We start from the raw sequence: 55,270 nt of genomic DNA, 5'->3' as shown, positions 1-55,270 counted from the left end.
ACGAAGACGAGGCCCGTGACGGGAAGCAGCGGGCTGATTCCCTTGTCTGGCGGGACGAACGGTCGAAGCTTGGCGAGGTCGGCGTTCAGGAGGCCGAACACCGTAAAGACGGCCAAGATTGCGAGGAGAATCAGAACGATTGCGTTCTGTAGTTTCCCGGTCTCTTTCGCACCGACGTAGTTGATGAACACGAACAGTGCACCGCCAGCGAGGGCGACGAGCTTGACGCCGGAGATGGTTATCCCAGCGATAGACAGGCTCGGGACGGGAAGGAACGTGACGACGTACTGCCCGAAGCCAGTCATGTAGAACGCGGACGCGAACGCGAGACCCATCCAGTTGCCCCAGCCAGCGACGCTGCCGAACAGTGGGCCGAGTGCGTGGTTGATGTAGTAGTACGCACCACCGGATTTCGGCATCGCAGTCCCCAGTTCACTGGCGGAGGCAGCGGTGAAGATGGCAATGATGCCACCGAGGACGAACGCACCGGCAGCGAGCGGCCCCGCATCTTTGACCGCGGCACCGGGGAGAACGAAGATACCGGCACCAATCATCGTCCCGATACCAATCGTCAGCGCTGCGAGCGGGCCAAGGTCTTTTGCGAGTTCTTCGTCAGTCATGTTTCACCGTCTGTCGTCTCGGAGTGGTCGGCGTGCTGTGCTGGCAACACGACAACTGGGCGGTCGCTGTCGCGGACGAGTCGGTCCCGAACGTCACCGGAAAACAGGTCCCACCACGACCGGCCGCCGCGGGGCGTAAACACGATGGCCGTCGCGTCGATATCCTCGGCGGCATCGAGAATCGCGTCGCCGACGTCGGTTCCGAACCGGAGGTCGGTGTCGAGTTCGATGCCAGCCTCGGTGGCGACGCCGCGGGCGAGCGAGAAGATGTCCTCCGCGACCGTTTCGCGCTGCTCGACGCTGGCCTTGTCGGGGGCACCGCCAGCCTTCTCGATGACGTGGACGACGTACGCGTGACCGTCTTCGGCCACGATACGGGGGGCCGCGGCGGCACAACTCGCCTCAGCGTCCGCCTCGTTCGCGAGCGGGAGAAGCGGACGTGAGAACAGGGACTCGACCTCGTCAGTCATGGTTTCGTGCACATTGATACGGGGTGTACAGTAGTCGATTCGACCCGGCGGAGCGGAGTTGCGTCGGGACACTACGTCCCGGTCCACAACGTGACCGTCGGGAAGTCATACCGCTTGCTTGGGAGCCAACTGGTTTAGAAGTTCCCAAATCATGTCCGGAAATAGGTGATATTCGCCGCAGAAATATCACGTTCGTTTAGTTCGGCCCTCAAATAGCGACGACCCACGCACGATAGTCGTCCGCACGGCCGTAGACCGCCTGAAACACCTCGTCGACGAATCCGGCGAGTCGGTTCGCGTCAGAACGGGCGGTAATACGGACGTTTGTTCCCTCGGCTTCCTCGGGACTCTCTAACTGGTCGATGCGGAACTCGGGAAACGACGAGAGCAGGTCTTTCAGCCGGTCGAGTTCCTCGTCGGTCACGTCCATGTTGAACGTCTTATCGGAGAACTGTACCCACGGGCAGGGGGCGTCCTCACCGTCGAGGTCGGGGTCGCGGTCCGCTTCGATAGTCAGGAAGGCGCTGCCGCGGTTTCGGTGCGCCACGACCGCGTCAGCGAAGAGTTTCCGGCGCTCGCGGGACGTGTCGGCCTCGAATCGGGTCATGGGCGGTCGTTTACTCTCTCGGTACAAAAACCGCCCGCGTCGTGTCGATTCCGGAGTGATTAGCGCGCCGTACCAACGCTTCAAAAGATGGCGAGGACCAGCCCCAACGAGACGACGCTCACCGCAACGAGATGCGCCGCGAGGACGACGACTGGTGCCACGCCGGTCTGGCGCATCGAATCGAGCCGAACGCCGAGCCCCAACCCGACGAACGCGAGGGCGAACAGCGCGTCGCTCGCGGAATCGATTATCGACAGTGTCTCCGGGTCGAAGAGGCCGAGATTCGCGGCCGCAGCGACGAGACCGAATCCGACGAGAAACCGTGGGACGCCTTCTGCCGCCGACGCGAGACTGTCCGTGCGCCCGCCCGCGTAGTGCACTGCGTACCAGAGCGCGACGACGCCGAGCATCGAGTTGCGCGCCAGTTTCGTCACGGTCGCCCACTGCCCGGCGACGTCTGAATGGGCAAACCCGGCGGCAGTGACGGGGCCGGTGCTGAACATGCTCAGGCCAGCCCAGATACCGAACTGCTGCCCAGACAGCGGAAGGAGACCACCGAGGACGGGAAATATAGCGAGCGTGAGTGCGTCGAACAGGAGGACGGCCGCGACGACGTGCGTCAGCGACTCGCCGTCCGCGTCGATGGTCCCCGCGATGGTCGTCGCCGCGGAGACGCCGCAGACACTCGCTCCCGCTGCGAGAAGCGACCCCATCTCGTCGGCGAGTCCGAACACGTGCCGAGAGATGAGTTCGACGAACGCGACGCTCGCGACGACGGTTGCGACGACAGCGCCGACGAGCATCGGCCCCGACGCAACGAGTTCGTCGATGGCGATTCGCGCACCGAGGAGGACGATTCCGGTCTCTAGGAGGAGCTTCCGTGTTCGGATTCCCGGCTGTGCGATGTCCGGGACACCAGCAGTATTTGCAACAAGCGCACCGAGTGCGACGCCGAGGAGGAGGGCGTTCACACCCGGAACTGCGTCCGCGACGAGGACGGCAGCGGTGGCGATGATGACGAGCAGTCCGAAGCCGGGTAGGAGGCGACTGACAGCGTCGAGCGGTCTCCGAGAACCCTCGCTCACGGCCCGACAACGGAGAGGGCGCTCACCAGCACGACACCGAGTGTGGTCGCCTGCCACCCACGGTCGAGCGAGTGCCACCAGCCAATCAGACGCGCGAAGGGACCAGTGTTGGACAGTAAGCCACGCATCAGTCGTGGCAACGTGGTCGTTCCCGTTGAACGTGTCGCTCTACGTCAGAGGAACCAGCAAAATAGTCTTGTATCTGTGTCGTCTGGTGCTCGCCCGTCGCGGCCCCCTGGATAGAGAGGGTGCGAAAGCGGTACCACGGGGGATTCGTCGCAGAACTGGGCGCGTATCTTCAACACTATATGCTCTCGCCGGGTGGTGGACGATATGGGAAAGCGCATCCTCCTGCTCGGTGCCCCCGGCGCCGGGAAGGGCACGCAGTCGAAGCGACTCGCCGAGGAGTACGACGTCGAACACGTCACCACGGGTGACGCGCTCCGCGCGAACAAGGACATGGAGACGGAGTACGGGACGCCGCGGTCGTTCATGGAGAAGGGTGAACTCGTCCCCGACGCCGTCGTCAACGAAATCGTGAAGGCCGCTCTGGAGGACGCCGACGGCTACGTGCTCGACGGCTACCCGCGAAACCTCTCGCAGGCGGAGTACCTCACCGAGATTACGAACCTCGACGCCGTCATCTACCTGAACGTCGCCGAAGACGAACTCGTCGAGCGCCTCACCGGTCGCCGCGTCTGTTCGGAGTGCGGCACCAACTTCCACGTGAAGTTCAACCAGCCCGAAGAAGCGGGCGTCTGCGACGAGTGCGGCGGCGAACTCATCCAGCGCGACGACGACACCGAAGAGACCGTCCGCGAGCGACTGTCGGTCTTCGACGAGAACACGGCACCCGTCATCGAACACTACCGCGACGAGGGCGTCCTCGTCGAGGTCGACGGCGAGCAGACGCCGGACGAGGTCTTCGAGGACGTCGCCGACGTCGTCGACGACGCGTAAGCCTCCATTTCGTCTTTTTCGGCGCTATCGCCCGTCTAGCGGCGGGTCTCACTTGTGCGCGCTCACGCCCACAGAGTAAAAGCTTGATAACGGCCGATTGCCAACGAATCCGTAATGGCACGAATCGAATCGAAGGTGCGCGACCTCGTCGGCACAGACGCCGACATGCGCACCGCCGTCGAAGTCGTCCTCGAACGGGCGGACGGCGGCGAAGTCGAGTGGGCAGACGTCCGCGACGAACTCACGAGTGGTCAGTGGGGTCGTCTCATCGAGAAGGGAATCCTCGTCGACGGCGAGGAGGGCTTCCGACTCGCTGACCCCGAGGGTGCACGCGCCGGTCTCGAAGAGAACACGTCTGCGACGAGTTCGTCGTCGTCGACGTCGACGCCGTCTATCGACACCGGCGACTCCTCGTGGTCGAAGTACGATAAGGGTGCGGCCGTCGTGACCGTCGGCCTGTTCCTCGGCTACTCGGTCTCCGAAGTCCGAAACATCATCGGTGGCGTCATGGACGTCGCGCTCGGCCCGCTGGCCGAGATGCTCCCGTTCTACGCCGTCGTGATGGTGCTCGCGCTCGCGACTGGCCTCTACTCCACGCTCCTGCAGGCGAACCTGATGGACATGGAGAAGATGGGCAAGTACCAAGAGCGGATGAAGGACATCCAAAAGCGACAGAAGGACGCCAAGGAACGCGGTGACGACGCCGCACTGGAGAAAATCCAGGAAGAGCAGATGGAAGCCATGGGCGACCAGATGGGGATGTTCAAAGAGCAGTTCCGCCCGATGGTCTGGATTATGTTCCTCACCATCCCGGTGTTCCTCTGGATGTACTGGGCCATCGGCGTCGGCGGAAACGCAGACCCACACATCATCACCGAGAACATCGTGCTCCCCCTCGTCGGCTCCGTCAGTTGGACCGCGGGCGTCCTCGGTCCCATGCAGGCGTGGATTGTCTGGTACTTCCTGTGTTCGATGGGCTTCACCCAGATTATCCGCAAGGCGCTCAACATCGACATGACGCCGTCGTCCGCCTGAGGACCACGTCTTCTCGCCCACTGTCCACTCGGGCGTGAGAAGCCCCCACAGGGGCCGTCGCCAACGATAACCTCTTTTAGGCGACCCACCCGAGCATGGATATGTTACTGACCGTCTCCGGTCCACCGGGCAGCGGAAAGAGTACGACCGCCGCCGCACTCGCCGAGGCGTTCGACCTCGAACACATCAGCGGTGGAGACATCTTTCGCGAACTCGCCGCCGAACACGACATGTCGGCCGTCGAGTTCAACAAACTCGCGGAAGAAGACGACCAAATCGACCGCGACCTCGACCGTCGCCTCCGCGACATCGCACTCGAACGCGACGACGTGTTGCTCGAATCGCGTCTCGCAGGCTGGTTAGCTGGCGACGCTGCCGACCTTCGATTCTGGCTCGACGCCCCTGTTGACGTTCGCGCCGAGCGCATCGCCGACCGCGAGGACAAACCCGTGGACGTCGCGCGCGAAGAGACTGTTACTCGCGAGGCCAGCGAGGCAAAACGCTATATGGAGTACTACAACATCGACTACTCCGACCTCTCTATCTACGATATCTCGCTGAACACCGCCCGGTGGGGAGAAAACGAGGTCTCTGAAATCATCACTTCGGCCGTCGAAGCGTACGACCCCGAAGACGACGAAGGCAAGTACCCCGTCGAAGGCGTCCGCTACGACTTCTGACTATGCTCCGCGACCCGCCCGAAAACCGAAGTCTCGACGCGCTGCTCTCGTTTGGCGTCGTCAATCTCGACAAGCCGCCGGGGCCGTCGGCCCACCAAGTGACCGGGTGGGTCCGCGATATGGCCGACCTCGACCGAGCGGCCCACTCGGGGACGCTCGACCCCAAAGTCACCGGCTGTCTCCCCATTCTTCTCGGCGACGCCACCCGGATGGCGCAGGTGTTCCTCGAAGGCTCGAAGGAGTACGTCTCTGTGCTGGAGCTGCACGGCCCTGCGCCCGCCGACATCGAATCGACCGTCGCGGAGTTCGAGTCTAAACTCTACCAGAAACCGCCGCGCAAATCGGCCGTCTCGCGTCGCCTGCGCGTCCGCGAAATCTACGACCTCGACCTCCTCGAAGTCAAAGACCGACAGGCGCTCCTCCGTATCCGGTGTGAATCGGGGACGTACATCCGCAAGCTGTGTCACGACATCGGGCTCGCGCTCGGCACCGGCGGCCACATGGGTCACCTGCGCCGCACCGCGACCGACCCCTTCGACGACACGACGCTCGTGGATATTCACGACCTGAAAGACGCGCTCGCGTTCGCCGAGGAGGGCGACGAATCGTGGATTCGCGACGTTGTCTCGCCCGCCGAGCGCGCCCTGACGCACCTCCCGTCTGTCACCATCGCCGACAACGCCGCCCGGGAGGTTGCAAACGGCGCGCCCGTGTACGCCCCCGGCGTGCTGGCCGTGGACAACGATGCCTCTCGCGGTGATTTGGTGGCGTGCTACACCGAAAACGGCTCGGCCGTCTGTCTGGGCGAACTCACCGGCGACGCCGACGCGGAATCGGGAACTGTCGTCTCCTTAGAGAGCGTTCTAGTCTGAGTTTTCGCGGGGGTCGCCCCTGCGTCAGTGGTTCTATCGGCGCTTCTTCTCTGCCTCGGCGAGCGTTTCGGCTTGGTCGTTGACGGAATCGACCGCCCGCTTCGCATCCGGCTTGTCGAGGTCGTAGACGTATCGCCACGACGCCAGTGGGTAGCCGTGGGTGTCCTCGGGCTGTCGCTCCGGTGGGTGTGCGTCCTCGTCGCGTCGGAGGGACCACCACCGCAGGCCGCCAACCGTGAAGGCGACGACGAGGAGGGCTGCCGTACCCAAGTAGAGGAGGTCGAACGGAATCGCATCCAGGATACTTGGCATTGTGTTGTCAGTGGTCGGCGCGAGCGTAAAGTCGTATCCCCCGATTCGGGTCGATGACTGCGATGTATTCGCACGACAGACACTCGCTCCCCGACGACGAAACGAAGGGCTTAACCGCGAGACACGCATCGCTTTGAATGCACCCTGGGACCGTGGGGTAGTGGTATCCTCTGCCGATGGGGTCGGTAGGACCTGAGTTCGACTCTCAGCGGTCCCATACTTTTCCCGACGCTATCTTTCGAGCCGTGAGTCAGTCAGGACTCCGGCGAGAACTCCTTGCGTCGGGTGAATTATGCACAGAGCTGAGCGTCGAGCCCGGAAGTCGCAGCCGACGAGCGACGCGAGGAGGACCGTCTTCCGACGTTCAAATATCTTTCTGGGCCAGGTTTGTCTCTGGCGACCTACTGCATGAAGGGTGTCGATTAATCCTAAGTGGTCGCACCGGGAGTGTCCAGAGTGGTATACAAATTTAGTTTCAGAAAGTGCAATTGGTCTTTAGAAAGTTACATTAGTCACACAGTCATACCTTCAGTCGGACACCCTATCATCCCGCACCGTGTCCACTGAAAGCCGCTAAGTAGCAAAAAAAAGTTGCTCAGTAGGCTATTCAGTCGTCATCGTAGCCGCAATCGAGACTAGGACAAATCCTTCTGGCCGGCCAGCCAAGACGAGGATTGTCCCACAGATTGCGACTACGATTAGTCGCTTTTCGGAGATTGTGTTCACCTCCTAGATACTTGTTTTAGACGCCTCATATGGCGTCAGCAACGTCCTGTTGACGTGCTAATATACCCCTTGGGAGATTAACGGGAAAGGCTTCGGACTTTGCACCCAATTTGGCAGAACCGTCAGGATTCTGAATTAGCCATTTACCCTGTGTTCCCAAAGGGTACTAGCATAGTGGGCTGGGAGACACATAACGGTAGCCAGAGCGGAGTGGAAGTGAATTACACGCCAAGCTAATCGAGAGACAGTGATGGAATTTTCAATTGAACACGAGGGGGCATATAACGCCTCAGAAGTATTCACATGATATAGAACTGAGTTGAGTTTTGAAGTTCGTATATCAGACTCAGATTCAGAAAGTGTCAGATACCAAAAAGTGATGATGGAACCCTGATTTGGTATAGCACCAAGCAGAATCAATCGCCAATTCGTCCCAAACCCAATCCCGAAAACACCGAATCAACGACCCCCATATCCTAATTCTCTACCTCAAATCCACAACCCACCCACCCAACCACCCACCAACCCGAAATCCCAAACCACCGACCCAACAACCCAAAACCGCAAGACTCACCGCCAACAAACCAAATTCCAATACCAATTAGTTAGAATATAATAATGTATTTGTAGTCTCAGAAACATTTGCTAGTCGGTGTTACACAATGCCAACTGAATTAGAAACAGTCCAGTTCTCGTTCTCGGACGTCACGGGACACGAGTACACTGCCTCGAAAGACGTCGGCGTTCGTGGACGGATTATCTCCGCCGAGACAGCCATCAAGAGCTTCGACATCGGCTACGACGGCGAAGACCACCACGTCATGACCGAGAAGATTCAGACCGACGCCGACGTGCACGGCGACACGGTCAACGTGAGTCTGCACGCGCTCTTCCGCGACGCCAGTGGGCACATCGACGACCCCTATGGTGGCAACGTCGAAGTCCTCGTCATCTCCGAGACTGAGTAATCCGACCGGTAGTTTGGTTATTTTTCGCGGTCCGTACCCCCGTAGTTCGATTGATAAACCTCGATTGCGACAGTCCTCACTGCATTCTGGTTCGGTCTCCAGGCGAACGGGAGGATTACCATTGAGGCGTTCGATTCGTGAGTCCGAGTTGCATCACCCAAACCACCGCCCGGAATCGTCACCTACTCTCATTACCCTCGCCGAACGACAGGTAGTATGACCATCCACGGACTCCACCACCTCGTGCTCCTCGTCGACGACCTCCCGGACGGCGAGGCGTACTACCGGGAACTCTTCGGCATGGAGGTGCTCTTCCGCGAAGGAGTCCGAGGGGACAAGCCGGGGACGCTCCCCGAAGATATGGATTGGGACGAGGCTCGCGAAGCGGGCATCACCCCGACGATGTCGTTTCTCGGTCGCGACGACTTCACCCTCGCCGTCGCAGCCGAGACAGCGGCGTTCGCAGACGGGAGAGTCGACCACGTCGCGCTGGCCGTCGACGACGACTCCTTCGAGGCAATCTCCGAGCGCGCCGAGGCAGCCGGAGTGGAGGTCGAACACACCGCGCCACACCATCGGCTGTTCACCGATAGATACGGCCTCGAATGGGAGTTGAACGCGAAACCCCGGCCACCGGGACGGGCGTTCGAGACGTTCGACGTCTGAGGTCTCCTAGGCATAACTCAGGAGACCTGTTTTGGGAAGGCCCTCAGTCGCGGACGAGAACCCGCGCGTGGGGTGCGACCTGTTTCGTCACGTAGCCGAGCAGCCACGCCGTCGCATTCACTAGATTGAGGCCGACGAACAGGAGGACAACACCGACGACGGAAACCAAAAGTGCGCCTTGGAAGGACGTCACCTCACCGTTGACGAGGTGAATCGGCTCGGCGATGGTGAACGTCCAGAGGTCTTGGGTGAACTGGATTGCCGGAAGGACCTGCACGTTGTCGGCGGTGATACCGAACGTGACGCCAGGCATGTCGTAGTACACCGGGAGGAGGATGAACGCGGCCGTGAGCGACACCCACGTGGTGAGCGCGGCGAACAGTCCGATACCGACCCAGAGCTTTGCAGAGGTGAAGACGAGACTGACGTACGTGCCGTAGTCGGTCGCGAGGTCTTTAACGTACGGAACGATTCCGTCGTCGAGCGTCGCTTCACCTGTTCGGTGAGTCAGTTCGAACCCGAGGAGTCGGCGGGCGCTCTCCGTCTCGATGCGCATGAACGCGGTGCCGAGAAGAAGTGTCAGTACGAGGAGCGGGGCACCGAACAGGAGGAGGATACCCGCGCCGCCGATGCTCCCCGTCGTGATGAGCGTCATGAAGTACACGAGACCAAGCGGGAATGCGGCCACGAGATACAGGAGGTTCTTGTACGTCTGTGCGTGGAACGGCGCGCCCACAGCCTGCGTGAGCATGGCGGGGACATCGAACGAACGGGACTCCGTTTGCGTCATCGTATAGTCAATCTGCCAAGAGGAAATAATAGCTTGCCTCCGACTTTCCGGGGTGGAAACTCGGCACTATCTTATATACTCTCCTCGTGGCATCGAAGAACGTGAGTGAGGATTGCGACGACGCGAAGGTACTGAGCCTCCTCGACGACGAGTACGCTCGGACCATTCTCACCGCAACCAGCGAGAAACCCATGTCCGCGACCGAACTCGCAGAGACCTACGACATGTCTCCACCGACCGTCTATCGCCGCGTGGAGTCACTGAAAGCGTGTGACCTCCTCTCCGAACAGACACAGTACGCCGAGGACGGCCACCATTTCGCGGTCTACAGCGCGAACGTCGGCCAGTTCACGGTCACTATCGAGGACGGAGAGATGACGCTCGACGTCGCCCGCGAGTCCGAACCGGAATCCCCTGCTGACCGCTTTACCCGCCTCTACGAGGACCTACGATGAGCCCACCACATGCCCCTGCCCTTCAGATTGCCCTTCAAGTAACCGAGACGGGGTCGGACACGCAGGTCGCCCTCGTCTTCGCCAGTTTCGTCGCCTCAGCACTGCTCGGACTGTTTATCGCGCGAAAGGCCTACCAGGGCTATCGCCGAAACGAGAGTTCACCGATGCTCTTTCTCGCCATCGGTATCGTCCTTCTGACCGCCGTCCCGGCGGTGTTCTCGTTCGGACTCTCGACGTTTACGTCCCTTCCTGGTTCGGCCGTCGTAATCGTCACGAACCTGACCGAACTCGCCGGACTGGTCGCAATCGCGTACTCACTGTACGGTCGGTTCTGAGTCGAACACCGACGACGTCGCTGCCTTCCTGACGACGGCGTCCGCCGCAACGAGGAGCACGACGCTCACGACGATGATGCCGACCTCGTTCGGCGTCGAGAGCAAGCCGAGCGAGACGATGAGCGTCGTCGCGCAGGCGGGTGCGTGAACGGTGTCGGTGGCGACCATTCCCCAACTCGTCGCGACGACAGACGAGAGACCGCTGGCGACGAGTCCGAGTCCGGCGAGCGAGAACGCCGGTGGAGCAGCCGTGAGCGTCGCACCCGACCCGAGGAGCGTGTAGGCGAAGAACCCCGCGACCGCGCCGATAGCGTGCCCTCCGACGACGCGCTTGCCCCGCGGTCGCTCGGATTCGGCCGCAAAGGCGAGAACGAACGCCGACGGACCGAGACTCGGAAAGATAAACGCCGACCCGGTCCCCCACGCGACGACGCCGAGCGTGGCAAAGAGCAGACCGGCGGTGAGCCCCGTTTCGAGTCCGCGGCGTTTCATACCGGTAGCTCGGCAGGTGCTCCCTGAAAACAGTGTCTGACTGGAGTCGCGACGCGAGCCAGCCCTCGGCGACGGACGGATTCAAGTGTTGACATAGCAACAACACGCACATGCCCGGTGCAGTCTTTCTCGAAGGCGACCTCGTCGAACTCCGAACCGTCGACGAGTCCGACGTGGAGTTTCTCCACCAACTGGTCAACGACCCGCGGGTTCGACGCGGTATCGCCGCCGTCGACCCGGTGACACACGCCCAAGAGCGCGAGTGGGTCGATTCGCGGGTCGACGGCGATGACATCGACTTCGTCATCTGCGACGATGGCGACCCGGTCGGAACCATCGGGCTCAAGCCGCCGAACATCACGACCGGCGCATCCGAAGTCGGGTACATCGTCGCACCCGACGACTGGGACAACGGGTACGCGACCGACGCGCTGCGAACGATTTGCGGCTACGCCTTCGAAGAGCGCCGACTGCACAAAGTGTACGCGAACGCCTACGAGACCAACCCGGCGTCGTGTCGTGTCTTAGAGAACGTCGGGTTCGAAAAGGAGGGCGTCCACCGCGACCGGGGGTTCGTCGGCGGTGAGCACGTGGACGTGCTCCGGTACGGGCTGTTAGCTCACGAGTGGCAGCACACAGCGGATGAATCCGGTCGCGAGACCGACCGCGACAGTTGGATTTAGTTTAAATCCAGCCTTCTTCGACGAGGAGTTCGCCGTTGAGGACCGACGCCCCGGCCGCGCCGCGAATCGTGTTGTGGGCGAGGCAGTTGTACTTCACGCCGCCTTCGGTCGCCTGAATCGCGCCGGCAGAGATTTGCATGCCGTCGCCGCGGTCGCGGTCGAGACGAGGCTGCGGACGGTAGTTATCCTCGAAGACGTGGATGAGTTGCTCGGGAGCGCTCGGGAGGTCGACGCCGGGGTACTCGCGCATCGCGGCCGCGACATCCTCGGGCGAGGCGTCGTCTTCGAGGTCGGCGAAGACGCTTTCGAGGTGGCCGTCGAGCGTCGGAATCCGGTTGCAGGAGGCGTTGACCTCGGCGTCGTGGAGTGCGACTTCTGCGCCGTCGAAGCTGCCGAGCAGCTTGCGCGATTCGGTCTCCATCTTCTCTTCTTCGCCGCCGATGTGCGGGATGGCGTTGTCGATAATCTCCATCGAGGTGACGCCGTCGTAGCCCGCGCCGGAGACCGCCTGGAGGGTCGTGACGTGGACGCGGTCGAGGCCGAACTGGTCGAGCGCGGCGAGCGTCGGAACCATCGTGATAGTCGAGCAATTTGGGTTCTTCACGAGCGCGCCGTCCCAGCCGCGCTCGTCGCGCTGGACCTCGATGAGGTCGAGGTGGCCGGGGTTGATTTCGGGGATGGTAAGCGGCACGTCGGGAGCCATCCGGTCGTTCGAGGAGTTCGACGAGACGACGTAGCCCGCATCGAGGAAGTCGGGTTCGACCTCCGCGGCGACAGACGAGGGGAGAGACGAAAATAGGAGGTCGACGTCGTCAGACACGGCCTCTGGCGTGGTTCGAGTGACTTCCATCGACGCCACGTCGTCCGGAATCGGGGTATTGACCCGCCACTTGGCGGCCTCACCGTAGGTCTTGCCCGCGCTCGACTCGCTGGCGGTCACGGCCGCCAGTTCGAAGGTCGGGTGGTCTTCGAGGAGTTGGATGAATCGCTGTCCGACCGCACCGGTTGCACCGAGGATTCCGACTTGTACTGCCATTACCCGTGTCGTAGCGTGGCACACGCATAAGGTCGTTTGGATTTGGGCCGATTTTCGCGGTAGTCCGCTTGTACGTCACGTTCTCGGGCATTTCCTTCACGGTCGAACAGGTAAATCGTCGTCTGTCGAAGGACGAACCGACGTGCGTTGGAGAAACCGATAGAATAACGTGTGGTTCCCTGAAAGATTACCGCAAATGTTCAGCAAGGTTCTCGTCGCCAACCGAGGTGAAATCGCAGTACGCGTCATGCGCGCCTGCGAAGAGCTGGGTGTCCGAACCGTCGCGGTCTACAGCGAGGCCGACAAGCACGGTGGTCACGTGCGCTACGCGGACGAAGCGTACAACATCGGGCCCGCCCGCGCGGCAGATTCGTATCTGGACCACGAGTCGGTCATCGAGGCCGCCCGGAAGGCCGACGCCGACGCTATCCACCCCGGATACGGGTTCCTCGCGGAGAACGCGGAGTTCGCCCGCAAGGTCGAAGCGTCCGAGTTCAAGTGGATTGGCCCGTCGGCCGACGCGATGGAGCGACTCGGTGAGAAGACGAAGGCGCGCTCGCTCATGCAGGACGCCGACGTGCCCGTCGTCCCCGGCACGACCGAACCCGCCGAGTCCGCCGAGGACGTGAAGGCTGTCGCCGAGGACTACGGCTATCCGGTCGCCATCAAGGCCGAAGGTGGCGGTGGCGGTCGCGGCCTGAAGGTCGTCCGCACCGAAGAAGAAGTCGACGACCAGTTCGAGACGGCACAGCGCGAGGGCGAGGCGTACTTCGACAACGCCTCCGTCTACGTCGAGAAGTACCTCGAAGCGCCGCGCCACATCGAGGTGCAGATTCTCGCCGACGAACACGGCAACGTTCGGCACCTCGGCGAGCGCGACTGTTCGCTCCAGCGCCGCCACCAGAAGGTCATCGAGGAGGCTCCATCGCCGGCGCTCTCGGACGACCTGCGCGAGCGCATCGGTGAAGCCGCACGTCGCGGAGTCCGGGAAGCGGGCTACACCAACGCCGGGACGGTCGAGTTCCTCGTCGAAGACGGCGAGTTCTACTTCATGGAAGTCAACACGCGGATTCAGGTCGAACACACCGTCACCGAGGAAGTGACGGGTCTCGACGTGGTGAAGTGGCAGATTCGCGTCGCCGCCGGCGAGGAACTCGACTTCTCGCAGGAGGACGTGGAAATCGAAGGCCACTCCATGGAGTTCCGTATCAACGCGGAGGCTCCCGAGAAGGACTTCGCGCCTGCGACCGGCGAACTCACGACCTACGACCCGCCGGGCGGCATCGGCGTCCGCATGGACGACGCCGTCCGTCAGGGCGACGAAATCGGCGGCGACTACGACTCGATGATTGCGAAGCTCATCGTCACCGCCTCGACCCGCGAGGAAGTCCTCGCCCGCGCCGAGCGCGCGCTCGCCGAGTTCGAAATCGAAGGTCTTCGAACGGTCATCCCGTTCCACCGGCTGATGCTCACCGACGAGACGTTCCGCGAGGGACGCCACACCACGAAGTACCTCGACAACGTCCTCGACCCCGACCGTATCGAGGCGGCAGTCGAGCGCTGGGCACCCGACGCTGTCTCTAACGACAACGACGAGGAAGACGTGACCGAGCGCACCTTCACCGTCGAGGTCAACGGCAAGCGCTTCGAGGTCAGCCTCGAAGAGCGCGGCGCACCCGCCATCCCGCTTGGCGACGTCAGCGGTGGCAGCGCCTCGCAGTCTTCCGGCCCGCGCAAGCGCCGCGAGGACAGCGGTGGCGACCAACAGCAGATTATCGAGGGCGACGGCGAGTCCATCACCGCCGAGATGCAGGGGACGATTCTCTCTGTCGACGTCGGCGAAGGCGACGAGGTCGAACCCGGAGACACCGTCTGTGTCCTCGAAGCGATGAAGATGGAAAACGACGTGGTCGCCGAGCGCGGCGGCACCGTCTCGCAGGTCCTCGTCGGCGAGGGCGACAGCGTCGATATGGGCGACGTGCTTCTCGTCCTCGAATAGACGACTCGCTGCGATTTCCAGACCCGAACCACGAACCTCTTTCTTCGCGCCGTCGTAGCCGCCCGCATGAGCGACACGCGACGCGCCCTCTTGTCCGCCCTCGCCGACGGACCCGTCTCTGGTCCCGAACTCGCCGACCGTCTCGACATCTCCCGCGCTGCCGTCTGGAAGCACGTCGAGTCGCTCCGCGACGAGGGATTCGTCGTCGAGAGCGAGAGCGACGGCTACGTCGTCACCGAGGTCCCGGAGTACGGCGGCCCGGCAATCGAATACGGACTCGAAGCCGACTACGACGTGGCGTTTCACGACGTCCTGGGGTCGACGAACGACACCGCCCGCGAACTCGCCGCCGAGGGCGAGAGCGACGTCGTGGTCGTCGCCCGCGAGCAGTCAGCCAGCAAGGGCCGAAAAGAGCGCGCGTGGACCGCCCCCGACGGCGGCGTCTGGATGAGTGTGCTCATTCGCCCCGACGAGCCGCCCGCGTTCGCCCCGCTGTACACCTTGGCGATGGCCGTCGCCGTCTGTGATGCAGCGCGTGAAGCGGGTGTGGACGCGAGTATCAAGTGGCCGAACGATGTCATCGTGAGTCGCCCGCCGAAGCGGGCGACGAGCGATGGCTCATCTGACTCGGGCGAGTCAGATGGTGTGATTGTGAGCGAATCAAGCGATGACTCGCCGGATACAGAAGCCTCCGACCACGACTACCGAAAGCTCTGCGGCATCCTGACCGAGATGGAGGGCGAGGCCGACCGCGTCTCGTGGTTAGTTATCGGGGCGGGCATCAACGCCAACATCGACCTCGAAAAACTCCCCGAGGAAGCGACCAGCGTCTCCGCAGAGGCGGCCCCGGTCGAACGCCGCATCTTCGTCCAGCGAGTGCTCGAACGCTTCGACGAACTCCGTGCCGACCTCGACAGTGTGCTTCCGGCGTGGCGCGAGCGAGCAGACACGCTCGGGCGACGGGTGCGCGTTCACACGGCGAACGGCGTCGTCGAAGGCGAAGCTATCGACATCGAACACCCCGGGACGCTGGTCGTCCGAACCGACGACGGCGAAACGCGAGTCCACGCCGGCGACTGCGAACACCTCCGTCCAGTGGCGGAAACGTAGGTTACTCGTCGGCGGTCGCCGCGGCGTCGGTCCCCGAATCGGCCGACGCGCCCGCCTCTGATTCGGCAGACGTGACATCTATCAGCGGGTCAGACTCCTGTCCGCCCTCGATTCTGACCGTCAGTACGGGGACGCTCGACGCGCGGACGACCTTCTCCGCGACCGACCCGAGGAGCAGGCGGTCGATACCGCCGCGACCGTGTGTTCCCATCACGATGAGGTCGCACTCGCCGCGCTCGGCGAACTCGACGATTTCGCGACTCGGCGTCCCTTCGAGGATGTGCGTCTCGACCGGAATGTCCCGCACGCTCGCAGCGCGCTCGACGAGTTCGACCGCTGCCTCGGCGTCTTCCCGCAACAGGTCGTCGAGCCCCTCCCACGAGGACTCCATCGGCAACCCCGCAAAACTCCCGGCGTTGACTACGTACACGCCGTGGAGTTCTGCACCGTGAACTGATGCGAGGGCGGCGGCATGGGCTGCGACGCGGTCTGAGCCGTCTGAGCCGTCGATTGGGACGATGATTCGGTCGTACATTTCTATGACACGTGGTAACATATTATCGAGTTCGGTAATAACGCTTTGCTACGGCAGGAGTACTGCGAGAATATGTGTGGTGGCTGTGGCGTCGGCTCTCCTTCTGCGAGTGGCAAATAGAGGCAAAATAACGGCCAAGCTCGACATCTCTCCTCCCGGCGTTCCCACGGAACTGTAATCACCACTCAACTAATTGGTCTCGAATTCGTTTGTTCACATATGTCACGAATTGTGTTCGCTATCCTCGGTGCCGTCGTCGCAGTGTTCCCCAAGCAAACGCTCACGGTGTACGAATGGCTCGCCATCGAGAATCGAGACGAGTGCACGCGCCGGTCGTGGGTCGTCCCCGCCGTTCGAGTCGAGGGCGTCGTCTTCCTCGTCGCTAGCCTGCTCGGAGGCAAGACGTACCAACGACTGCTCGACTTCAGCGGCGCTGTCGGGGCTGTCGCACTCGCCGCACCGAAGCAGTATCTCGGCGTCGGTGGCTGGCTTAGCTACCAATCGTCGGAAACTGTCGAGTGGAACAGCCGCTTTATCGCGGTCGCTCGGTCGTTCGGCGGTCTAGTCCTCCTGTCCGCGATTCGCTCGCACAAAAGTGGGGGCGACGACTCCGACGCGACAGCGGAACTCGACGCTGACGCGGAGTCAGCCTAACGTACTCTCGGACGCTCAGAGAGACACGTCTTTCACGTCCGCCATTCCGGCGCGGCGGACGACGGCGCGAACCACGTCCTGCACGCCGGCTAAGTTGTCCGAGTCGCCGTCGAGGACGAGGAGTTTCGCGTCGCGTCCCTTCTCGACGAGACCGTAGTTCAGACCGGCGATGTCCGCACCATTGATGGTCGCCATGCGGAGAATCTCGACTGCGGGCACGTCGGCCAGTTTCGACGTGAACTCCATCTCGCGGAACATCGAGGGACTGTTCAGCATGACGTTGTCCGTACCGAGTGCGACCGTCGTTCGCTCGACGAGGTCGCGAATCGGTGGGACGCCGACGCCCGTGACGAGGTTCGACCGCGGACAGACGGCGATTGGAATCTCCTCGTCTTCGACTCGCTGGAGGTGCGCGGGTTCGGGGTAGACCATGTGGACGAGAAAGTCGGGGTCGAGGTCCAACGCGGGCGTGATGTCGTGTGAGTCGCGCTCGCCCGCGTGAATGCCGAACAGTTTTCCGGCGTCTGCGGTTTCGGCTCTGAGTTCCCCGAACTCCGCGTCTCGAGCCCCCGACGCACCGAACCCGTCCGCTTCTCGCATCGCATCCGCCGTCTCGCGGCCGAGGACGACTGCCTCGATGTCGCGGCCGTCGAGCGCCTGGCGGATGACGTCGACACCTTCGACGCCACCCTCACGGAATTCGAGACACGCCGCGGTCCCGCCTCGTTCCATCATTCGGAGCGAGCGAGCCATCGCGGCCGCCTTCTCGTCGGTGCTGGCCGCCCGGAGGAGGCGGTGTTTCAGTCCGTCCGGCGGTGCGACGAGTTCGTCGAGCGAGAGTCCGCCACCCGCCTCTTTCGCGATTGAATCGCCGAGGTGGGTGTGCGCGTTGACGAACGCGGGAAGGATGATATCGGTCGAATCGGTGGTCGTCTCCTCGACGGCGGTTATCGTTCCGTCTTCGACGACGACCCGGCCTTCGACCGGTTCGAACGCCCGGCCACGAAGTACGGTCCCCTCGAGTTGCATCGCTCACGACTCGGTCGTCGCACCGCTTGAACCTCCCGCATCGAGGTGGGTGTGGGCGTGGCTCTCCTCGCCTCTTTTTGAGCCGTCACTCGAACTCGTCGAGCGTCGTGTTCAGACCGCCTCGAACCTCGTTGACGAGCGCACCGCTCACGTCTAACCCGAGGACGTCAGCGGCGGCGCGGCCCACCGTTTCGGTCACGTCCGCTGGGGCGTACACGCCGAGTCGCCACTGCTGTTCTTGGGCGGTTCGAAGCGCCTGCACGAGCGGGGACTCGCGTTCCAACTGCCGAATCTCGCCGTTGACCATCACCCGCGACGACGATTCTGTCATCGACGGGCGCGACGGAATATCGACGATGACCGACTCGGAAGACACGTCCGCGGCGTCGGCGATGTCGCGTTCGAAGCCGGCGATAGTCTCGTGGTCGGCGTCGAGAAGCGACCCGGGAACGTCGGAGAGTTCGGCCCAGACGGCCCGTTTGTACAGGTCACGGGTTGCCAATCGCTCGGCGAAGTCGGCGGTCGTGGGGTTGAGACGGAGACCGACCAAGAGGTCGTAGTCGTCCATCCGTCGGAGTTCGTGGGCGTCGATGTCGGGTTCAGAGAGCAACTGTTCCGACGCCCGGCGCAACATCGCCTTCGAGATGCGGGCGACGTGGTGGGCGTAGACGGTGGGGTTCATCAGGGCGCGAGCGAGGAGGAGCGATTCGGCGGTCTGGACGTTCCCCTCTGCGAGGACGAGTTCGCCGTCGACGAAGGTGAGTTCCCGAATCAGGCGCTCGTGGTCGATAGTGCCGTAGGGGACGCCCGTGTGGTGGGCGTCGCGGACGAGGTAGTCCATCCGGTCGACGTCGAGTTCGCCCGAGACGAGTTGGCCGAACTTCGCGTCCCCGGAGACGAGTCGCGCGACCCGCTTTGGGTCGAGTCCGTGGTCGTCGAGGGCCGACCCGACGGTCCCGCGCGTGACGAGTTCCTCGACGTCGTCGTGGTACTTTCCGGTGTGGCGGTGGGTCACCTCCTCGACGTTGTGGCTGTAGGGGCCGTGACCGACGTCGTGGAGGAGCGCGGCGGCCTCGACGTGGGAGGCGGCGTCGCCCTCGATGCCGAGGTGAGAGAGGGCGCGCGAGGCGAGGTGATAGACGCCGAGGCTGTGTTCGAATCGGGTGTGATTCGCGGAGGGGTAGACCAGTTGGACCGTCCCCAACTGCTTGATACGGCGGAGACGCTGCATCTCCGGCGTGTCGAGAAGGGCTTCGGCGACGCCCGTGACCTCGATGTGGTCGTGGACGCTGTCCTTGATGGTCGTCATGGTGAGGCTTCGGCCGTCATCGGGTAAAAAGGGTCGGACGCGAGGGAATCGCAGGACGACGAGGCAGAACCGCCGGGAGGATGGCGACGCGGAGTCGCCGGGAGAACGGTAACGCGAAGTCACCGGCAGGACGGCGACGCGAAGTCACCGCTCCGTGAGGAACCCGCCGAGCGGGCCGGGGAGCGAAAACGGTACGGCGGGTGCGACGGTGGCGGCAGCCATCTGTCGGAGCGCCATGGGAGTACTCCGCCAGCGGAGATTGTAGTACACCGCGAGTTCGGGGCCGAGTTTGGCTTTGAATCCGGTGAGCCGCTTCATGTTCGCTCCGCCGAGGTCGTAGACGCTCGCACCCTCGGCTTTCGCCGTCTGCATGATGTGCCAATCGAGGAGGCTGACGACCGGGAAGCCGACGCCGGGGTCGACAGCGCCCTGCCAGCGGTACACTCGGTCGTCGTCGTGGATGGCGATGATGCCCGTCTCGGGGTCACCGTCGACGACCGCGACGTGGGTTCGGACCGTCCCGTCCGGGAGTGCGTCGGCGAGGTCCGTGACGAACGCGGGCGTGACGCGGTAGGACTTGTCCTGTTGTTCGTGCCGGTCGCGGACGAGGTCGAGCACCATGTCGATGTCGTCGCGGTCGCCCAGTTCGAACGTGAGACGGTGGTCGTCGAGGTCTTTGATGTTCCGCCGGATGTTCCGACTGAAGCGCGATTTGATGGTCTCCTCGTCGGCCGTCAGGTCGACGTGGTAGGTGTAGTCCGGCGTCGCATCGAAATCTGCCCAGCGATAGCACCGCACGTCGGTGAGGTCGGTCGTCCCGCGGAGGTGAATAAAGTCCGGGTCGAACGCGTCGTGAAGCCACTGGACCGACCCGGAGACGAACTCGTCGAGCGTCTGTTCGCGTCGCCGTCGCTTTCCGGTGTTGGCCGTGTTCAGTACGGGACCGAGCGAAAAGCTCTCCAGTATGTGCGGGGGCGAGACGACCGCCGGTCGCCCGTACCGGGTCGTCTCGAAGACCGGAAGGAGACCGACCGGTTCGTCGCCGTGAAGTCCAACGAGGCAGTGGAGCGTCCCCTTCGAGTGCGCTTCGAGGACGCGAAGTGCCTCACCCCGGTGAAAGGGGGTTGCGCCAGTGACGTGGTCGTGGTCCACGTATCGGTTCCACGCGTCGGGGTCGGCCGTCAGGTCGACGAATTCGAGTCCCATGGTCAGAGGTAGCCGAGTCCTTGCAGCCGCGATTCGACGTCGTCACCGACGTCGCGGGCCGAGTCGCGGTCGACGGGGCGTTCGTAGGTGGCTTCCGCTGTGGACGTGACGCCGGGGAGGACAGCCCCTTCCATCCGGTCGCTTCGCGGCAGGCCGAGCAGCGAGAGGACTGTCGGAGCGATGTCGAGGAGGTGCGGCGTGCCGAGCGATGCAGTGGGGTCGAATCCGTCGCCCGCGATAGCGACGACGCCGTACGGCTTGTGATTCCACGGTTCGTACATCGGCCCGAACAGGTCGCCGCGAAGTTCGGCTTCCGGGAACGTCTCGAAGTCGCGCGGGAGGAGCATGATATCTGGTGCGGCTTCGATAAACGGTCCCTCGAACACCGCTTCGCGCGGGACGACGGCGTCGAACACAGGGTCTCCGTCCGGGGTGCGAACGGTCGAGAGCTTCTCGATGAGTTCCAGCCGAAGCGACTCGTACTCGTCGGGAGAGACGACGCCCGCCGGTTCGCGGCCAGCGAGGTTGATTCGGATACCCAGTTCGTTCGACGTTCGCATGTAGGCTCGGGAGTTCTCGAAGTCGACACGGGCGGGCACGTCGGCGGCTCTGAGAGTCCGCTGCGGGACGAGACGCTTGACGACGCTGGTCAAGCCGAGTCTCTCGACGGTGTTCGCCGCGGTCGTGAGTGTTCGGTCCCGAACCCGGTCCACCACGGAGGGCTCGTCCCCGGGGGCAGACGCAGACTCGCCGGGGGCCTTCAGGTCTTGTTTCCAGAGTGGAATCCACGACGGACTTCCCTCTTTGTCGCGCACTGTCTCGACGTATCCTTCTCGGCTGAGGAACTCGTTGACGCGGAACTCCACGTCTTCGTAGGGACCGATGCCGTGGTCGCTGGCGACGAGCACGACGTCCGGGTCGAACGCCTCGATGGCGTGGCCGACCTGTTCGTCGGTGGCGCGGTAGACTTCACGCAAGAGGTCGAGGTCGCCGGGGAAGTCGTGGACTGCGGTGTCGGTCCGCTGGAACTCGACGAAGCCGAAGTCGGGGTCGAACCGCTCTGTCAGGTAGACGAACGCCTCGCCGCGCGAGCGAATCAGACGTTTGTACTCGTCGGCGCGGACCGAGGCCGGCACGCGCTCTGCGTCCGACGTGGTCCGATTGAACTCGTCTTCGCCGTAGACGCGGTACTCGCCGATTGCCTCGCGAACGTCTGCCAAGAGTCCCGGCGGGTGTGTCGCCGGGTCTTCGGGACCGATGTAGCCCGGTATCAACGCGCCGTCGAACTCGCGTGGCGGATGTGTCACCGGGGCGTTCACGACGACGCTTCGCAGTCCGCGCTCCGAGAGGAGTTCCCAGAGCGTCGATTCCGCGATGTCCGTCGCGTCGGAGATGCGCCAGTCGTAGCCGTCGTACGTGAGGAACCCGAACACGCCGTGTTTGGCGGGGTTGACGCCAGTGTACAGCGAGGGCCACGCGCTCGGCGTCCACTGGGGGACCTGCGATTCGAGCGGGGCCGACGCCCCACGGTCGAAGATGTCCTGAAGATTCGGCAGGAGTCCGTCGTCGAACATCGGCTGCATCACGTCAAGACACCCCGCGTCGAGGCCGACCAGGAGGACTCGGCGGTCGGCGCTCATCGGTCGTCACCTCCGTCGGACCGGGCAATAGAGTGCGTGCCGTCTGTGCCGTGTTCGTACAACTCGCCGTTCGTCCCGGCAGGTGTCGATTGGAATTGACTGGCTGACATGTCCGCCTCGTCGACAATGCCCGCTTCGCCGACTGCGCCCACCTCGGTGACCGTCTCTACCTCATCGACAACGGCCTCGACACCAGCGAGGTGCCGCACGGCGGGCATCCTGACGAACGACAGGAGGGTGTAGAGTTGGCGGCTGTAGTCCGCCCCGGCGAGGTGCGCGTGATAGGTTCGGACCACGCCGTCCCAGTCGAGGAAGGGAAGCGCGTCGATGACCGCGCGACTCTCGACGAGCGTGTCGAGGACGAACGAAGTGTCTCTGATGTACTCGCCGTCTTCCATCCACGGGCCGGAGACGTGGTACGACTTCTCTCCGTGTTCGGGGCGGACGAACAGGTGGTCGAACGCGTTCACTTTCGTCTGGAGGAAGTCCAGTGGATACCGTCGCGACAGCGGGACTCCCGTCGACGCGTGGGGAATCGCGGCGAGGTCGGCGTCGAGTCTCGCCACGGCGGCGTTCACGAGGTTCGGGCCGATGAGGTGCTTGACGGGGACGGTCAGCGCGAGGTCCACGAGGCGGTTGTCGAGGAACGGCGTCCAGTGTCGCTTCGTCTGTGTCAGCCCGTAGTAAAAGAGGTCGGCGTCGTTGGACATCGGGTAGCACTCGCCGTAGGAGACGAGTTCGCGGAGCGACGGGTACGTGACGCCGTGGTATTCGAGCCCGTCTCGTCCCGCTTCGACACCGTCGGCGAGTATCCCGTCGAGTGACTTCGAGGCCGATGCCGAGAGATACGGGGGCAACTCGGTCGAACAGCGCTGGACGTACTCGTCGGCGTCTGCCGGCGCGTCTTCCCACGGGAGTTGGAACGTCCCCAGCGGACCGAGTGGAATCGTCCACCGACGTATCGAGAGGCCCTTGAACAGCCAATCGCTGTAGAGCCCGGTGACCAACAGGTCCACCTCGTCGTGGATGTCGTCGAGAAAACCCGTGACGTGGCCCTGATTGAAGTCGCCGTAGAAGTTCATCACTGCCGCGTTGTCGTCGAGGATTCGCGCCGGGTAGCGGTCGTCTCGCTGAAGGAGAGAGAACGGAACGTTGGCGGCCTCTGCGGTACGCTCCGCGACGCGAGCCTCGCGGTTCATCCAGTCGTTCATGTGGTAGGTGACGACTGAGGAGTCGTCCGCGGCGGCGAGAACGAGTCGCGAGTCGCTGCCGCCGCTCAGGAGGACGCCAGCCCGCTCGTCGGTTCTCAGACGGTCGTTGACTACCGTCCGAACCGTCTCGGTGAACTCGTCGGCGACCTCGTCGAACGGTCGGTCGACCGGGCGGTACGAGAGCGTCCAGTACTGCTCGCGGGTCGTCTCTCCCGCCGTGAGGTCGTACGAGAGCGTCGTCCCGGGGTCGAGTTCGGTGACGTTCTCGAAGACGGTCTGCGTCCCCGGGACCGCCGCAGTGGCGAAAAACGCGCTGAGCGCGTCGGCGTCGAAGCGAGCGTCGATAGCTGGATAGACGGCGAGCGCCTGCAGGTCCGTGCCGAAGACGAACGCGCCGCCCGCAGTCTCGGCGAGGTAGATTGGGTGTGTCCCGAGGCGGTCGGTCGCAACGTGAAACCGCTCGCGCTGTCGGTCGTAGAGTGCGACTGCGAACGTCCCGTTCACTCGCGAGAGGAAGTCGAGACCGAAGCGGTCGTAGAGGCCGCGGCAGTACGCGGGTGTCGATGGAACGTCGTCCGCCGCGTATCGACTCTCGTAGCCGTCTGCCGTCTGTACCCCGTGGACATCGCCCCAGACCCAGAGGCGGACGTCCGGCGTCGCCGAAACCGGTTGGTTGGCGTCTGTCATCGTCGAAACGCCGACGCGAACGTCGCCGCCGTCGTACGACTGGGGTGTCTCTCCGGTCCTCGTGTGTTCCGTCAGAAGTGGTCCGAGTGGACAGTCTCTCGGACCGACGATGCCACATAACCCTGCCATGCCTGACAGGAGGCGAGAAACGCGGTTAGTTAGTCACGAACCAGTGACTGTTAGAACGGTCGTAACGTCTCTCGAGAACTACTGTTACGAAGGCGATAACGTCACGCAGCCGTCTCTTCGAGTCCACGCTTATCCGCCCGAGGTGACCGCTCGCGCGAAGTCGAACACGAGCGACCGAATCGACTCGAAGCAGAGCGCCGAGACGGCGTAGACGACGCCGCCGAAGCCGACGTACGCGAGGACGGCGACGAGGCCGCTCGGCGGGGCGACCTGCAGCAGTCCCGCGACGGCGACTCCCATCACGGCGGCCGCGGCGGTGAGTCGAAGCAGGTTGGCAACGGGAAGCCGGTAGGTGACGAGCCGAGAGAGGTACACGACCCGAATCACCATCCCGGCAGTGTACGCGAGTGTCGTCGCCACGGCCGCCCCGATGAGACCGAACTGGAAGATGAGCACCACGTTCAACACGAGGTTGAGCGAGATGCCGACGACCGTCGCGCGAGCGACCAAATCCGGGCGGTCGAGGCCGAGCAGACACCGGCCGACGAGTATCTGAATCGCTTCGGGGATTTTGCCCAGGATGAGGACGACGAGGACGAGCCACGCGCCGGCGAACGGCGGGCCGAAGACCGCTTCGAGGAGGTCGGAGCCGATGAGAAACGCACCGACTGCGGCGGGAATGATGAGCGCGAGGGCGGGCGTCGTCGCCCGAGTGAGAAGGCGGCCGATGCGGTCGGCGTTCGCCTCGGCCCACGCGCTGGTCTGCGGGAGGATAGACGGCCCAATCGCGTGAGTGAGAAGGAGCGTGACGCCCGCAACGCGCCACGCGATTTCGTAGGTTCCGACGGCGTCCTGCGTGAGGATGAACCCGATGATGAGCACGTCCATCCAACTGTGGACCTGCAGGCCGATTGTGGGGATGATGTTGTACTTCCCGAAGGCCAGAAGCGACCGAATGCGGGCGAGAGAAGGTCGAGCAATCGACGGGCGGAGCTTCCAGACGGCCCAGGCGAACCGGACGCCGAGGCCGGCGAGGTAGGCACCCACGAGTTCGAGTGCGCCCCCGCCGGCGACGACGAGCGCAGTTGCGAGTCCGATAAACACCAGTTGTTGGACCAGTTGGAGTGCGGCCGTCTCGCCGACGCGAAGTTCGCCGCGCAGGGCGCTTTCGGCAATCGTCGTCGCCCGAGAGAGGACGAGCGCCGCGAGAATGAACGGTGCGGCGTCGACGCCGACGTAGGCCGCCACGTCGCCGCGGAAGACGAACAGGCCGAGGCCGACGAGTCCGGCACCGGCGACGGTGATTGCTGCCGCGGCCGCGACGACCTCACCGACCCGCTCGCCGCGACCGATTCGCTGCTCGACGGCCGTGCCGATTCCGGCGTCGGCGACGATAGAGAGGACGCCGAGGAGGGCTTGAAACAGGAAGAACGTCCCGAGGACGCCCGCGCCGAGTTTCCGCGCGAAGTACGCGAAGGCGGCGAACGACAGGACGGTGTTCGCCACCTTCGCGACGAAGAGTTTCGACGTGGATAGGGAGATGTTCATTGCGGGGGCTCGCGCGGGATTCGCGGCGGAACGTTGCCTCGCAACGTGATTAGTTATACACCGATTGACGGAGCACGGAGCTGCTCGCGTCGGTTATGACCCGTCTACTGCGAGACGACGTGCATCGGGAGGTCGAGCACCTCGACCGCCGCCGCGGCCACCTCGTCGCGGGCGACCGCGGGAGCGTACACGCCGAGTCGCCACTGCGCGCGCTCGGTCGCCCGGAGCGCGCCGACGAGTTCGGAGGCGGATTCGAGTCGCTGAACCACGCCGTCGACGACGACGCGACTCCGCGACTCCTTGATTCGCGGCGTCGGCGGCGCGTCGATGATGACTTTCTCGGGAGTGATGTTGGCGAGTTCCGCAATCTCGCGCTCGGCGGCGCGTGTCTCGTCGTGGTCGAGTTCCACCACGTCTGTGGGGACGGTACTGAGCGGTGCCCAGATAGCTCGTTTGTAGAGGTTCCTGCGTTCAATGCGGTTTCCAAGGTCGGGGACGCGCTCACCCAGTGCGACGAGCAGGTCGTGGTCGGCCATGCGAACGAACTCCTCGATTGGCAGGCCGTCGTCGACGAGGCGTTCGGAGGCGCGTTCGAGCATCGCGCCCGCGATACGTGACGTGTGATGGCGGTACACCGTCCCGTTCATCAGGGCGCGAGCGAGAAGGAGCGATTCGGCGGTCTGGACGTTCCCCTCGGCGAGGACCAACTGTCCGTCTCGGTAGCGGAGTTGTCGGACGAGCCGACCGTGGTCGATGGTGCCGTAGGGGACGCCCGTGTGGTGAGCGTCGCGGACGAGGTAGTCCATGCGGTCGACGTCGAGTTCGCCCGAGACCAGCTGGCCGAGGCCACCGCCGCCGTCGACGATGTCGGCGACGTGCATCGGGTCCAAGCCGTGTGCTTCGAGCGTCTCACCGACGACAGAGCCGTCGAGCAGGCCGTGAATCTCGTCGTGGTCGCGGCCAGTTCGACGGCGGATGAGGTCCTCGGTCTGGTGGCCGTACGGTCCGTGGCCGATGTCGTGGAGGAGCGCGGCGGCGCGGACGTGGGCGGCTTCCTCGCCTTCGATACCGAGATGCGAGAGGGCGCGCGAGGCGAGGTGATAGACGCCGAGACTGTGTTCGAATCGGGTGTGGCTCGCCGAGGGGTACACGAGGCGAACCGTCGAGAGTTGCTTGATGTGGCGGAGACGTTGGAACTCGGGAGTATCGACGAGGTCGGCGGCCACGGGGTCCAGAGAGATGTAGTCGTGGACGCTGTCCTTGACGGCGGTCATATCGGGTGTTGTGTGACTGGCATCAAATACCCGACCATTCACGGTTGCCAGAGCGACCGCAGACGTCTGGTCTGTGAGGCAGTCGCCGTCTCCGGTGAAGGAACTTTCAAACCGCCGGTCACCCTACGCCGGAGCATGGTAACGTTCCTCGCCGGGGGCACGGGCACCCCCAAACTCCTCGATGGGGCCGCCGAGGTATTCGACCCCGCCGAGACGACAGTCGTCGCGAACACCGGCGACGACGTCGAACTCGGCGGCCACCTCGTCTGTCCCGACCTCGACACCGTCCTCTTTTCGGGTGGCGGCGTCCTCGACACCGACCGCTGGTGGGGCATCGCGGGCGACACCACGGAGACGGACGACGAACTCCATCGCCTCGCCGACGCGGCGGGCCTCGAACCCGGCCCGCGATATCTCTCTCCCGAGGCCCAGACCGCTGGCCGCGACATCGCTCGCTGGCGACGCTTCTCCGGCATCGCCGAGTTCATGGAAATCGGCGACCGGGACCGCGCGGTCCACATCACGCGAACCTCGCTCCTCGACGAGGGCAACTCGCTGACCGAGGTCACACAGACGCTCGCGGACGCCTTCGACCTCGACGTGTCGCTCCTGCCCATGAGCGACGACCCGGTGGCGACCCTCATCCACACCGAGGAGTCGGGTGTCATGCACTTTCAGGAGTACTGGGTTCACCACCGCGCCGAACCCGAGGTTCGAGACGTAGAATTCCGCGGTGCGGACGAGGCGAGCATCACGCCCGAAGTCGCCGCCGCGCTCTCGGACCCCGTGGTCGTCGGTCCCTCGAATCCGGTCACGAGCATCGGCCCGATGCTCGCCCTCGACGACTTCGCCGACGCGCTCGCCGACACGCCGGTCGTCGCCGTCTCGCCCTTCGTCGAGGATACCGTCTTTTCGGGACCGGCCGCCGACCTCATGGCTGGAATCGGTTACGACCCCTCGACTGCGGGCGTCGCCGAGGCGTACCCCTTCGCGGACGCGTTCGTCCTCGACGACGAGGACGGGACCGACCTCGACAGGCCAGTCGTCCGCACCGACACGCGAATCGACGCGCCCGAAGACGCTGCTCGCGTCGCTCGCGCCGTACGCGATGCGCTCGCAGAGGTGTCGTGATGTTCGCCCCTCGCGTCGCCGTGGCGAGCCTCAGCGGCGAATCTGACGCCGAGTGGGCGCGCGCTGCTGCCACCCACGTCGGCGCGGCGTTCCTCGGCGGCGTCGCCATCGACGAGGCTGCACAGGAGGCCGCCGAAGCCCTCGTCGCCCGCGACCGCTCGGAGTTCCTCACCGACGACCCGATTGGCTTTCTCGACGAGCAACTGACCGAAGTGGACGCCGCAGACGCCCCCGACATCTTCGCCGCGGTCAACGTCCGGGCGACGACGGCCGACCCGATTGGCGACGCCGCCGCGGTCTGCGCCGACCACGATGCAGGTCTCGAAATCAACGCACACTGCCGCCAAGACGAACTCTGTGCGGTCGGCTGTGGGGAGGCACTCCTCCGCGACACCGACAGACTCGTGGCGTACGTCGAAACGGCGCGAGAAGCAGGCGCAGCGGTTGGTGTGAAAGTCCGCGCTGAAGTCGATGGCGTCTCTCTCCCGAACCTCGCTGCAATCCTCGCCGACGCCGGTGCAGACTGGATTCACGTCGATGCGATGGACTCCGAGGCGGCCGTCGCGGATGTGGTCGCGGCCGCACCGGATCTGTTCGTCATCGCCAACAACGGCGTCCGCGACCGCGAGACGGTTCGCGAGTACCTCGACTACGGGGCTGACGCCGTGAGCGTCGGGCGGCCGAGTGACAACCCGGAGGTGCTCCAGCGCGTGCGCGCCGCGACCGACGAGTGGTTCACGGAACAGGCCAGTCGCCCGGACTCGGACGACGAGCAGGAGGCGACCGTCTGATGCCGACCCCAGTCGCAGAGCGCGGCTTCGCCCCGGCGCGACACGCCGAACTCGCACTGCTCCTCGAAGTCGCCGGGACGCCCAAACCGGGGAACGTCGACCGCCGACGCGACCTCTCGGACCTCCACTTCGAACACTTTCTGACTGGTGCTGTCGGGTCGGCGGCGGGGCTTCGACTGGCTGAAGACGGCGCACCAGTCGGCGAGGCGTTCGAGACCGCGGTCGAGGGAATGAGCAAACAGGGGGGCGGAAACACGCAGTTCGGCTGTCTCCTGCTTCTCGTCCCGCTCGTGCGGGCCGCGGCCGCAGGCGACCTCTCTCCCGCGGGGGCGACGCGCGTCGCGGAAGCGACGACCGTGGACGACGCAGTCTCGTTCTATCGAGCCTTCGAACACGTGGACGTCGCGGTGGGCGACCCGCCGGAAGACGCCTCGGACCTCGACGTTCGGCGCGGGTCGAACGCTGAATCGACGCTTCGAGCAGCGGGGCTGACCCTCTCCGATATCATGGAACTGAGCGCCGAGCGAGACGCGAACGCGCGGGAGTGGACCGGCGACTTCGCCCGGACGTTCCGCGCCGCCGAGTCGATTCTTGCTGACGAGGGGCCGGTCACAGAGCGCGTCGCGCGGGCGTTCGTCGACCTCCTCACCGAAGAGCCGGACACGCTCGTCGTGACGAACCACGGCGAGGCCGTCGCCCGCGACGTGATGGACCGCGCGGCGGCCGTCTCCGACCTCGACGAGGCCGAGATGCTGGCCGAAGAGTTCGTCGCCGAGGGAATCAACCCCGGAACGACCGCCGATATCGCCTGCGCGGCGACGTTCGTCGCGCTGGAGCGGGGGGTGCCACTGTGAGTCGAAAAACCGACGAGAACGCGACCGAGGACAGCACCTCTGCCGACACCGTCGAGTGGCCGGTCGAACTCCGCGGCGTCACCGAGTCGGTCGTCGCCACGCTCGGCCCCAACGACTTGTGGAACTTCGCTGCACTCGGGCTTCACGCGCCCAACGAAGACCAAGACGATGGCGTCGTCACCGCAACTACGTGGGGAAACACTCGAACCCGCCGCAACTTCCACCGACAGGGCGGCGGCGTCGTCCAGTTCGTCAGCGACCCGCGGGACTTCGTGGACGCCGCGATGACAATCTGGGAAGGGGAGACACCCGTCCTCGACTCGGCGGACGCGTGGGCCGAAGTCGAGGTGGAGATGGTCGATTCAGGCGACGATGGCGGAACTCACTGGGAGACGTGGGAGCTTCGACCCACGGAGGCGGCAGTCGAAGCGACTCGTCCGTTCACAATCAACCGGGCGTTCGGGGCCGTCGTCGACGCGACGGTCGCGGCCTCTCGACTCGACGTGCCCGCGTTCGACGCCGACGAACTGCTCTCTCGGCTCGCGTACTTCGAAGAAACGGTCGAGGCGTGCGGCGGTCAGGCCGAGCGCGAGGCGTTCGAACGCATCGACGAACACACCGGCTGGCGAGAGTTGGCCGCGGAAAGACGGAACGAATCGTTTTAGTGTTCGTCCGGGGAAATCTCGGACATGGCAATCAAGCCCAAATACGTCAAGCAGTTGGGTAACATCCTGCTGGAGCGCTACCCGCAGGCGTTCAACACGGACTTCGAGACCAACAAGGACAGCGTCGACCAACTGACCACCGTCGAATCGAAGAGCGTTCGAAACCGCATCGCGGGCTACATCACCCGCAAGAAGGGCGGTCAGGCAGCGTAATTCTCGACACAGACGATTCTCTACTGAATCTCTTCTCCGCCCGCTCCGGGAGCGACTGCGTCGGCGCGCTGCGTCCGGTCTTCGGACGACCCGACTGCTGTTTTCGGGGCGTGATACACCGCCTCACCAGTCTCGCGGTCGAACAGGTGTGAGCGGTCAGCATCGACCGTGAGCGCCACCCGTTCGCCGGGTTCGAACGTCGCCCGCGGGGTCGTCGAGACCTGCACCGTCTCGTCGCCGAGCCGGCAGTGAACGAGGAGGCTGTCGCCGAGGGGTTCTGTTACCGTCACTTCGGCAGTCGCGGTACAGGTGCCTGCTGGCGCATCGTCGAGAGGCGCGATACCGATGTCTTCGGGCCGGACGCCGAGGTCTGCGGCGTCGATGCCGTCCTGCGCGGCCATTTCGTCCGCTGAGACGGGGACTTCGAGGCCGGTGTCGTGGACGACGGAGTCGCCGTGGACTTCCACCGGGAAGACGTTCATCGCGGGTTCACCGATGAACTCCGCGACGAACCGGGTCGCGGGGCGGTCGTAGAGTTCCTGTGGCGGAGCGACCTGCTCGGCGTGGCCGTCGTTCATCACGGCGACGCGGTCGCCGAGGGTCATCGCCTCCGTCTGGTCGTGGGTGACGTAGACGGTCGTCGTCTGGAGGCGGCGATGGAGCGAGGCGAGTTCCGTCCGCATCTGGATGCGGAGTTTGGCGTCGAGGTTCGACAGCGGTTCGTCCATCAGGAAGACCGATGGTTCGCGGACGAGCGCGCGGCCGATAGCGACGCGCTGGCGCTCGCCGCCGGAGAGGGCCGCCGGTTTGCGGTCCAAGAGGTCTTCGATACCGAGCATCTCGGCAACCTCTGCCGCCCGTTTCGAGAGTTCCGACTCGGAGATGTCGCGGGCGGCGTCCGCGCCGAAGGTCATGTTGCGCTCGGCGGTCATATGCGGGAACAGCGCGTAGTTCTGGAAGACCATCGCCACGTCGCGGTCCTTCGGTTCGACGCCGTTGACTCGCTCGCCGCCGATTTCGAGAGAGCCGTCGGAGACGGACTCCAAGCCGGCAATCATTCGGAGCGTCGTCGATTTCCCACAGCCGGACGGGCCAACGAGCACGAGGAACTCGCCGGGTTCGACGGCGAGAGAGATGCCGTCGACGGCGGTCACGTCTTCGAATCGTTTCGTCACTGAGTCGAGTTCGATTGCAGTCATGTCACTTCTGTTGGAGCGCGAATGTTTCGAGGAGCGGTCGATGCAGGGCGACGAGGACGACGAGCGGGACGCTGAGCGCGAGTATCGACCCCGCCATGATGAGTCCCCACTGCGTCTGGCCGGCCTGACTGGCACTCTGGAGGTAGCTGATGCCGACTTGGACGACCTGCTTTTGCTGGTCGGAGACGACGATGAGCGGCCAGAGGTACTGGTTCCACGCGTAGACGAACGTGATGACCGAGACGCCGGCAATCATGCCGCGCGACATCGGCACGAGCACGTCCACGAGGAACTCGATGGGGCCGACGCCGTCGAGTCTGGCCGTCTCGACCAGCGACGAGGGGATACTCAGGAAGTGCTGTCGGAACAGGAACACCGCCGTCGCGCTGGCGATGTACGGCCCGGTGATCGCGAGCATCGAGTTCGCCCAGCCGAGGTCAGCCATGAGTTCGAAAAGCGGGACGATTCGCACCGGCACCGGGAGGAGAAGCGTCAAGAGGACGAACGCGAAGATGGCGTCCTTGTACGGGAAGTCGTAGTAGACGATAGCTAGCGCCGCCAGAAGCGACAACGACACCTTCCCGACGACGACGATAATCGACATCACGAACGAGTTGACGATGTACCGCGCGAGGTCGTACTCGAAGAGGGCGCTCTGGTAGTTTTCGAGGGCGTACCCGCCGGGAGCGAGGTTCGTCACGTCGTAAATCTGGGCAGTCGACTGGGTGCTCATCAGCAACGCGAGGAGCAAGGGCGCACCCATGAGGACGATGGAGACGACGAGCGAGAGGTGAACCCACAGCGTGTCCGGGAGGCCGACGGTCGCCGACTCCGAGGTGATGGAGGAATCTTCGACCGCCATGTTAGGCCCCGTAGTGGGCGTATTCGCCCGTCAGTTTCAGTTGTGCCAACATCAGTATCGAGACGATGCCGAAGAGGACGATGGACTCCGCCGAGGCGAGACCGAGGCTGTTGAACTCGAACGCGTCGCGGTAGAGTTTGAAGATGAGGAGGTTCGTCGCCCCGTTGGGGCCGCCACTGGTCATCAAGTCCACGAGCGGGAACGTCGCGAAGAACGCGTAGATGGTGTCCATGACGACGAGGAAGCCGAGCGTTGGCGAGATGAGTGGGACGTACACCTCGCGGAGCATCGTCAGCGACCCGACGCCGTCGAGACGAGAGGTCTCCGCCAGCGACTCCGGGACGTTGTGGAGCGCGGCGAGCAGGAAGACGATGTTGTAGCCGAGTTGCTTCCAGATGGCGACGACGGCGAGGACGCCGAAGGCCAGTGGGCCGTTCGTGAACCAGTCGAACTCGACGCCGGGTATCAGCTCGATGTAGTGGGTGATGACGCCGAGGTTCGGGTGCAAGAGGAACAGAAGCACCGTCGCGGCGACAGCCGGCGGGAGTGCATACGGCCAGATGGCCGCGACCAGGTAGATGGACCGCCACTTGTCCACGCGATAGAGCTGGTAGGCGACGAACAGCGCAATCGTCAGCGACCCGACGACCACGACGGCCGCGAAGGCGAAGGAGACGAACAGGCTGTTGTGATACTCCGGCGACGTGGCGAGCGTGACGAAGTTGTCGAGGCCGACGAACGTCGTCTGCTGACCCAGCAGCAGCGTCTCGTAGAGACTGAGCCGGAACGTCTCGAACGATGGGTAATAGAGGAATAGTACCAACACGGCGAGCGTCGGTGCCAGAAACACCGCCGCCGCTCGTGAGTCGTCGAACGCGCGAATATCTCGTACCATAGAAATGCGAGTGTGGAGGCGTTCAGTTGGTCTTCTCGGCGTGCGCTTCGAGTTCGGACTCGACCTTGGAGTCCATGTTCGAAAGCGCGTCGTCCACCGGAGTTCCCTGAATCATCGAGACGTACCCCTCCTCGATGATGGTCCGAGTCTTCAGGAACGGCCCCATGACCGCACCTCGGGTGGCGGGGCTGTCTTTCGTCTCTTGGAGTTGCTCGAAGGCCGTGACGTAGTTGGGGTTCTCGTCGAACCAGCCGTCGTTTTCGAGGGTGTCGACGGCTCCGGAGTGGATTGGGAAGTAGCCGGTGCCCTTGTGCCAGCGAACCTGCTGTTCGGGCTGGGTCAGCCACAGGAGGAACTCGGCGGCGGCCTCCTGCTGGGCGTCCGTGAGGCCCGAGGGAACCCACAGCGACGCCCCGCCGATGACCACACCGTTTCGCGACCCGTTCGGGACGGGGAGGTAATCGACGCCGACGTCGAAGCCGTTTTCCTTGCCACCGGTGGTCAGCGACGTGATTCCCGAGGTAGAGGTGATGTGCATGCCGGTCTTGCCGGAGAGGAACGCCTGGTCCGCTGCGCTCCACGCTTCGACGCCGGGGTTGAGGTAGTAGCCCTCGTCGTACATGTCGGTCCACCACTCGAAGATGTTCCGCGAGGCGTCGCTCGTCAGATTCGCCTTCATCGGCGTCCCAGCGCGGCCGTTCTGCTTCCCGACGAGCAGCGCGTCCTGCTCTGCGAACCACTGCTCGACGAACCACGAGTGGTTGGCGAACGTGATTCCTTTCTCTACGTCCGCGTTCGCGACGAGCGCCTCAGAGGCCGCACGGACTTCCTCGAACGTCTTTGGCGGCGACTCGGGGTCGAGTCCGGCCGCCTCGAAGGCGTCTTTGTTGTAGTAAAGAACCGGGTTCGAGGAGTTGAACGGCATCGAATTGAGCGTCCCATCGAGGCGGTAGTAGTTCATCACCGAATCGAGATACTGGTCGTAGTCGATGCGGTCCGACGGGATGATTTCCTCGACGGGGACGAACGCGCCACTGTCGATTGCGAGTTGCGTCCCGACCTCGAAAATCTGGGCGACTGCGGGCGGGTTCCCGGCTTTCACCGCGGAGGTGGTCGCGTTCAGCGTCTCGCGGTAACTCCCTTTCGAGGCCACGTCGAGTTTGATGCCCTCGGTCTGGGATTCGAAGTCCGAACCCATGTTGTCGAGCAACTTCGCCGTGTCACCGCCCATCGCGTGCCAGAATTTGATTGTCGTCGTGCCGCCGCCGCCGAGACTACCTGTACAACCGGAGAGTCCAGTGAGTCCAGCAACGCCTGCCGTGCCTGCTCCTTTGAGGAAGCGTCGTCGGTTGAGACCGTGCATCGCTCGGAGGGAACCAAGCGTCGATGAAAAGCCTTTCTTTCAGATAATAAATTAGAGAAAATAGATTTGGGTGTCATAATGATTGTCTATCTAGACATCATGTTTTGCCTTTGTCACTGTGTGTCAATTGAGAAATGGCTTTCAACCGAGGTATCTCACACACCTCCATGCGCGCTTTCGCTCACCGGGGCTGTCCTGTACTCGCGCCCGAGAACACGCTCGCTGCATTCCGCGCCGCCACGCCGCGTCTCCCCTGCGTCGAACTCGACGTGCGCCGCTGTGGGAGTGGCGAACTCGTCGTCTTCCACGACGAGACGGTAGACCGCATGACCGACGGGTCGGGGGCGGTCGCCGACGCGACACTCGCGGAGCTTCAGGAACTTCGCGTCGGCGACTCAGACGAGTCGATTCCGACGCTCGCGGCGGTGTTCGACGCGCTCCCGGATTCGACGTTCGTCAACGCCGAACTGAAGGAATCGGGACTCGCCACCGACCTCGCAGCCGTCGTCGCCGACGTTTCGAACGAGGTTCTCGTCTCGTCGTTCGAGGCCGATGCGCTCCGCGAAGTTCGGGAGGCGTCTACCCTCTCGGTCGCGTACCTCTTCGCCGACGACTGGGCCGACTCGCTCGCTGTCGCTGCGGAACTCGACTGCGCAGCTATCCACCCGCACTACGAACTGCTCTCGGCGGCCCGCGTGGAGGAGGCACAGGCCGCTGGGTTCGACGTCAACACGTGGACGGTTCCAGACCGCGAGACGGTCGAGAGACTACGCGAGTGGGGCGTCGATGGTGTCATCGTGGACGACCCGGCACTCGTCGCCGAGCAGATGAACTGAGAGCGGAGAGAGTAGAATTGAGAGTGGGGAGAGTAGAACTGAGAGCGGAGAAAGTAGAGTAGACTGAAAGCAGGGAGAGTAGATTAGAACCGGTCCGTGCGCCCCGAAGCGGCCCACGCGTTCGTGGGCGCACCCGACGGAACCCGACGACCGCAGCCGGTGACCGATTCGAGTCGGCCGGCGTACTGCCAGCGCTTTTCGTTCCACGTCTCTTCGTCACCGTTCGCGGCTGCCGCTGCTGCGGCCGCGGCTTGGTCGCGCATGTGCGCGCCGACCGCGGCGGCGATGGCTGCGGCCTCTTCCGGGTCCGCGTCGTCTGGAATCGACAGCCCCGACAGGATGTCCTCGCTCATAGCGGGATGTTGCCGTGCTTCTTGTCCGGTTGCGACTTCCGCTTGGACTTCAGCATCTTGAGGTCGGAGACGAGTCGTTTGCGCGTCTCGGCCGGCTCGATAACGTCGTCGACGTAGCCGCGGTCGGCTGCAGTGTACGGGTTGGCGAACTCCTGACGGTACTCGTCGATGAGTTCGTCACGACGCTCGTCGGGGTTTTCGGCGGCTGCCAGTTCCTCCCGGTAGAGGATGTTGACTGCGCCCTGCGGACCCATGACTGCGATTTCGGCGGTCGGCCACGCGTAGTTCACGTCCGCGCCGAGGTGCTTCGAAGCCATGACGTCGTAGGCACCGCCGTAGGCCTTGCGCGTGATGACCGTCATGAGCGGCACGGTCGCCTCCGAGTAGGCGTACAGCAGCTTCGCGCCGTGGCGGATGATGCCGTTGTGTTCCTGGTCGGTTCCGGGGAGGAAGCCGGGGACGTCCACGAACGTGAGAATCGGGACGTTGAACGAGTCGCACATCCGGATGAACCGGGCGGCCTTCTCCGAGGCCTCGATGTCGAGGGTTCCGGCGTTCACACGCGGCTGGTTGGCGACGATACCGACCGAGTGGCCGTCGAGTCGCGCGAAGCCGACGACGATGTTCTTCGCGAAGTCCTTCTGGACCTCGAAGAAGGAGTCCTCGTCGAGGACGCCGCCGATGACGTCGTGCATGTCGTAGGGCTTTTTCGGCTGGTCGGGGACGACTTCGGCGAGGTGTTCGTCCTCGCGCTCCGGGTCGTCCCACGGCTCGACGCGTGGCGGGTCTTCGACGTTGTTCTGCGGGAGATACGAGAGGAGATGACGAATGTCGTCGAGTGCCTGTTCTTCGGTGTCGGTCGCGAAGTGAGCGACCCCGCTCGTCGCGGTGTGGGTCGTCGCGCCACCGAGTTCGTCGAAGGTGACTTCCTCGCCCGTGACCGTCTTGATGACGTCCGGCCCGGTGATGAACATGTGGCTGGTGTCGCGGACCATGAACGTGAAGTCCGTCAGGGCGGGGGAGTAGACCGCGCCGCCGGCACACGGCCCCATAATCGCGGAAACCTGGGGGATAACGCCCGACGCCTCGGTGTTGCGGCGGAAGATTTCACCGAAGCCACCGAGCGACTGGACGCCTTCCTGAATCCGCGCACCCGCGGAGTCGTTCAGGCCGACGACGGGGGCACCGACTTCCATCGCCTTGTCCATCACCTTACAGACCTTCTCGGCGAACACCTCGCCGAGCGACCCGCCGAAGACGGTGAAGTCGTGCGCGAAGACGAAGACGGTTCGGCCGTCTACCTCTCCGTAGCCCGTGATGACGCCGTCGCCGGGGAGTTTCGTCTCCTCCATCCCGAACTTGTGGTTACGGTGGGTTCGGAACTGGTCGAACTCCTGGAACGTGCCGTCGTCGAGGAAGTAGTCGATGCGCTCGCGCGCAGTCATCTTGCCCTTCTCGTGTTGCGACTCGATTCGGTCCTCACCGCCGCCTTTCTTCGCTTCCTCGCGCTTCTCCCGCAGTTCGTCGATCCGGTCTTCCATCGTCATGCCAGACCACCTTCGCTCATTGAAATATCGGTGCGTATCCCGGGGTCAAAGGAGTTCCGCAATCCGGCAACCCAGTCTTCGACAGTCGTCGAAATCTACACGTAACAATCATCACATACTGAGGTGGCGAATCGACAGACTGCACGGGGTGGTGTCGAACAGCGACCACACGAACGCGAAAAAAGAGCGGAGTGTGCGGGTCTTCGCTTCGTCAGACGACCGATTCGGGTCGGCGAAGACCGAAGAACGCGACGGCACTGGCGACGACTGCGATACCCACAGTCCGCCAGAAGCCGATACTACCGTCCACACCGAAGTGCGTCAGGAGCGTGAAGACGAGGAACAGCGGGAGCACGATGCCGACGGCGAAGAGCCACGGCGTACTGAGAGAGCGGCCGAGCGACCCTGCGCCCGACGCCAACTCCTCGATAGCGTCGCGTCCCATGACCCAGCCGACGAACAGGAGGAACGCGGCGAGTCCGGCAGTCAGGAGAATGTTGACGAGCGTTCCGGCGACGAAGCCGAAGATGGAGGGTTCGAACGCGCAGACGGTGCCAGTGACCGCGACGAGACCGGCCATTCCGGCGACTGCGCGCTTTCGGGAGACATCGTATTCGTCGACGAGGAACGCGACCGGGATTTCGAGCATGCTGATAGAACTCGACAGCGCCGCGAGCGTCACGACGGCGAAGAACGCGGTTGCGATGAGCGTTCCGGCGGGGAGTTGCGAGAACGCGCCCGCGAGGCCGACGAAGAGTGCGCCGGGGCCAGTCCCCGTCTCGGTCGGGTTGATACCCTGCGAGAACAGAAGCGGGAAGACCACGAGTCCGGTGATGACGCCGACGCTCGTGTTGAGTACGGCGATGGCGCTCCCGTCGAAGGGGAGCGAGCGGTCTTCGCCGAGGTAGGAGGCGTAGGTAATCATCGTCCCTGCGCCGAGAGAGAGCGTAAAGAGTGCCTGTCCGGCGGCGGGACCGAGGATAGCGAAGAAGTTCTCCGAGATGACCGAGGGGTCGAAGCGGAGGAAGAACGCGTAGCCTGCGGCCGCGTTCGGTTGGGTCGCGGCCCACGCAGCGAGGCCGCCGAGGAGGACGAGCACAGCGGGCATCATGATTTTGGTGCCGAGTTCGATGCCCTTGCGGATGCCGGCGAAGACGATGAGTGCGGTCAGTCCGAGGAACAGCAGGTGGTAGAGCGCAGCATCCGCGCCGGCGGAGACACCGCCGAAGTACTGTCCGGGGTTCGTGAAGTACGCGGGGTCAGAGCCGACCAGAGAGACGCCGCTTTCGAGGAGGTAGCGCATAATCCAGCCGCCGACGACGCTGTAGAACGACAACAGCGAGATGCCGGTGATGACCGAGAACATGCCGATGAAGCCCCACGAGCGTTGCCCGGAGAGTTCCCGAAGTGCGCCGACAGGTGATTTGTTCGCGCGACGTCCGATGACGAACTCCCCGAGGAGTCCGGGGACGCCGACGAGGAGGACGATTCCGAGGTAGACGACGAGGAACGCGCTCCCACCGTTTTCTGCGGTCTGCCACGGGAACCGCCAGATATTCCCGAGACCGACCGCGCTTCCGACGGCGGCGAGGATGAACCCGAGCCGCGTCGCCCATGTTTCTCGTGCCATTGACACTCATTGACAGCCCATCCCTAAAATGACTTTCGGACCGAAGATACGTCACCACAGAAATTTAACGGTTTTACCCGCCTCAAACGCAAAATTCTCCGTCGGATTGTCGGAGAAAATGCACCGCTATCGAGGAATCGTAACTACTCAAAAATGTGTCGATTCGCCGCCTCAGATAGGCGGGATGATAGCCGGACTCTCGCCGAGGAACAGGGTCTGGAATCCCAGGACCAGCGTGGCGACGACAGCCACGATGACGAGCGTGCGTGCGAGCCAGAGCCACGTCAGGCCGACGCCTTCGCCGAGGCCGCTGCCCTTCATCACTTCGTCGAGGGCTGGTGCGCCGTAGACCCACGCGACGAAGATGAGGATACCGAGGACGCCCACCGGCAGGAAGAACTTGTACGCCAGCGTGTCGAACCAGCCGAGCCACGCCGTGTCGAGTGCCGAGGGGACGCCGAGCAGGAAGATGACGCCACCGAGGAGGATGGCCATCTGCGGGCGCGTCACGTCGTAGTTGTCGATAGCCCACGAAACGACGACTTCGAGGAGGCTAATCGCCGACGAGAGTGCGGCGATGAGAACCACGAGGAAGAAGATGAGGCCGATTGCCTGTCCGCCGGGGATGTTGGCGAACGCGCCAGCGACGCTGATGAACACCGCACCGGCACCGCTCGTGTTGGGGTCGATGCCCTGTGCGAACAGGAGCGGAAGCACGACGAGACCGGCGAGGATGCCGACGAAACTGTTCAGGAAGACGATGGTGATACCGTCACCGAACAGGCTCTGGTCGCCGTCGATGTAAGAGGCGTAGGTAATCATCGCGCCCATACCGAGCGACAGCGAGAAGAACGCCTGCCCGACGGCGAAGGGGACGATGTCGCCTAAGTTCGCAAAGAGCGCGTCGAAGTCGGGCGACAGGAAGTACGCGTAGCCCTCGGACGCTCCGGGGAGCGTGAAGGCGAAGATTGCGAGCGCACCGAGGATGACGATGATGCTCGGAACCATCAGCTTCGTCGCCTTCTCGATACCGTCTTCGATACCGGCGGCGACGATGACGACCACGAGCGCCATGAAGACGGCGTGGAGCGCGAGCGCGTCCATACCGGCCGAAATCTGTCCGAAGTACTCTGCGGGCGCACCGAAGTACGCACCCGTCAGGCTGCCGCCGATGTAGCGGAGGACCCACCCGCCGACGACGCTGTAGTACGACAGAATCCAAAAGCCGGTGAACAAGCCGAGAGCACCGACGAAGCGCCAGTTCTTGTGGCCGAGTTTCTCGAAGGCGCTGATGGTATTGAGGTTGCTTCTCCGACCGATGACGAACTCGGCGAGGATGGCCGGGAGGCCGATGCCGAGCGCGGCGATAACGTAGACGATGAGGAAGGATGCCCCGCCGAACTGCGCAGTCTTGAACGGGAACTGCCAGATGTTCCCGAGACCGACTGCACTGCCGACTGCAGCGAGGATGAAGCCTGCTCTCGTCGCCCAGGTTTCACGTTCGTTCATGTTCTACCACCGTGTTGCTGACGAGGGTGTGATAAATGACGCGGTATGCCGTCGCATATCGGGCGGAAAACCTACACATTTCTCCAAACGATTATATATGATGGCACGTTCGTCCGAATCTTGGCGATTATTCACCCCTGATTTCTAACGCTTGTCGTGTTCGTGAATGTCATGCGCTCGGTGCAAAAATTCGCGCGCACCCAAAGCAACCCGGTGGTAGTAACGCCTAATCACCCTCAGTATTGTCAAGTTAATAATTATTTCTCACGCTTCGCCGTACACCGGGACCGCCGCCCCGCTCGTCGCCGAGGAGGCGTCCGAACAGAGGAACAGAATCGTCTGTGCAATCTCCGCTGGCGTGACCCACGTTTCGAAGTCCGCGTCGGGCATCATCTCCCGGTTCATCGGCGTGTCGATGATACTCGGCATCACCGCGTTCGCACGCACGTCGCCGAGGTTCTCTTCTGCAATCGTCTCCGTCAGGAGTCGAACACCGGCTTTCGACGCCCGGTAGATGCCATCGCCTTCGCCGCCTTCGAGCGACGACCGAGCAGAGACGCTCACGATGGTCCCCGCCGTCTCACGAAGGTGTGGAATCGCGTGCTTCGAGGCGAGGAACATCGTCTTGAGGTTCACGTCGAAGAGGAAGTCGAACGTCTCGGCGTCGGTTTCGTCGATGGGCGTCCCGCCGCGCCACGTTCCCGCGATGTTCGCAAGGTGGTCGATGCGGCCGAAGTCGGACGCGACGGCGTCGACAACGCGGGCGACCTCGTCTTCGTCCGTGAAGTCACCCTCGTAGAAACGGACGCCATCCGAGTCGAAGAAGCCGTCTTCGTCGTCCGGTTCGACGACATCCGCGGCCGCAACTGACGCGCCCGCATCGTGGAAGGCCCGGGCGACTGCACCACCGAGTACCCCGCTGGCACCGGTGACGAGTGCGACTGTCCCTTCGAAGTCGAAATCGACGCTCATGGATGTGACAATTGCCCTCAAATGACATAAGGTGCGGTGGCCAGTCGAGACGCCGCAGTATCCGGAGAGCGCTCAGGGCGTGATAACCAGCTTTCCGAGGACGCTGTCTTCCATGACGGCTCGGTGTGCGTCTGCAGCCTCCTCGAGGTCGTAGGTTCGCGCAACGTCGATTTCGAAGTCGCCAGCGCCCAGTAGTCCGGCGAGTTCCCGGAGCGGGGCCGCGAGTTTCGGCGTGTTGAACATGCTCATCATCGTAATCTGGAGGTCCTTCCCGCGAGCGGCGGACGACAGTTCGAACCCGACCTGCGGGTCGTTCTCGCCGATACCGACGACTCGACCGCCTGTGGTTGCCACGTCGGCATCGAACTGGAGGTAGTCGTCGAGGCGGTGGTCGAGCGTCAGGTCCACGCCGTCACCCTTCGCGGCGTCTTTCACTGCCTCGGCGAGGTCGTCGCGGGTGTAGTCGAGGACCACGTCAGCGCCGAGTTCTGCCACGCGGTCGTGGTAGGTCGGGGCCGCCGTGGCGATGACGTGTGCCCCTGCTGCGTCGGCGAGTTGGACGGCCGCGTGGCCGACGCCGCCTGAGCCGCCGTGAATCAGAACTGTCTCGCCGAGTTGCATCCCGCCGTGGTCGACGAGCGCCCGCCACGCGGTGACGCCCGCAACTCCCGCGCCGCCCGCCGCGACGAGGTCCGCGTCGTCGGGGAGGACCGCGAGACGGTCGGTCGGAACCGCCGCGAACTCGGCGTAGCCGCCGTAGTGGTCCTTTCCGATGCCGGTGCCGACGACGGGGTCGCCAACTTCGAAGTCGGTGACGCCGGAGCCGACGGCTGCAACCTCGCCAGCAACATCGACGCCCGGAATCATCGGCATGGTGAAGGGTTGGTACGACCCGTCTCGGAAGTAGGTATCGACGGGGTTGACGCCGGCAGCGGCGACTTCGACGAGCACCTCGTCGGGCCGTGGCTCGGGCACGTCGATGTCGTCTACCTGCAACACGTCGAGTCCGCCGTGGGTGTGGAATCGAACGGCGCGCATGGCTCTGCGTGCGTCGCCGTCCCTGATAAAAACGGAGTCACCGGAGAGATTGGTGGGGAGAGCAGATGGTGTGGAGAGCCCACGAAGACGTATTGGCTGGCCGAAAACACTTACCGGCGCATCGAGAAGCACTCGCCGATGCCCTCCCGACGCGTTCTCACGCTTGTTGCGGTCGCCGTCGTCTTTTTCGCGGGGGCGGCGGCGATGCCCATCGTGGACACGTCCCGAGACATCGACTACGCCGTCGAAGTCCATCCCGCGACCGACGGGACCGTGGACGGACTCTCGTACAGCGAGTCAGACGTCGTTCCCTACGACGACCTCTCGCCAGCGGCACAGCGTGCCTTCGACCGGGCGCGAGCCGCGTCGAACAACACGTACGTGGTGGACGACGAGAACCAGACCGCACCGGACCTCCACTACGCGACGGATCACATCGACGTCGGCCACGGTCTGTACCCGGTCAGATACGAGGGAGACGTGTACTCACTGCGTGCCGACCAGATAGGCGGCGGCATCGACGTGGGTGCGCTCGTCCAACTCTATCTGCTGCGTCCGGTCCTCGCCGGGCTCGGTCTCGTATCCGGGCTCTTCGGCGCGTATTATTTCGTTCGCGAGTAATCTCCGTCGGCGAATTTCACCGCCTTCCGACGAGGAGATGATTGGGATTTAAGCGCGTGCCTTCCCCTCCCACGGATGGCATGAAGCTTCACGAATATCAGGCGAAGGACATCTTCGCCGAAGCCGGGATTCCGGTGCCCGAGTCCCGTCTCGCATCGTCGGTAGACGAGGTTATGGAGGCGGTCGAGGACATCGGCTACCCTGCTGCCATCAAGGCGCAGGTACACGTCGGTGGGCGTGGCAAGGCTGGCGGTATCAAAATCGCCATGGACGAAGACGAAGCTCGTCAGGCCGCCGAGGACATTCTCGGGATGGACCTGAAGGGCTACACCGTCGAGAAAGTTCTCGTCGAGGCTGGTGTCGACTTCGAGAACGAACTGTACGTCGGTATCACGATGGACCGCAGCGAGGGCAAGCCCGTCGCGATGGTCTCGACCGAGGGTGGCGTCAACATCGAGGAAGTCGCCGAAGAGAACCCCGACGCCATCGCACGCGAGCACATCGACCCCGCGTTCGGTCTGCACCCGTACCAGGCCCGCAAGGTCGTCTTCGAGGCTGGTATCCCCCGCGACGTCGCCTTCGACGTCGCCTCGTTCCTCTCGACGCTCTACGACCTCTACGAGGCCAACGACGCGTCTGACATCGAAATCAACCCCGTGATGATTACCTCGGACCGCGACGTGGTGGCCGCGGACGCCGTGATGAACATCGACGACGACGCGCTCTTCCGTCACGACGACCTCGCGGCGATGGAAGAAGACTCCTACGAGGACGAACTCGAAGCCAAGGCTGGCGAGTACGGCTTCGACTACGTCCGTCTGTCGGGCAACACTGGCATCATCGGCAACGGTGCCGGGCTGGTCATGACGACGCTCGACCTCGTCGACTACTACGGCGGCACACCCGCCAACTTCCTCGACATCGGCGGCGGTGCGAAGGCAGAACGCGTCGCCAACGCGCTTGACATGGTCTTCTCCGACGAGAACGTCGACTCTGTCGTCTTCAACATCTTCGGCGGCATCACCCGCGGTGACGAGGTCGCCAAGGGTATCAACGAGGCGCTGGAGCAGTTCGACGAGATTCCGAAACCGGTCGTCGTCCGCCTCGCGGGCACGAACGCCGAGGAAGGCATGGAGATTCTGAACACCGACCTCGTGCAGGTCGAAGCGACGCTGGAAGACGCCGTCCAGCGTGCTGTCGAGAACGCCAAGGAGGTGTCCCAATGAGCATTTTCGTCGACGACGACACGCGTGTAGTTGTACAGGGTATCACTGGTGGGGAAGGGAAGTTCCACACCCGGCAGATGGTGGAGTACGGCACGAACGTCGTCGCCGGAACGTCCCCCGGAAAGGGTGGACAGGACGTCGACGGCATCCCCGTCTACGACACCGTCTCCGAGGCCGTCGAAGAGGAGGACGCCAACGCCTCCGTCGTGTTCGTCCCGCCGGCGTTCGCCGCGGACGCCATCTTCGAGGCGCTCGACACGGACCTCGACCTCGTCGTCGCCATCACGGAAGGCGTCCCGACGCAGGACATGGCCAAGGTCAACAAGCGTCTGTCAGAGACCGACACGCGTCTCATCGGCCCCAACTGCCCGGGTATCATCACGCCCGGCGAGGCCAAACTCGGCATCCTCCCCGGCAACATCTTCGAGGAGGGTAACGTCGGCCTCGTCTCGCGCTCCGGCACCCTCACGTACCAGGTCGTCTCGAACCTGACCGAGCGCGGCATCGGCCAGACCACCGCCATCGGTATCGGCGGCGACCCCATCATCGGCACCTCGTTCATCGACGCCCTCGAAGCGTTCGAGAACGACCCCGACACGGAAGCCGTCGTCATGTGCGGTGAGATTGGCGGCGAAGACGAAGAACAGGCCGCGAAGTTCATCGCCGAGAACATGGACACGCCGGTCGCTGGCTTCATCGCGGGCCGCACGGCACCGCCGGGCAAGCGCATGGGCCACGCGGGCGCTATCGTCTCCGGTTCCGGTACGGGCACCGCAGAGTCCAAGATTAACGCCCTCAACGACGCGGGCGTCCCCGTCGGCGACACCCCGAACGAAGTCGCCGACCACATCGAAGACTTCCTCTAAGTCTTCCGCACCTATCTTCGTTTTAGCCGCGTTCCGCACATCCCACAGCGATTGCTTCCGACCACGTTCGGCGCGCCGCACTCCCGACAGACGACCATTCGCTCGCGCGACTTTTCCTGTGCCGTCTGGAGGAACAGCGTCGGGTCGACAGTCGTTCCCTCACCTTCGACACCCTCGTCGAGTCGGTCGACGACCCGTTCGACGAGCGCGTCGTCCCGCATGCTATCGAGGAGGCGGACGAACCCGACGAAGAGGAGCGACGGGGCCACGATGCAAAAGCCCGCCACGAGGAGGGGAACGACAGCTTCCATGGGTGACGATAGCACTGAACAGCCCTATCTGTGACGCTTGATTAGTGGAATCCAATATTTCCAACGAACACACAAGAAGGTTATCGATGTTGATATTCAGGAGCGCGGATTTATCGGGGAAATTCTATTCGTGTTGGGTAATGGCTGGAAACATCGTCGAGGAAGCCGAATCCCGGCTTCCTGATGCGATTACGAAGAGCTACGTGCGACGGCTCGTCTCTGCGATGCTCCTTGTCTCTGTTCTCGTTGCTGGTGTTGGTGTGATTCAGTTCCAACAGACGTCGGCAAGCATCAACGAAGACGCCCGCGCCAACTTGCTCACCGAGGCCGAACGCGAGGGCCTGCAAGTGAACTCGTGGATCGAAGAGCGGTCGAGACTCGTCAGCATCGTCGCTGCCGACCCATCGGCGGGGAGTACGACCGAAGACCGGTCTTCGCAAGCACTCTCGCAGGCGAAAGAGGATATGCCGCAAGACGTGGCTGCGCTCCACTTCGTCAACACCGAGACGACGGAGGTTCTCGGCTCGTCTGAGGACGGCGTCGCCGGGACGAAACTCTACGAAGACGGGCAGATACCGCTTCCCGAGAGCGCCGACCTCTCTGACGACGGCGTGGAGCGAACGACGGTGTACGTCAAAGACGGCGTCGCCTACATGGCGTTCGTCGCGCCGCTGCCCTCTATCGAACCGCAGGCTATCGTTCTGGTGGCCGAAGCCTCGTCGCTCGGGGCTGCATTTGACGGTGGTACCAAAGGAAGCTTCACTCAACTCGTCACGCAAGACGGAACTATCGTCTACGACGGTGGCGGTGGCCAAGCCGGTGTTGCATACCCCGCCGCCGACGCCGCGGCACTCGATGCGGCGTTCGCCGGGAAAGCAGGCGTGTCCCGCCTCCCACCGGTCGAAGGGTTCGTCTCCTCGCCGCATCTGGTCGCACACGTTCCGATTCACGGCGGCAGCGTGCTCCTCTTGCACGCACCCACCAGCGCCGTCTTCGCACAATCGCGGGCGATTGGCATCCAGTTCGGGGTACTCCTGCTCATGAGCATCCTCGGGTTCGTCGGGTTCGCACTCATCATCCGCGGGAACACCGCCAAACCGCTCGTCGAACTCGCGGACACCGTCTCGACGCTCCGCAGCGGCGACCTCGACGTGGAACTGGAGACAGACCGCGACGACGAGTTCGGACAGGTCGTCCGCGGTATCGACAACCTCCGCGACGACTTGCGCGACCAGCGAGCTGACGCCCGACGCTACAGCGAGTCCATGGGGAAGGCCGCCGACGGCGACCTGACCGTCCGGCTCCCGACCGACTCGCAGAGCCAAGACATGCGCCTCGTCGCCGAGTCGTACAACGAGATGATGGACGACATCGAACAGACGCTCGGAACCGTCGTCACGTTCGGCGACGAGGTTGCGACGCTCGCCAACCGGGTCGCGTCGCGGGCGGACGAGGTTTCCACCGCGAGCGAGGAAGTCTCCGAGTCCGTCCAGCAGATTTCTGACGGGGCGACCGAGCAGACTGACAACCTCATGGCCGTCTCCGACGAGGTGAACGACCTCTCGGCGTCCATCCAGCAGATTGCCTCCGCGGCCGACGAACTCGTCAGAATCACCGAAGAGGCGGAAAACCGGTCTCTCGACGGGCAAGCCGCCGCCAGCGAAGCGCTCGACGACATCGACACGATTCGTGACGAGACGGAAGCGACCGTCACGGAGGTCCAAGCACTGGACGAGAAACTCGAAGAAGTCGGGAACATCGTCGAGGTTATCACCGAAATCGCCGAGCAGACCGACATCCTCGCGCTCAACGCCAACATCGAAGCCGCACGGGCGGGCGAGGCCGGCGAAGGGTTCGCCGTCGTCTCCAACGAGGTCAAGCAACTCGCACAGGAGACGAAGTCCTCTGCGGCCGACATCGAGGACCTCATCGAAGAGATAGAGACCCAACGCGACGCCGTCGTCTCCCGTATCGAGCGCATGCGCGACCGGGTCGAAGAAGGTGCAGACTCGGTCGACGATGCACTCGCCTCCTTCGGCGGTATCGTCGAGCGCGTCGAAGAGACGACCGACAGCGTTCGAGAGATTTCGGACGCCACGAGCAGTCAAGCCAACTCCTCGCAGGAGGTTCTCGCCATGACGGACGAAATCGCGGGTATCTCCGAAGAGACGACCGCAGAGGCGGAGACCGTCTCGGCGGCCGCCCAACAGCAGACCGCGGCGCTCACGGACGTCAACCAAGACATCCGCGAGCTTTCGACCCACGTCGCTCACCTCGACGAACTGCTCGATGCGTTCGAGGTCTCTGCAGGTGACGGAGCTGTGTCGGGCGGCACCCACGACGGCAACGCCGCCAGCGGTACTGACGGCCACGAAGAATCGGCTTCCGACCACGCTCCCGACCCCGCGGACCCACCGACTGAGGACAGTCACTCCTCGACTTCGAACCCGGCTGACGCACCGACGCCGAGCGACGACTGACGAGGTGGTCCGAGGCCGCGACACCCGTCTCGTCCGCTGAAATCCCCGGACTCGCACTACCGCAGAATCATGCGTGTGAATAACACTCAAGTGAATACATCGAGTTTCTCATCAGAATGGCATCGCTCACTGAACCAGTCTCTGCGGACCAGTACCCATGCAAGTTGACGAAATAATGACCGAAGACGTTGTGACAGTTGACGAGCACTCGACGGTCTCCGACTGCGCGCGGACCATGCTCACGAACGGGACGGGAAGCGCCATCGTCACCGTCGACGACGAGCCAGCCGGAATCATCACCGAGTCGGACATCCTGTGGGCTGGCGTCTCGATAGACGATTGTCTGTCGGGGATTCCAGTTCGGAAGGTCATGTCCCATCCGATTACGTGGATTCGCCCGACTGCGACACTGCGTGCCGCCGCGAAGAAGATGCAAGACGAGGAAATCAAGAAGCTCGTCGTCCTCGACGGGTCGGAGATGGTGGGTATCGTGACCGTGAGCGATATCGGACACCACGTCTCGGATATCGCCCGCAACGTGACCGAGTCGATGGGACTCAAACGGAAGTGGGAGTCCGACCGACGGTTCAGGTAGCACCCATTGGCGGTAGTGCGCACTCCGTCGCCGACGAAGAATTGATATCGAACACGCGCATCTAGCCCACAACAGTGCGCGAGAGAGTCGCGGCAGTCCGAGCGAATATCACGGCGCTGCCGACGCGCGTCCAGTCGGGTATCCAGCGAGCGATTGCGGAGGACCACACTCCCCACGAAATCGCCCTGAGCTTCGCCTTCGGCGTTCTCGTGACGGCACTGCCAACCGCTGGCACTGCATTTGTCATCTTCGCACTCGTCGCCTACTTCGTCGACCGGGCGAACAAACTCGCGTTGGTCGCGTCGCTCGTCGTCTTCAACCCCCCCGTGAAGTGGGCCGTCTACGGTGCGAGTTTCTGGCTCGGGTCATTCCTCCTCGGCCCGGTTCCCGGCGCGTCAGTTTCGGACGTGTCTCTCGACGCCGGATTCGACATCGTGCTTCGGCAACTGCTCGGGAACGGGCTTCTGGCTGTGGTGCTGGCCGCACTCGGGTACGTCACGGTGTTGTCACTGGTGCAACTTCACCGCCGCCGGGAGTTTGCCGTGCCGGATGTCGCCCCCGCGGACGATTAGTGAGTCTCGGTGGAGTGGGTCACTCGTGGAGAAAATGGTGGTGGCAGAGTTGTCACCAGATGTTGGCTTGTCGCTTCGGTGAGCGTTTCTCAGCGTGCGACAGCTACGATTGCTTCCTCTCTAACCAGTCGATGAGCGTGTTTCGTGCCTCTCCGGCTCGCTCTGCTTCGATGAGCCTCGTGATGTCCAGATGGCCGCCTCTGACACGGTCTTTGACCTCCGCTACGGTCCCCGAAACGATGGCCTCGTAATCCATCGCTGTTTGCTCGACGGGGGCGGCTGTCGGACTCCCATTAGTCGGGACTGAAGGACGGCCAGCGTCGGCCTTTTCCTCGAACGTGGACCCAGCGGCCTGTCTGGGAGACCGACCAGCATGTGGATTCCCTTCCTGCCTCGACGGCTCTCGCCTCGGGCTTGGGCTTGGATCTGTTTGGGGTGCTTTTCCTGCGTCGGTCGCTTGCCCCGTGGTGTACCCGGATCTTCCATCTCTGGACGTGGACGCGTCTAGCGAGCGCGGCGCAGCACCGCCATCGACGGTCTGTTCCGAATCGCCCCGTGTTCGTTTCGGTGTTGGATTCGACTTCGGCGTGCTTTCGGGCTGTGTCGGACTGGTAGTGGAACCAATACTGGGTGCTCTTCCTGCGTCGGTGGCTTCTTCGGGTGCTTTCTTCGCAGCGTCGAGTTGCTCTCGAACAGCGGTCTGAATCGTCTCAGCGTCCGTTTCTTCGTCCGTCTCGATGATGATGCGCATGGCTGTGTTCCTCTAGTTCAGTATCGCGTATCTGGCTTCGACCTGGACGCTGTCGCCCGTGTTGTTCTGAATCGATATCCAGTACGTGATGTCGTTGCTCGATGCGCGCTCTACCTCTACGTCCCAGTCGATTTGTGGGCCGCCTTTCTCGGGCGACGTGGGGACGACGTACCACGTGACGTGCCAGTTTTCGGGCCAGCCCCACGTGAACCAGCGTCGGCTGCTGTTTGCCGGGACGGTGCCGCGGAATTGGACTCCTGTGTTCATCTTCGTGTCTCCGTGTGTGTTCGGTCGTGTCGGCTGCTCGCGTTCGTGAGTCGGGTCATCTTATGTCTCCCCGAGGACGGCGTAGCGGGCCTCCACGTCCACCGACGAACCGGTCTTGTTCGTGATGCTAATCCAGTACGTGATGTTCTCGTGGGTGGCTCGTTCGACCTCGACGTTCCAGCTAATCTGGGGTCCACCGGGGTCGGGCGACGTCGGGACGACAGTCCACAAGACGTGCCACTGTGCTGGCCAGCCCCACGTGAACCAGCGTCGCGTACTGTTTGCCGGGACGGTCCCGCGGAACTGGACGCCGGTCCAGTCACTGGTCTGCAACGCATTGGGGATGAGTTCCCGGAGGTCCGGTCGGTTCCCGATTCGCTGTGAACTGGGACGACCGGGCGCGTCCTGCTGGGGCGTTCCTGTCGAGCGAAGTAGCTCACGCGCTCGCAGTGGGCTAAGTTGGGCTTGGCTGTCCCGCCGCAAGATTCCCTGTACGCAGGCCAACGCGCCGACGACGATGGGTGACGCACTCGACGTCCCGCTGAACTGGTCAGTGTACCACTCGTTTTTGTTCGACCCGCCCTGGAGGTCGCCGTATCCGGTGGTGGTGACTTCTCGGCCCCACCCCTGCGCATCGAGTATGCTCCCGTAATTGGAGAAGCCGAGACGCGACCGGTCGGGGCCCCAGTCGTTCCCGTGAGTGCCCGACGGTGGCGCACCGGCACCGACGACAATGGCACCCGAGTCGCGGTCGCCCCGCCGGAACGGATTACTCCAGTCGGAGGGGAACCACGAGGGCCTGTTGTCGTAAATCGCGTCGTCGAGGTTCTCGTCACCGTTCCCCGCGGCTTCGACGACGATGACTCCCTTCGCGACGGCGTATCGGATGGCCGCCCAATCGTCGGGCCACCATTCGATGGCGATGTACCCGTCTTGGTCACCGCGTTGCTGGAAGTTGTTTCGCGGGCCCGGTCGGTGAATTTCGAGCAGCATGATGTCGCCGCGGTGTAACCGATTCGCGGCGAGTCGAATCGCTCGTGCCGTCGCCATCGAGAAGGCGACCGCGCTGACGTTGGCCTCGGATGCGATACCGGTGACTCCGAGTCCGTTCTGGTCGCCACCGATTTCACCGATGACGGCAGTCCCGTGGTTGTCGTACGGCGAGTTGCTGCCTCCGACAACGCCACCTTGGTTGTTCTGGTGGTCTTCGTGGCTGAAGTTCCAGCCCCATTCGAGGTCGATCACATCGACCCCCTGTCCTCTGCCGCCGGGGAATTGCCACGCGTAGCGGGCGTCGATACCGTCGGGTGCGGAATCGAGGTATCCCTGACGAGGTGTGAAGTCCGGCGTGTTCACCGGCGGCGACTCTATGGCTGGAGTCATGTCGTTGAGGGCCTCGACTTCGGCCTCTCCGACCGCCTCCGCTGGTTCTGCCGGTGGTTTCACGTACGCGGCTTCGACTGCATCGAGTTCGTTCAACCGTTTGGCGACCGCTTCCATCCGGTCTTCGTCCGCGTCGACGGTGTAATACAGCGACAGGTCCGGGACGTCCATGTCCGACTCGGAAGCGACGGCTTCGACGTCGGCGCGCAAGCGCTCTTCAGTGGTTCCAAAGAGTGGTTCGATAGTCGCACCTTCGTCGTCGAGAACGTCCGACAATGGACTGAGGTCGGCGTTCGCTGCCGAAGTCAGCCCGTCGGGTCGTGCCCGTAACTCGACGTCCGACTTGGCGACCATGACTAGTTCCGGCTTTCCTCGAACCGCTTCTGCGTCTCTCGTGTTCGGATTCATTGCTGGGTTTCCTTCCTCCGTTTCTGTGGTGTTCCCGTTCCGTCTCCTCGGCTCGTTTCACCTCCCCTTCGCGAGGGACACCATGTTTAATATCCGTATATTTGACAATAGTTGTTGTCAACTAGGTGGAAGTAATAGTAAAGTAACAACTGTGTGTTGGTTTCTAGCGTGATGTCGTCTGAATCGCTCGTGGAACCTCGCGTGATTCGGTCAAAATGAGTGTACGACCGATGATTACGATGTCTTCTGCGTGGCTGCAGTCGAGTGACTGGTAGCAAGCATGGAGTCCAATACCCTTCTATGGTACCCTGCGCCAAGACGTGCCTCTCTTAGTACGCCTCTAGTAAGAGAAAGTGGCATTTGTGACTCGGTAGCTATTTTCAGAGAGTCAAACGAATCGTCAAGTTTCAGGTCCGAGGAGAGGTTACTGGGTAGTCGTCTTTAGACGAGGTCTCGGAAGCACCGGTCGACAATAACTCATCAATATCGGCATCCGTGGGCAGGTGAGCGAGGACGACTGACGTATCGTCGGTCGTGATGCGGACGGTCTGTGTGTCGTGAACCTCGTCAGTGTAGTGTGCGAGTGATGATACCTCTGTGACCTCGGTGATTTCGCTACGGTCGATTCGCCATTGAACCTGTTCCAGAAGTCTGTCGTAGCCAACAATCTCGGTGTCTACGAGGCAGTACTCCATCCAGTGGTAATGGAAGACGTACTCTCCGATTTTGAGGGGAAGAAACAGCATCGCGACGATAGCGGTGGCAAAAAGCCAAACCGGGATGAACACCCGGACGAGTCGTTGTGCGCCGCCGGTGACTACGAGTGGGAGCAAACAGAGTCCAGTGAATAACCAATATGGGAGTATCAGCCCGCTCGTCAACGCGAACGGCCACGCTGCCGAGAGTGTCGCACGGGGATCCGTCAGTACACTCATTTCGGGCTGTCTATCTATTGCATCGAGGTGGGTTGGGTGCGTCTCGGTCGGTGCGAGACCCAGTCTCTGTGTCACACTGTTGTTCCAGTGGTCCAGTTGCCCGGGACGGTGCCGCAGGAGTTCGTATCCGGCTTTCATGCCGAACAGACTCCAAGCCAGCGTCTCGGTCGTCGGTATCTCAGCACGGGTTAAGAACACCAGCGGCGCGAGGACGATGCAGTACTCGATGGCGCGGTGATTCAGGGCGTAGCTCGTGTACGTCTTGTACTGTTCGTTTCTGGTGTACACGTCAGTACTCTCGAATACGTGCCGAACACAGGCGACCGCCGAAAACGCGAGGAGCCAGACAAGCGCCGAATCAGTCGGTGGCTGCGTGTTCGCAACGAGTGCGAACGGTGAGTCGATAACGAACAAGACGGCAAATAGGAGCCATCCAGCACCGAGGAAGAGGTACACGAATATATTCGGGAGATTTCGAGGGTACACTGGTGGGGCCCCGCTTACGACGTGGATACCACCCTTCTTTTCGGTGAACCCAGTGAAAGTAAACTGACCGTACCCGCGGAACTGGAAGTCCGAGACGGGATACGCACACAGACTTTTTGCCGAGGACCACGCGAGGACCAGACCTCCCTCGGCCCAAAAGAACGTCCCGAGAGTGACGACTGACCAGTCTAATATGGTCAGGCCCGCTGCCGGAAGGAAGATGGCGACCAGAAATGTCAGGTTGGCACGCGTTAGACTGTTTTGGAGGGTTCGCCACTGGACCATCAACATTGATCTAGTCAACTTACTATCTGGATAAAATATGCGGTCAAGCGGTCGTAAACGGACAATAGAACATCGAAACGTCGTTCGTAAGGTCGCCGTCGGGGTGTCAATTGGTGTACGTCTTGAACTCGTCTCCCCACGTCACGTTGTCCGACCCCTGTGGTCGTTCGGTACACGAACACCGCGTCGTTGTCATCGTTGACGACGGTGATTCCCGCGGACGAGCAGGCTGCAGTCGGTGAACGCCCTGAAACCGTTGTTCGACACGAGGCTTCGCCTCGGTGTTCGTCGGGTTCTCGAAGAAGCGAAATGGGTTGGGGCAGATTTGAACTTCGTGAGACGGCTGTCTCACGTACTCACGCTCGCTTTGCTCGCGTGAACCTCACTCGCACCGCTTCGCGGTGCTCGCTGGTTCAAATCTTTTGCAACCATACACTTCGACATACGCTCCTCGCTTCGCTCGTCGGTAGTGTCGAAGAGAAATGGGTTGGGGCAGATTTGAACTGCCGGCCTCCTCCATGTCAAGGAGGTGTCATAACCAGACTAGACCACCAACCCTGGTGTTGCGAACATCGTCCAGAGACCAAAGCGCAGGAAGGTAGTGGGTTGGGGCAGATTTGAACTGCCGGCCTCCTCCATGTCAAGGAGGTGTCATAACCAGACTAGACCACCAACCCGGTTACGGTGCTTCCTACGCCCGCTTGGACGCATCTCTCCGTTGTCCGGGGTTACAATTTAAGCTTTCGAATCGAACCACGTAGGGCGATTCGCCCGGTGAGCCGGTCCACACCGTAGTATACTGCAGTCCCGGCGTGGCGAAATGCACCCTTCGACCGCCGGTTGCGGCGAATCTCGCCAGCCCGACACGCTTAAGAGAGTGTACGAATTTGTACATCGTAACCCGAACACGTACACTGGTGATTACAAATGCAGGACTATATTCGGCGCGTTACAGAAGGGTCGGACCTCACGGTCGAGGAGGCACGCGAGGCCGCGAGCGCGGTCTTCGAGGATGCAACTGAGGCACAAATCGGCGCGCTGCTCTCCGCACTCCGGGCGAAAGGCGAGACAGAAGCCGAGGTAGCCGGGTTCGCACAGGGAAT

At 63.2% G+C, this 55,270-nt stretch carries 56 protein-coding genes and 3 tRNA genes (2 of these 59 only partly in view); 26 read left to right on the top strand and 33 right to left on the bottom strand.

Annotation, left to right across the window (positions count from 1 at the left end; translation table 11 throughout):
• From KU306_RS00675 to KU306_RS00660, 4 genes are all read right to left on the bottom strand, one after another.
• Positions 1–620, bottom strand: the start of a protein-coding gene (locus KU306_RS00675) for an amino acid permease (protein WP_258302556.1). Its footprint begins 1,606 nt before the window's first position; 620 of the gene's 2,226 nt are visible here — the first part of the coding sequence; the start codon lies at positions 618–620; the stop codon falls past the left edge of the window.
• A complete protein-coding gene (locus KU306_RS00670; protein WP_007542957.1) occupies positions 617–1,090 on the bottom strand; it encodes a universal stress protein in 474 nt (157 codons plus the stop codon). The genes KU306_RS00675 and KU306_RS00670 overlap by 4 nt, the downstream gene beginning before the upstream one ends.
• 208 nt (positions 1,091–1,298) lie before the next feature.
• Entirely contained in the window at positions 1,299–1,697 is a 399-nt protein-coding gene (locus KU306_RS00665; protein WP_258302555.1) for a DUF7975 family protein, read from the bottom strand.
• Positions 1,698–1,777: 80 nt separating this feature from the next.
• On the bottom strand, positions 1,778–2,782 hold the full coding sequence (locus tag KU306_RS00660) for a YeiH family protein (protein WP_258302554.1): 1,005 nt from the start codon (positions 2,780–2,782) through the stop codon (positions 1,778–1,780).
• 333 nt (positions 2,783–3,115) lie between these two features.
• Here KU306_RS00660 and KU306_RS00655 point away from each other — a divergent pair, with 333 nt between their 5' ends.
• The 4 genes from KU306_RS00655 to KU306_RS00640 all read left to right on the top strand — a co-directional run bounded on the left by KU306_RS00655 (position 3,116) and on the right by KU306_RS00640 (position 6,329).
• On the top strand, positions 3,116–3,742 hold the full coding sequence (locus KU306_RS00655; protein ID WP_007542960.1) for an adenylate kinase: 627 nt from the start codon (positions 3,116–3,118) through the stop codon (positions 3,740–3,742).
• Between the two features lie 114 nt (positions 3,743–3,856).
• Positions 3,857–4,777, top strand: coding sequence for a DUF106 domain-containing protein (locus KU306_RS00650; RefSeq protein WP_007542962.1), 921 nt, complete (start codon positions 3,857–3,859; stop codon positions 4,775–4,777).
• Between the two features lie 101 nt (positions 4,778–4,878).
• The gene (gene cmk / locus KU306_RS00645) at positions 4,879–5,457 is read left to right on the top strand and encodes a (d)CMP kinase (protein WP_007542964.1); all 579 of its coding nucleotides are present in this window, start codon (positions 4,879–4,881) and stop codon (positions 5,455–5,457) included.
• 2 nt (positions 5,458–5,459) lie between these two features.
• Positions 5,460–6,329 carry an RNA-guided pseudouridylation complex pseudouridine synthase subunit Cbf5 gene (locus KU306_RS00640; RefSeq protein ID WP_007542966.1) on the top strand — a complete coding sequence of 290 codons (870 nt, stop codon included), beginning with the start codon at positions 5,460–5,462 and terminating at the stop codon, positions 6,327–6,329.
• 33 nt (positions 6,330–6,362) lie between these two features.
• Here the strand turns inward: KU306_RS00640 and KU306_RS00635 are convergent, their stop codons facing one another.
• Positions 6,363–6,641: a hypothetical protein gene (locus tag KU306_RS00635; protein WP_258302553.1), complete on the bottom strand. Its 279-nt coding sequence runs from the start codon at positions 6,639–6,641 to the stop codon at positions 6,363–6,365.
• Positions 6,642–6,787: 146 nt separating this feature from the next.
• On the opposite strand from KU306_RS00635, the gene KU306_RS00630 reads away from it, so the two are divergent.
• From KU306_RS00630 to KU306_RS00620, 3 genes are all read left to right on the top strand, one after another.
• Positions 6,788–6,858 (top strand) — tRNA-Pro (locus KU306_RS00630).
• A gap of 1,171 nt (positions 6,859–8,029) precedes the next feature.
• Entirely contained in the window at positions 8,030–8,335 is a 306-nt protein-coding gene (locus KU306_RS00625; protein WP_258302552.1) for a hypothetical protein, read from the top strand.
• 216 nt (positions 8,336–8,551) lie between these two features.
• Positions 8,552–9,001 carry a VOC family protein gene (locus tag KU306_RS00620; RefSeq protein ID WP_258302551.1) on the top strand — a complete coding sequence of 150 codons (450 nt, stop codon included), beginning with the start codon at positions 8,552–8,554 and terminating at the stop codon, positions 8,999–9,001.
• Positions 9,002–9,044: 43 nt separating this feature from the next.
• Here the strand turns inward: KU306_RS00620 and KU306_RS00615 are convergent, their stop codons facing one another.
• A complete protein-coding gene (locus KU306_RS00615) occupies positions 9,045–9,791 on the bottom strand; it encodes a sensor domain-containing protein (protein ID WP_258302550.1) in 747 nt (248 codons plus the stop codon).
• 101 nt (positions 9,792–9,892) lie between these two features.
• Here KU306_RS00615 and KU306_RS00610 point away from each other — a divergent pair, with 101 nt between their 5' ends.
• Positions 9,893–10,246: a winged helix-turn-helix domain-containing protein gene (locus tag KU306_RS00610; RefSeq protein WP_258302549.1), complete on the top strand. Its 354-nt coding sequence runs from the start codon at positions 9,893–9,895 to the stop codon at positions 10,244–10,246.
• Complete coding sequence (locus tag KU306_RS00605) at positions 10,243–10,581, top strand: DUF7521 family protein (protein WP_074794144.1); 339 nt, start codon at positions 10,243–10,245, stop codon at positions 10,579–10,581. The genes KU306_RS00610 and KU306_RS00605 overlap by 4 nt, the downstream gene beginning before the upstream one ends.
• Here the strand turns inward: KU306_RS00605 and KU306_RS00600 are convergent.
• Positions 10,561–11,073: an HPP family protein gene (locus KU306_RS00600; protein WP_258302548.1), complete on the bottom strand. Its 513-nt coding sequence runs from the start codon at positions 11,071–11,073 to the stop codon at positions 10,561–10,563. The two genes, KU306_RS00605 and KU306_RS00600, sit on opposite strands and share 21 nt — an antisense overlap.
• A gap of 110 nt (positions 11,074–11,183) precedes the next feature.
• Between KU306_RS00600 and KU306_RS00595 the strand changes: the two genes are divergently transcribed.
• Entirely contained in the window at positions 11,184–11,756 is a 573-nt protein-coding gene (locus tag KU306_RS00595) for a GNAT family N-acetyltransferase (protein WP_258302547.1), read from the top strand.
• Position 11,757: 1 nt separating this feature from the next.
• On the opposite strand, the gene asd is transcribed toward KU306_RS00595, so the two are convergent.
• On the bottom strand, positions 11,758–12,792 hold the full coding sequence (asd, locus tag KU306_RS00590) for an aspartate-semialdehyde dehydrogenase (RefSeq protein WP_007542983.1): 1,035 nt from the start codon (positions 12,790–12,792) through the stop codon (positions 11,758–11,760).
• Between the two features lie 196 nt (positions 12,793–12,988).
• Here asd and pccA point away from each other — a divergent pair, with 196 nt between their 5' ends.
• Complete coding sequence (gene pccA, locus KU306_RS00585; protein WP_258302546.1) at positions 12,989–14,791, top strand: propionyl-CoA carboxylase biotin carboxylase/biotin-carboxyl carrier subunit; 1,803 nt, start codon at positions 12,989–12,991, stop codon at positions 14,789–14,791.
• Positions 14,792–14,857: 66 nt separating this feature from the next.
• On the top strand, positions 14,858–15,901 hold the full coding sequence (locus tag KU306_RS00580) for a biotin--[acetyl-CoA-carboxylase] ligase (protein WP_258302545.1): 1,044 nt from the start codon (positions 14,858–14,860) through the stop codon (positions 15,899–15,901).
• Between the two features lies 1 nt (position 15,902).
• On the opposite strand, the gene KU306_RS00575 is transcribed toward KU306_RS00580, so the two are convergent.
• Positions 15,903–16,442 (bottom strand): universal stress protein, encoded by a 540-nt coding sequence (locus tag KU306_RS00575; protein WP_258303412.1) that lies wholly within the window; start codon positions 16,440–16,442, stop codon positions 15,903–15,905.
• A gap of 213 nt (positions 16,443–16,655) precedes the next feature.
• Here KU306_RS00575 and KU306_RS00570 point away from each other — a divergent pair, with 213 nt between their 5' ends.
• On the top strand, positions 16,656–17,090 hold the full coding sequence (locus KU306_RS00570; protein ID WP_074794129.1) for a hypothetical protein: 435 nt from the start codon (positions 16,656–16,658) through the stop codon (positions 17,088–17,090).
• Between the two features lie 15 nt (positions 17,091–17,105).
• On the opposite strand, the gene KU306_RS00565 is transcribed toward KU306_RS00570, so the two are convergent.
• The 7 genes from KU306_RS00565 to KU306_RS00535 form a co-directional block, all read right to left on the bottom strand.
• Complete coding sequence (locus KU306_RS00565; protein WP_258302544.1) at positions 17,106–18,119, bottom strand: amidohydrolase family protein; 1,014 nt, start codon at positions 18,117–18,119, stop codon at positions 17,106–17,108.
• Between the two features lie 85 nt (positions 18,120–18,204).
• A complete protein-coding gene (locus KU306_RS00560) occupies positions 18,205–19,428 on the bottom strand; it encodes an HD domain-containing protein (RefSeq protein WP_258302543.1) in 1,224 nt (407 codons plus the stop codon).
• A gap of 144 nt (positions 19,429–19,572) precedes the next feature.
• Positions 19,573–20,634, bottom strand: coding sequence for a GNAT family N-acetyltransferase (locus tag KU306_RS00555; protein WP_258302542.1), 1,062 nt, complete (start codon positions 20,632–20,634; stop codon positions 19,573–19,575).
• Between the two features lie 2 nt (positions 20,635–20,636).
• Complete coding sequence (locus tag KU306_RS00550; RefSeq protein WP_007542996.1) at positions 20,637–22,274, bottom strand: alkaline phosphatase family protein; 1,638 nt, start codon at positions 22,272–22,274, stop codon at positions 20,637–20,639.
• Positions 22,271–24,301 (bottom strand): asparagine synthase-related protein, encoded by a 2,031-nt coding sequence (locus tag KU306_RS00545; protein ID WP_258302541.1) that lies wholly within the window; start codon positions 24,299–24,301, stop codon positions 22,271–22,273. Before KU306_RS00545 ends, KU306_RS00550 begins: the two co-directional genes overlap by 4 nt.
• Before the next feature lie 129 nt (positions 24,302–24,430).
• Entirely contained in the window at positions 24,431–25,849 is a 1,419-nt protein-coding gene (locus KU306_RS00540; RefSeq protein ID WP_258302540.1) for a flippase, read from the bottom strand.
• Between the two features lie 104 nt (positions 25,850–25,953).
• Positions 25,954–27,123 (bottom strand): HD domain-containing protein, encoded by a 1,170-nt coding sequence (locus KU306_RS00535; RefSeq protein ID WP_258302539.1) that lies wholly within the window; start codon positions 27,121–27,123, stop codon positions 25,954–25,956.
• A gap of 135 nt (positions 27,124–27,258) precedes the next feature.
• Between KU306_RS00535 and cofD the strand changes: the two genes are divergently transcribed.
• The 5 genes from cofD to KU306_RS00510 are packed head-to-tail and all read left to right on the top strand — an operon-like array spanning position 27,259 to position 30,777.
• Positions 27,259–28,254 carry a 2-phospho-L-lactate transferase gene (cofD, locus tag KU306_RS00530; RefSeq protein WP_258302538.1) on the top strand — a complete coding sequence of 332 codons (996 nt, stop codon included), beginning with the start codon at positions 27,259–27,261 and terminating at the stop codon, positions 28,252–28,254.
• Positions 28,254–29,045, top strand: a complete 792-nt coding sequence (locus KU306_RS00525; RefSeq protein ID WP_258302537.1) for a tRNA-dihydrouridine synthase — start codon at positions 28,254–28,256, stop codon at positions 29,043–29,045. Before cofD ends, KU306_RS00525 begins: the two co-directional genes overlap by 1 nt.
• Positions 29,045–29,899, top strand: a complete 855-nt coding sequence (locus tag KU306_RS00520; protein WP_258302536.1) for a triphosphoribosyl-dephospho-CoA synthase — start codon at positions 29,045–29,047, stop codon at positions 29,897–29,899. Before KU306_RS00525 ends, KU306_RS00520 begins: the two co-directional genes overlap by 1 nt.
• Positions 29,896–30,564 (top strand): DUF447 domain-containing protein, encoded by a 669-nt coding sequence (locus tag KU306_RS00515; RefSeq protein ID WP_258302535.1) that lies wholly within the window; start codon positions 29,896–29,898, stop codon positions 30,562–30,564. Before KU306_RS00520 ends, KU306_RS00515 begins: the two co-directional genes overlap by 4 nt.
• A gap of 24 nt (positions 30,565–30,588) precedes the next feature.
• Complete coding sequence (locus tag KU306_RS00510) at positions 30,589–30,777, top strand: 30S ribosomal protein S17e (protein ID WP_007543007.1); 189 nt, start codon at positions 30,589–30,591, stop codon at positions 30,775–30,777.
• Between the two features lie 20 nt (positions 30,778–30,797).
• Here KU306_RS00510 and KU306_RS00505 read toward each other — a convergent pair whose 3' ends face one another.
• Genes KU306_RS00505 through KU306_RS00490 form a run of 4 tightly spaced genes read right to left on the bottom strand, consistent with a single transcriptional unit; the run spans position 30,798 to position 35,096 of the window.
• Positions 30,798–31,976 carry an ABC transporter ATP-binding protein gene (locus KU306_RS00505; protein ID WP_258302534.1) on the bottom strand — a complete coding sequence of 393 codons (1,179 nt, stop codon included), beginning with the start codon at positions 31,974–31,976 and terminating at the stop codon, positions 30,798–30,800.
• A gap of 1 nt (position 31,977) precedes the next feature.
• Positions 31,978–32,838, bottom strand: a complete 861-nt coding sequence (locus KU306_RS00500) for a carbohydrate ABC transporter permease (RefSeq protein WP_007543012.1) — start codon at positions 32,836–32,838, stop codon at positions 31,978–31,980.
• A 1-nt stretch (position 32,839) separates the two neighbouring features.
• Positions 32,840–33,733 carry a carbohydrate ABC transporter permease gene (locus KU306_RS00495; RefSeq protein WP_007543014.1) on the bottom strand — a complete coding sequence of 298 codons (894 nt, stop codon included), beginning with the start codon at positions 33,731–33,733 and terminating at the stop codon, positions 32,840–32,842.
• A gap of 22 nt (positions 33,734–33,755) precedes the next feature.
• Entirely contained in the window at positions 33,756–35,096 is a 1,341-nt protein-coding gene (locus KU306_RS00490; RefSeq protein WP_258302533.1) for an extracellular solute-binding protein, read from the bottom strand.
• Positions 35,097–35,263: 167 nt separating this feature from the next.
• Here KU306_RS00490 and KU306_RS00485 point away from each other — a divergent pair, with 167 nt between their 5' ends.
• Entirely contained in the window at positions 35,264–35,932 is a 669-nt protein-coding gene (locus tag KU306_RS00485; protein WP_258302532.1) for a glycerophosphodiester phosphodiesterase, read from the top strand.
• A gap of 83 nt (positions 35,933–36,015) precedes the next feature.
• On the opposite strand, the gene KU306_RS00480 is transcribed toward KU306_RS00485, so the two are convergent.
• From KU306_RS00480 to KU306_RS00455, 6 genes are all read right to left on the bottom strand, one after another.
• Positions 36,016–36,285: a DUF8022 family protein gene (locus KU306_RS00480; RefSeq protein ID WP_007543021.1), complete on the bottom strand. Its 270-nt coding sequence runs from the start codon at positions 36,283–36,285 to the stop codon at positions 36,016–36,018.
• Positions 36,282–37,826: an acyl-CoA carboxylase subunit beta gene (locus KU306_RS00475; protein WP_258302531.1), complete on the bottom strand. Its 1,545-nt coding sequence runs from the start codon at positions 37,824–37,826 to the stop codon at positions 36,282–36,284. Before KU306_RS00475 ends, KU306_RS00480 begins: the two co-directional genes overlap by 4 nt.
• A 217-nt stretch (positions 37,827–38,043) precedes the next feature.
• On the bottom strand, positions 38,044–39,462 hold the full coding sequence (locus KU306_RS00470; RefSeq protein ID WP_007543025.1) for a sodium-dependent transporter: 1,419 nt from the start codon (positions 39,460–39,462) through the stop codon (positions 38,044–38,046).
• A gap of 171 nt (positions 39,463–39,633) precedes the next feature.
• The gene (locus tag KU306_RS00465) at positions 39,634–40,971 is read right to left on the bottom strand and encodes a sodium-dependent transporter (RefSeq protein WP_258302530.1); all 1,338 of its coding nucleotides are present in this window, start codon (positions 40,969–40,971) and stop codon (positions 39,634–39,636) included.
• 264 nt (positions 40,972–41,235) lie between these two features.
• Positions 41,236–41,943, bottom strand: coding sequence for an SDR family oxidoreductase (locus tag KU306_RS00460; protein WP_258302529.1), 708 nt, complete (start codon positions 41,941–41,943; stop codon positions 41,236–41,238).
• 72 nt (positions 41,944–42,015) lie between these two features.
• Complete coding sequence (locus KU306_RS00455; RefSeq protein ID WP_258302528.1) at positions 42,016–42,981, bottom strand: NADPH:quinone reductase; 966 nt, start codon at positions 42,979–42,981, stop codon at positions 42,016–42,018.
• 138 nt (positions 42,982–43,119) lie between these two features.
• On the opposite strand from KU306_RS00455, the gene KU306_RS00450 reads away from it, so the two are divergent.
• From KU306_RS00450 to sucD, 3 genes are all read left to right on the top strand, one after another.
• Positions 43,120–43,602, top strand: coding sequence for a DUF7979 domain-containing protein (locus tag KU306_RS00450; protein ID WP_258302527.1), 483 nt, complete (start codon positions 43,120–43,122; stop codon positions 43,600–43,602).
• 80 nt (positions 43,603–43,682) lie between these two features.
• The gene (sucC, locus tag KU306_RS00445; protein ID WP_007543033.1) at positions 43,683–44,828 is read left to right on the top strand and encodes an ADP-forming succinate--CoA ligase subunit beta; all 1,146 of its coding nucleotides are present in this window, start codon (positions 43,683–43,685) and stop codon (positions 44,826–44,828) included.
• On the top strand, positions 44,825–45,694 hold the full coding sequence (gene sucD / locus KU306_RS00440) for a succinate--CoA ligase subunit alpha (protein ID WP_007543034.1): 870 nt from the start codon (positions 44,825–44,827) through the stop codon (positions 45,692–45,694). The genes sucC and sucD overlap by 4 nt, the downstream gene beginning before the upstream one ends.
• 11 nt (positions 45,695–45,705) lie before the next feature.
• Here sucD and KU306_RS00435 read toward each other — a convergent pair whose 3' ends face one another.
• Positions 45,706–46,005 carry a zinc ribbon domain-containing protein gene (locus KU306_RS00435; protein ID WP_007543035.1) on the bottom strand — a complete coding sequence of 100 codons (300 nt, stop codon included), beginning with the start codon at positions 46,003–46,005 and terminating at the stop codon, positions 45,706–45,708.
• A 140-nt stretch (positions 46,006–46,145) separates the two neighbouring features.
• Between KU306_RS00435 and KU306_RS00430 the strand changes: the two genes are divergently transcribed.
• From KU306_RS00430 to KU306_RS00420, 3 genes are all read left to right on the top strand, one after another.
• Positions 46,146–48,485, top strand: coding sequence for a methyl-accepting chemotaxis protein (locus KU306_RS00430; protein ID WP_258302526.1), 2,340 nt, complete (start codon positions 46,146–46,148; stop codon positions 48,483–48,485).
• Between the two features lie 157 nt (positions 48,486–48,642).
• A complete protein-coding gene (locus KU306_RS00425; RefSeq protein ID WP_309138738.1) occupies positions 48,643–49,080 on the top strand; it encodes a CBS domain-containing protein in 438 nt (145 codons plus the stop codon).
• Positions 49,081–49,154: 74 nt separating this feature from the next.
• Entirely contained in the window at positions 49,155–49,652 is a 498-nt protein-coding gene (locus tag KU306_RS00420) for a DUF2062 domain-containing protein (protein WP_258302524.1), read from the top strand.
• A gap of 103 nt (positions 49,653–49,755) precedes the next feature.
• On the opposite strand, the gene KU306_RS00415 is transcribed toward KU306_RS00420, so the two are convergent.
• From KU306_RS00415 to KU306_RS00390, 6 genes are all read right to left on the bottom strand, one after another.
• Positions 49,756–49,908, bottom strand: a complete 153-nt coding sequence (locus tag KU306_RS00415) for a hypothetical protein (RefSeq protein ID WP_258302523.1) — start codon at positions 49,906–49,908, stop codon at positions 49,756–49,758.
• A 507-nt stretch (positions 49,909–50,415) separates the two neighbouring features.
• Positions 50,416–50,670 carry a hypothetical protein gene (locus KU306_RS00410; protein ID WP_007543040.1) on the bottom strand — a complete coding sequence of 85 codons (255 nt, stop codon included), beginning with the start codon at positions 50,668–50,670 and terminating at the stop codon, positions 50,416–50,418.
• Between the two features lie 60 nt (positions 50,671–50,730).
• Complete coding sequence (locus KU306_RS00405; RefSeq protein ID WP_258302522.1) at positions 50,731–52,461, bottom strand: S8 family peptidase; 1,731 nt, start codon at positions 52,459–52,461, stop codon at positions 50,731–50,733.
• 407 nt (positions 52,462–52,868) lie between these two features.
• The gene (locus KU306_RS00400; RefSeq protein WP_343218138.1) at positions 52,869–53,852 is read right to left on the bottom strand and encodes a hypothetical protein; all 984 of its coding nucleotides are present in this window, start codon (positions 53,850–53,852) and stop codon (positions 52,869–52,871) included.
• A gap of 798 nt (positions 53,853–54,650) precedes the next feature.
• Positions 54,651–54,725: transfer RNA gene (locus KU306_RS00395), tRNA-Val, on the bottom strand.
• A 44-nt stretch (positions 54,726–54,769) separates the two neighbouring features.
• Positions 54,770–54,844, bottom strand: a tRNA-Val gene (locus tag KU306_RS00390).
• A 250-nt stretch (positions 54,845–55,094) separates the two neighbouring features.
• Here KU306_RS00390 and trpD point away from each other — a divergent pair.
• Positions 55,095–55,270, top strand: partial view of an anthranilate phosphoribosyltransferase gene (trpD, locus tag KU306_RS00385; protein WP_258302521.1) — the start only. It continues 820 nt past the right edge of the window; only the first 176 of its 996 coding nucleotides appear in the window; its start codon is at positions 55,095–55,097; its stop codon lies beyond the right edge, outside the window.

Source organism: Haloferax larsenii, assembly GCF_024730625.1.
Classification (GTDB): domain Archaea; phylum Halobacteriota; class Halobacteria; order Halobacteriales; family Haloferacaceae; genus Haloferax; species Haloferax larsenii.
This window is presented reverse-complemented; position numbering and strand designations above follow the sequence as displayed.

What these genes read in the sequence shown, in the direction of transcription:
- KU306_RS00495 (WP_007543014.1), bottom strand. Translation starts at nt 33,733, where the DNA reads ATGGTACGAGATATTCGCGCGTTCGACGACTCACGAGCGGCGGCGGTG.
- KU306_RS00415 (WP_258302523.1), bottom strand. Translation starts at nt 49,908, where the DNA reads ATGGATTACGAGGCCATCGTTTCGGGGACCGTAGCGGAGGTCAAAGAC.
- KU306_RS00550 (WP_007542996.1), bottom strand. Translation starts at nt 22,274, where the DNA reads ATGAGCGCCGACCGCCGAGTCCTCCTGGTCGGCCTCGACGCGGGGTGT.
- KU306_RS00525 (WP_258302537.1), top strand. Translation starts at nt 28,254, where the DNA reads ATGTTCGCCCCTCGCGTCGCCGTGGCGAGCCTCAGCGGCGAATCTGAC.
- KU306_RS00620 (WP_258302551.1), top strand. Translation starts at nt 8,552, where the DNA reads ATGACCATCCACGGACTCCACCACCTCGTGCTCCTCGTCGACGACCTC.
- KU306_RS00565 (WP_258302544.1), bottom strand. Translation starts at nt 18,119, where the DNA reads ATGCAACTCGAGGGGACCGTACTTCGTGGCCGGGCGTTCGAACCGGTC.
- KU306_RS00580 (WP_258302545.1), top strand. Translation starts at nt 14,858, where the DNA reads ATGAGCGACACGCGACGCGCCCTCTTGTCCGCCCTCGCCGACGGACCC.
- cmk (WP_007542964.1), top strand. Translation starts at nt 4,879, where the DNA reads ATGTTACTGACCGTCTCCGGTCCACCGGGCAGCGGAAAGAGTACGACC.
- sucC (WP_007543033.1), top strand. Translation starts at nt 43,683, where the DNA reads ATGAAGCTTCACGAATATCAGGCGAAGGACATCTTCGCCGAAGCCGGG.
- KU306_RS00570 (WP_074794129.1), top strand. Translation starts at nt 16,656, where the DNA reads ATGTCACGAATTGTGTTCGCTATCCTCGGTGCCGTCGTCGCAGTGTTC.
- KU306_RS00470 (WP_007543025.1), bottom strand. Translation starts at nt 39,462, where the DNA reads ATGGCACGAGAAACATGGGCGACGCGGCTCGGGTTCATCCTCGCCGCC.
- KU306_RS00410 (WP_007543040.1), bottom strand. Translation starts at nt 50,670, where the DNA reads ATGAACACAGGAGTCCAATTCCGCGGCACCGTCCCGGCAAACAGCAGC.
- KU306_RS00475 (WP_258302531.1), bottom strand. Translation starts at nt 37,826, where the DNA reads ATGGAAGACCGGATCGACGAACTGCGGGAGAAGCGCGAGGAAGCGAAG.
- KU306_RS00555 (WP_258302542.1), bottom strand. Translation starts at nt 20,634, where the DNA reads ATGGGACTCGAATTCGTCGACCTGACGGCCGACCCCGACGCGTGGAAC.
- KU306_RS00465 (WP_258302530.1), bottom strand. Translation starts at nt 40,971, where the DNA reads ATGAACGAACGTGAAACCTGGGCGACGAGAGCAGGCTTCATCCTCGCT.
- pccA (WP_258302546.1), top strand. Translation starts at nt 12,989, where the DNA reads ATGTTCAGCAAGGTTCTCGTCGCCAACCGAGGTGAAATCGCAGTACGC.
- KU306_RS00635 (WP_258302553.1), bottom strand. Translation starts at nt 6,641, where the DNA reads ATGCCAAGTATCCTGGATGCGATTCCGTTCGACCTCCTCTACTTGGGT.
- KU306_RS00435 (WP_007543035.1), bottom strand. Translation starts at nt 46,005, where the DNA reads ATGGAAGCTGTCGTTCCCCTCCTCGTGGCGGGCTTTTGCATCGTGGCC.
- KU306_RS00600 (WP_258302548.1), bottom strand. Translation starts at nt 11,073, where the DNA reads ATGAAACGCCGCGGACTCGAAACGGGGCTCACCGCCGGTCTGCTCTTT.
- KU306_RS00430 (WP_258302526.1), top strand. Translation starts at nt 46,146, where the DNA reads ATGGCTGGAAACATCGTCGAGGAAGCCGAATCCCGGCTTCCTGATGCG.
- KU306_RS00510 (WP_007543007.1), top strand. Translation starts at nt 30,589, where the DNA reads ATGGCAATCAAGCCCAAATACGTCAAGCAGTTGGGTAACATCCTGCTG.
- KU306_RS00450 (WP_258302527.1), top strand. Translation starts at nt 43,120, where the DNA reads ATGCCCTCCCGACGCGTTCTCACGCTTGTTGCGGTCGCCGTCGTCTTT.
- KU306_RS00540 (WP_258302540.1), bottom strand. Translation starts at nt 25,849, where the DNA reads ATGAACATCTCCCTATCCACGTCGAAACTCTTCGTCGCGAAGGTGGCG.
- KU306_RS00520 (WP_258302536.1), top strand. Translation starts at nt 29,045, where the DNA reads ATGCCGACCCCAGTCGCAGAGCGCGGCTTCGCCCCGGCGCGACACGCC.
- KU306_RS00460 (WP_258302529.1), bottom strand. Translation starts at nt 41,943, where the DNA reads ATGAGCGTCGATTTCGACTTCGAAGGGACAGTCGCACTCGTCACCGGT.
- cofD (WP_258302538.1), top strand. Translation starts at nt 27,259, where the DNA reads ATGGTAACGTTCCTCGCCGGGGGCACGGGCACCCCCAAACTCCTCGAT.
- KU306_RS00405 (WP_258302522.1), bottom strand. Translation starts at nt 52,461, where the DNA reads ATGAATCCGAACACGAGAGACGCAGAAGCGGTTCGAGGAAAGCCGGAA.
- KU306_RS00560 (WP_258302543.1), bottom strand. Translation starts at nt 19,428, where the DNA reads ATGACGACCATCAAGGACAGCGTCCACGACCACATCGAGGTCACGGGC.
- KU306_RS00505 (WP_258302534.1), bottom strand. Translation starts at nt 31,976, where the DNA reads ATGACTGCAATCGAACTCGACTCAGTGACGAAACGATTCGAAGACGTG.
- KU306_RS00455 (WP_258302528.1), bottom strand. Translation starts at nt 42,981, where the DNA reads ATGCGCGCCGTTCGATTCCACACCCACGGCGGACTCGACGTGTTGCAG.
- KU306_RS00425 (WP_309138738.1), top strand. Translation starts at nt 48,643, where the DNA reads ATGCAAGTTGACGAAATAATGACCGAAGACGTTGTGACAGTTGACGAG.
- KU306_RS00670 (WP_007542957.1), bottom strand. Translation starts at nt 1,090, where the DNA reads ATGACTGACGAGGTCGAGTCCCTGTTCTCACGTCCGCTTCTCCCGCTC.
- KU306_RS00650 (WP_007542962.1), top strand. Translation starts at nt 3,857, where the DNA reads ATGGCACGAATCGAATCGAAGGTGCGCGACCTCGTCGGCACAGACGCC.
- KU306_RS00665 (WP_258302555.1), bottom strand. Translation starts at nt 1,697, where the DNA reads ATGACCCGATTCGAGGCCGACACGTCCCGCGAGCGCCGGAAACTCTTC.
- asd (WP_007542983.1), bottom strand. Translation starts at nt 12,792, where the DNA reads ATGGCAGTACAAGTCGGAATCCTCGGTGCAACCGGTGCGGTCGGACAG.
- KU306_RS00655 (WP_007542960.1), top strand. Translation starts at nt 3,116, where the DNA reads ATGGGAAAGCGCATCCTCCTGCTCGGTGCCCCCGGCGCCGGGAAGGGC.
- KU306_RS00485 (WP_258302532.1), top strand. Translation starts at nt 35,264, where the DNA reads ATGCGCGCTTTCGCTCACCGGGGCTGTCCTGTACTCGCGCCCGAGAAC.
- KU306_RS00640 (WP_007542966.1), top strand. Translation starts at nt 5,460, where the DNA reads ATGCTCCGCGACCCGCCCGAAAACCGAAGTCTCGACGCGCTGCTCTCG.
- KU306_RS00480 (WP_007543021.1), bottom strand. Translation starts at nt 36,285, where the DNA reads ATGAGCGAGGACATCCTGTCGGGGCTGTCGATTCCAGACGACGCGGAC.
- KU306_RS00545 (WP_258302541.1), bottom strand. Translation starts at nt 24,301, where the DNA reads ATGGCAGGGTTATGTGGCATCGTCGGTCCGAGAGACTGTCCACTCGGA.
- KU306_RS00490 (WP_258302533.1), bottom strand. Translation starts at nt 35,096, where the DNA reads ATGCACGGTCTCAACCGACGACGCTTCCTCAAAGGAGCAGGCACGGCA.
- KU306_RS00615 (WP_258302550.1), bottom strand. Translation starts at nt 9,791, where the DNA reads ATGACGCAAACGGAGTCCCGTTCGTTCGATGTCCCCGCCATGCTCACG.
- KU306_RS00500 (WP_007543012.1), bottom strand. Translation starts at nt 32,838, where the DNA reads ATGGCGGTCGAAGATTCCTCCATCACCTCGGAGTCGGCGACCGTCGGC.
- KU306_RS00605 (WP_074794144.1), top strand. Translation starts at nt 10,243, where the DNA reads ATGAGCCCACCACATGCCCCTGCCCTTCAGATTGCCCTTCAAGTAACC.
- sucD (WP_007543034.1), top strand. Translation starts at nt 44,825, where the DNA reads ATGAGCATTTTCGTCGACGACGACACGCGTGTAGTTGTACAGGGTATC.
- KU306_RS00595 (WP_258302547.1), top strand. Translation starts at nt 11,184, where the DNA reads ATGCCCGGTGCAGTCTTTCTCGAAGGCGACCTCGTCGAACTCCGAACC.
- KU306_RS00625 (WP_258302552.1), top strand. Translation starts at nt 8,030, where the DNA reads ATGCCAACTGAATTAGAAACAGTCCAGTTCTCGTTCTCGGACGTCACG.
- KU306_RS00535 (WP_258302539.1), bottom strand. Translation starts at nt 27,123, where the DNA reads ATGACCGCCGTCAAGGACAGCGTCCACGACTACATCTCTCTGGACCCC.